Annotated in this window: 50 protein-coding genes, 1 other RNA gene and 1 other annotated feature (1 of these 52 running past the window's edge); of the genes, 30 read left to right on the plus strand and 21 right to left on the minus strand. The window is 49.5% G+C overall.

Features of this window, described 5'->3' with window-relative positions; genetic code table 11:
* Positions 1–11: 11 nt before the first annotated feature.
* Both ACT3RR_RS03995 and ACT3RR_RS04000 read right to left on the minus strand, forming a co-directional pair.
* Positions 12–917, minus strand: coding sequence for a helix-turn-helix transcriptional regulator (locus ACT3RR_RS03995; protein WP_496199794.1), 906 nt, complete (start codon positions 915–917; stop codon positions 12–14).
* Positions 918–1,011: 94 nt separating this feature from the next.
* Positions 1,012–1,803, minus strand: coding sequence for an SDR family NAD(P)-dependent oxidoreductase (locus ACT3RR_RS04000; RefSeq protein WP_485903153.1), 792 nt, complete (start codon positions 1,801–1,803; stop codon positions 1,012–1,014).
* Positions 1,804–1,968: 165 nt separating this feature from the next.
* Between ACT3RR_RS04000 and ACT3RR_RS04005 the strand changes: the two genes are divergently transcribed.
* Positions 1,969–2,418 (plus strand): winged helix-turn-helix transcriptional regulator, encoded by a 450-nt coding sequence (locus ACT3RR_RS04005; RefSeq protein WP_185687911.1) that lies wholly within the window; start codon positions 1,969–1,971, stop codon positions 2,416–2,418.
* Between the two features lie 6 nt (positions 2,419–2,424).
* Here ACT3RR_RS04005 and ACT3RR_RS04010 read toward each other — a convergent pair whose 3' ends face one another.
* From ACT3RR_RS04010 to ACT3RR_RS04030, 5 genes are read right to left on the minus strand one after another with little or no spacing between them, the layout of a single operon-like run.
* Complete coding sequence (locus ACT3RR_RS04010; protein ID WP_496199795.1) at positions 2,425–4,452, minus strand: CocE/NonD family hydrolase; 2,028 nt, start codon at positions 4,450–4,452, stop codon at positions 2,425–2,427.
* Entirely contained in the window at positions 4,449–6,101 is a 1,653-nt protein-coding gene (locus ACT3RR_RS04015) for an ABC transporter ATP-binding protein (protein WP_353501803.1), read from the minus strand. Before ACT3RR_RS04015 ends, ACT3RR_RS04010 begins: the two co-directional genes overlap by 4 nt.
* A complete protein-coding gene (locus ACT3RR_RS04020) occupies positions 6,098–6,940 on the minus strand; it encodes an ABC transporter permease (RefSeq protein ID WP_353501804.1) in 843 nt (280 codons plus the stop codon). Before ACT3RR_RS04020 ends, ACT3RR_RS04015 begins: the two co-directional genes overlap by 4 nt.
* Positions 6,941–6,952: 12 nt before the next feature.
* Positions 6,953–7,900 carry an ABC transporter permease gene (locus ACT3RR_RS04025; protein ID WP_034789813.1) on the minus strand — a complete coding sequence of 316 codons (948 nt, stop codon included), beginning with the start codon at positions 7,898–7,900 and terminating at the stop codon, positions 6,953–6,955.
* Complete coding sequence (locus ACT3RR_RS04030; protein ID WP_496199796.1) at positions 7,900–9,483, minus strand: ABC transporter substrate-binding protein; 1,584 nt, start codon at positions 9,481–9,483, stop codon at positions 7,900–7,902. Before ACT3RR_RS04030 ends, ACT3RR_RS04025 begins: the two co-directional genes overlap by 1 nt.
* 328 nt (positions 9,484–9,811) lie before the next feature.
* Here ACT3RR_RS04030 and ACT3RR_RS04035 point away from each other — a divergent pair, with 328 nt between their 5' ends.
* Positions 9,812–10,087 carry a CBU_0592 family membrane protein gene (locus ACT3RR_RS04035; RefSeq protein ID WP_353501806.1) on the plus strand — a complete coding sequence of 92 codons (276 nt, stop codon included), beginning with the start codon at positions 9,812–9,814 and terminating at the stop codon, positions 10,085–10,087.
* Positions 10,088–10,342: 255 nt separating this feature from the next.
* Here ACT3RR_RS04035 and ACT3RR_RS04040 read toward each other — a convergent pair.
* From ACT3RR_RS04040 to ACT3RR_RS04050, 3 genes are all read right to left on the minus strand, one after another.
* A non-coding RNA gene (locus tag ACT3RR_RS04040) (RtT sRNA) lies at positions 10,343–10,440 on the minus strand.
* 390 nt (positions 10,441–10,830) lie between these two features.
* Complete coding sequence (locus ACT3RR_RS04045) at positions 10,831–11,724, minus strand: LysR substrate-binding domain-containing protein (protein WP_496199797.1); 894 nt, start codon at positions 11,722–11,724, stop codon at positions 10,831–10,833.
* 30 nt (positions 11,725–11,754) lie between these two features.
* The gene (locus ACT3RR_RS04050) at positions 11,755–13,173 is read right to left on the minus strand and encodes an aminotransferase-like domain-containing protein (protein ID WP_496199798.1); all 1,419 of its coding nucleotides are present in this window, start codon (positions 13,171–13,173) and stop codon (positions 11,755–11,757) included.
* Positions 13,174–13,339: 166 nt separating this feature from the next.
* Between ACT3RR_RS04050 and ACT3RR_RS04055 the strand changes: the two genes are divergently transcribed.
* Positions 13,340–13,612 carry a DUF1127 domain-containing protein gene (locus tag ACT3RR_RS04055; protein WP_353501809.1) on the plus strand — a complete coding sequence of 91 codons (273 nt, stop codon included), beginning with the start codon at positions 13,340–13,342 and terminating at the stop codon, positions 13,610–13,612.
* 159 nt (positions 13,613–13,771) lie between these two features.
* On the opposite strand, the gene metG is transcribed toward ACT3RR_RS04055, so the two are convergent.
* Positions 13,772–15,805, minus strand: coding sequence for a methionine--tRNA ligase (gene metG / locus ACT3RR_RS04060; RefSeq protein ID WP_353501810.1), 2,034 nt, complete (start codon positions 15,803–15,805; stop codon positions 13,772–13,774).
* Positions 15,806–15,990: 185 nt separating this feature from the next.
* Between metG and apbC the strand changes: the two genes are divergently transcribed.
* From apbC to asmA, 4 genes are all read left to right on the plus strand, one after another.
* On the plus strand, positions 15,991–17,088 hold the full coding sequence (apbC, locus tag ACT3RR_RS04065) for an iron-sulfur cluster carrier protein ApbC (protein WP_353501811.1): 1,098 nt from the start codon (positions 15,991–15,993) through the stop codon (positions 17,086–17,088).
* Positions 17,089–17,234: 146 nt separating this feature from the next.
* Positions 17,235–17,876 (plus strand): uridine kinase, encoded by a 642-nt coding sequence (gene udk, locus ACT3RR_RS04070; protein ID WP_353501812.1) that lies wholly within the window; start codon positions 17,235–17,237, stop codon positions 17,874–17,876.
* 54 nt (positions 17,877–17,930) lie between these two features.
* The gene (dcd, locus tag ACT3RR_RS04075) at positions 17,931–18,512 is read left to right on the plus strand and encodes a dCTP deaminase (RefSeq protein WP_034789874.1); all 582 of its coding nucleotides are present in this window, start codon (positions 17,931–17,933) and stop codon (positions 18,510–18,512) included.
* Between the two features lie 48 nt (positions 18,513–18,560).
* Positions 18,561–20,402 carry an outer membrane assembly protein AsmA gene (asmA, locus tag ACT3RR_RS04080; protein ID WP_396132491.1) on the plus strand — a complete coding sequence of 614 codons (1,842 nt, stop codon included), beginning with the start codon at positions 18,561–18,563 and terminating at the stop codon, positions 20,400–20,402.
* A gap of 76 nt (positions 20,403–20,478) precedes the next feature.
* Here the strand turns inward: asmA and ACT3RR_RS04085 are convergent, their stop codons facing one another.
* Entirely contained in the window at positions 20,479–22,062 is a 1,584-nt protein-coding gene (locus ACT3RR_RS04085; RefSeq protein ID WP_496199799.1) for a TerC family protein, read from the minus strand.
* A 449-nt stretch (positions 22,063–22,511) separates the two neighbouring features.
* On the opposite strand from ACT3RR_RS04085, the gene galU reads away from it, so the two are divergent.
* The 15 genes from galU (at position 22,512) to wzzB (ending at position 40,111) form a co-directional block, all read left to right on the plus strand.
* A complete protein-coding gene (gene galU, locus ACT3RR_RS04090) occupies positions 22,512–23,399 on the plus strand; it encodes a UTP--glucose-1-phosphate uridylyltransferase GalU (RefSeq protein WP_353501815.1) in 888 nt (295 codons plus the stop codon).
* A gap of 532 nt (positions 23,400–23,931) precedes the next feature.
* The gene (locus ACT3RR_RS04095; RefSeq protein WP_441830316.1) at positions 23,932–24,879 is read left to right on the plus strand and encodes an NAD-dependent epimerase/dehydratase family protein; all 948 of its coding nucleotides are present in this window, start codon (positions 23,932–23,934) and stop codon (positions 24,877–24,879) included.
* Positions 24,879–25,913 carry an MraY family glycosyltransferase gene (locus ACT3RR_RS04100; protein WP_441830317.1) on the plus strand — a complete coding sequence of 345 codons (1,035 nt, stop codon included), beginning with the start codon at positions 24,879–24,881 and terminating at the stop codon, positions 25,911–25,913. The genes ACT3RR_RS04095 and ACT3RR_RS04100 overlap by 1 nt, the downstream gene beginning before the upstream one ends.
* A complete protein-coding gene (locus ACT3RR_RS04105; protein ID WP_441830326.1) occupies positions 25,913–26,497 on the plus strand; it encodes an acetyltransferase in 585 nt (194 codons plus the stop codon). Before ACT3RR_RS04100 ends, ACT3RR_RS04105 begins: the two co-directional genes overlap by 1 nt.
* Before the next feature lie 29 nt (positions 26,498–26,526).
* Positions 26,527–28,413, plus strand: a complete 1,887-nt coding sequence (locus tag ACT3RR_RS04110; protein WP_441830318.1) for a polysaccharide biosynthesis protein — start codon at positions 26,527–26,529, stop codon at positions 28,411–28,413.
* Positions 28,414–28,580: 167 nt separating this feature from the next.
* Positions 28,581–29,654: a dTDP-glucose 4,6-dehydratase gene (rfbB, locus tag ACT3RR_RS04115; RefSeq protein ID WP_441830319.1), complete on the plus strand. Its 1,074-nt coding sequence runs from the start codon at positions 28,581–28,583 to the stop codon at positions 29,652–29,654.
* A gap of 4 nt (positions 29,655–29,658) precedes the next feature.
* Positions 29,659–30,522, plus strand: coding sequence for a glucose-1-phosphate thymidylyltransferase RfbA (gene rfbA, locus ACT3RR_RS04120; protein ID WP_441830320.1), 864 nt, complete (start codon positions 29,659–29,661; stop codon positions 30,520–30,522).
* Positions 30,523–30,612: 90 nt separating this feature from the next.
* Entirely contained in the window at positions 30,613–31,152 is a 540-nt protein-coding gene (rfbC, locus tag ACT3RR_RS04125) for a dTDP-4-dehydrorhamnose 3,5-epimerase (protein WP_441830321.1), read from the plus strand.
* Positions 31,149–31,955: an NAD-dependent epimerase/dehydratase family protein gene (locus ACT3RR_RS04130; protein WP_441830322.1), complete on the plus strand. Its 807-nt coding sequence runs from the start codon at positions 31,149–31,151 to the stop codon at positions 31,953–31,955. Before rfbC ends, ACT3RR_RS04130 begins: the two co-directional genes overlap by 4 nt.
* An 8-nt stretch (positions 31,956–31,963) precedes the next feature.
* Positions 31,964–33,199 (plus strand): oligosaccharide flippase family protein, encoded by a 1,236-nt coding sequence (locus tag ACT3RR_RS04135; protein WP_441830323.1) that lies wholly within the window; start codon positions 31,964–31,966, stop codon positions 33,197–33,199.
* Complete coding sequence (locus tag ACT3RR_RS04140) at positions 33,189–34,391, plus strand: glycosyltransferase family 9 protein (RefSeq protein ID WP_441830324.1); 1,203 nt, start codon at positions 33,189–33,191, stop codon at positions 34,389–34,391. The genes ACT3RR_RS04135 and ACT3RR_RS04140 overlap by 11 nt, the downstream gene beginning before the upstream one ends.
* Positions 34,392–35,679: 1,288 nt before the next feature.
* A complete protein-coding gene (locus ACT3RR_RS04145; RefSeq protein ID WP_496199800.1) occupies positions 35,680–36,213 on the plus strand; it encodes a serine O-acetyltransferase in 534 nt (177 codons plus the stop codon).
* 1 nt (position 36,214) lies between these two features.
* Positions 36,215–37,216: a hypothetical protein gene (locus ACT3RR_RS04150; RefSeq protein WP_496199801.1), complete on the plus strand. Its 1,002-nt coding sequence runs from the start codon at positions 36,215–36,217 to the stop codon at positions 37,214–37,216.
* A 250-nt stretch (positions 37,217–37,466) separates the two neighbouring features.
* Positions 37,467–38,876, plus strand: a complete 1,410-nt coding sequence (gndA, locus tag ACT3RR_RS04155) for an NADP-dependent phosphogluconate dehydrogenase (RefSeq protein ID WP_100938292.1) — start codon at positions 37,467–37,469, stop codon at positions 38,874–38,876.
* 239 nt (positions 38,877–39,115) lie between these two features.
* Complete coding sequence (gene wzzB, locus ACT3RR_RS04160; RefSeq protein ID WP_496199802.1) at positions 39,116–40,111, plus strand: LPS O-antigen chain length determinant protein WzzB; 996 nt, start codon at positions 39,116–39,118, stop codon at positions 40,109–40,111.
* Between the two features lie 70 nt (positions 40,112–40,181).
* Here the strand turns inward: wzzB and hisIE are convergent, their stop codons facing one another.
* From hisIE to hisL, 9 genes are all read right to left on the minus strand, one after another.
* Positions 40,182–40,808, minus strand: coding sequence for a bifunctional phosphoribosyl-AMP cyclohydrolase/phosphoribosyl-ATP diphosphatase HisIE (gene hisIE / locus ACT3RR_RS04165; protein ID WP_437342027.1), 627 nt, complete (start codon positions 40,806–40,808; stop codon positions 40,182–40,184).
* 11 nt (positions 40,809–40,819) lie between these two features.
* Positions 40,820–41,593 (minus strand): imidazole glycerol phosphate synthase subunit HisF, encoded by a 774-nt coding sequence (gene hisF, locus ACT3RR_RS04170; RefSeq protein ID WP_496199803.1) that lies wholly within the window; start codon positions 41,591–41,593, stop codon positions 40,820–40,822.
* Positions 41,575–42,312, minus strand: coding sequence for a 1-(5-phosphoribosyl)-5-[(5-phosphoribosylamino)methylideneamino]imidazole-4-carboxamide isomerase (gene hisA, locus ACT3RR_RS04175; RefSeq protein WP_496199804.1), 738 nt, complete (start codon positions 42,310–42,312; stop codon positions 41,575–41,577). Before hisA ends, hisF begins: the two co-directional genes overlap by 19 nt.
* Positions 42,313–42,317: 5 nt before the next feature.
* Positions 42,318–42,908 carry an imidazole glycerol phosphate synthase subunit HisH gene (hisH, locus tag ACT3RR_RS04180; protein ID WP_353501833.1) on the minus strand — a complete coding sequence of 197 codons (591 nt, stop codon included), beginning with the start codon at positions 42,906–42,908 and terminating at the stop codon, positions 42,318–42,320.
* Positions 42,908–43,990 (minus strand): bifunctional histidinol-phosphatase/imidazoleglycerol-phosphate dehydratase HisB, encoded by a 1,083-nt coding sequence (hisB, locus tag ACT3RR_RS04185; protein WP_353501834.1) that lies wholly within the window; start codon positions 43,988–43,990, stop codon positions 42,908–42,910. The genes hisH and hisB overlap by 1 nt, the downstream gene beginning before the upstream one ends.
* Positions 43,987–45,123, minus strand: coding sequence for a histidinol-phosphate transaminase (hisC, locus tag ACT3RR_RS04190; protein WP_496199805.1), 1,137 nt, complete (start codon positions 45,121–45,123; stop codon positions 43,987–43,989). The genes hisB and hisC overlap by 4 nt, the downstream gene beginning before the upstream one ends.
* On the minus strand, positions 45,120–46,436 hold the full coding sequence (hisD, locus tag ACT3RR_RS04195) for a histidinol dehydrogenase (protein WP_396132473.1): 1,317 nt from the start codon (positions 46,434–46,436) through the stop codon (positions 45,120–45,122). The genes hisC and hisD overlap by 4 nt, the downstream gene beginning before the upstream one ends.
* Before the next feature lie 4 nt (positions 46,437–46,440).
* A complete protein-coding gene (gene hisG, locus ACT3RR_RS04200; RefSeq protein WP_353501837.1) occupies positions 46,441–47,340 on the minus strand; it encodes an ATP phosphoribosyltransferase in 900 nt (299 codons plus the stop codon).
* 182 nt (positions 47,341–47,522) lie between these two features.
* Positions 47,523–47,645 (minus strand) — a sequence feature (His leader region).
* Complete coding sequence (gene hisL, locus ACT3RR_RS04205; RefSeq protein ID WP_128124630.1) at positions 47,621–47,668, minus strand: his operon leader peptide; 48 nt, start codon at positions 47,666–47,668, stop codon at positions 47,621–47,623. It overlaps the preceding feature by 25 nt.
* A 350-nt stretch (positions 47,669–48,018) precedes the next feature.
* Here hisL and ACT3RR_RS04210 point away from each other — a divergent pair, with 350 nt between their 5' ends.
* From ACT3RR_RS04210 to ACT3RR_RS04245, 8 genes are all read left to right on the plus strand, one after another.
* Positions 48,019–48,849: an SDR family oxidoreductase gene (locus ACT3RR_RS04210; protein WP_353501838.1), complete on the plus strand. Its 831-nt coding sequence runs from the start codon at positions 48,019–48,021 to the stop codon at positions 48,847–48,849.
* A gap of 1,313 nt (positions 48,850–50,162) precedes the next feature.
* Positions 50,163–50,507 (plus strand): flagellar transcriptional regulator FlhD, encoded by a 345-nt coding sequence (flhD, locus tag ACT3RR_RS04215; RefSeq protein WP_353501839.1) that lies wholly within the window; start codon positions 50,163–50,165, stop codon positions 50,505–50,507.
* Positions 50,508–50,509: 2 nt separating this feature from the next.
* Positions 50,510–51,139 (plus strand): flagellar transcriptional regulator FlhC, encoded by a 630-nt coding sequence (gene flhC / locus ACT3RR_RS04220; RefSeq protein ID WP_353501840.1) that lies wholly within the window; start codon positions 50,510–50,512, stop codon positions 51,137–51,139.
* Between the two features lie 196 nt (positions 51,140–51,335).
* Positions 51,336–52,223, plus strand: a complete 888-nt coding sequence (motA, locus tag ACT3RR_RS04225) for a flagellar motor stator protein MotA (RefSeq protein ID WP_353501841.1) — start codon at positions 51,336–51,338, stop codon at positions 52,221–52,223.
* Positions 52,220–53,395: a flagellar motor protein MotB gene (motB, locus tag ACT3RR_RS04230; protein WP_496199806.1), complete on the plus strand. Its 1,176-nt coding sequence runs from the start codon at positions 52,220–52,222 to the stop codon at positions 53,393–53,395. Before motA ends, motB begins: the two co-directional genes overlap by 4 nt.
* Positions 53,396–53,405: 10 nt before the next feature.
* A complete protein-coding gene (gene cheA, locus ACT3RR_RS04235; RefSeq protein ID WP_496199829.1) occupies positions 53,406–55,433 on the plus strand; it encodes a chemotaxis protein CheA in 2,028 nt (675 codons plus the stop codon).
* Between the two features lie 76 nt (positions 55,434–55,509).
* The gene (cheW, locus tag ACT3RR_RS04240) at positions 55,510–56,007 is read left to right on the plus strand and encodes a chemotaxis protein CheW (RefSeq protein ID WP_034789926.1); all 498 of its coding nucleotides are present in this window, start codon (positions 55,510–55,512) and stop codon (positions 56,005–56,007) included.
* Positions 56,008–56,354: 347 nt separating this feature from the next.
* Positions 56,355–57,671 carry the 5' portion of a methyl-accepting chemotaxis protein gene (locus tag ACT3RR_RS04245; protein WP_496199830.1) on the plus strand. The gene runs 372 nt beyond the window's last position, so only the first 1,317 of its 1,689 coding nucleotides appear in the window; its start codon is at positions 56,355–56,357; the stop codon falls past the right edge of the window.

Genomic DNA, 57,671 nt, shown 5'->3' on the forward strand with positions numbered 1-57,671 from the left:
GGATATCGGCGTTAGAAGTCAGTCGGCGACTGGCGGAACTTGCCCGGCGGCACGCCGTGGGCCTGGCGGAAGCGCCGCGAGAAGTAGGCGTCGTCGGTGTAGCCGCACTGGCGGGCTATCTCGGCAATGCTCTCACTGCTAGTGGTGAGCTTCATACGCGCCAGCCGCATCCGCCGCTCCAGCACCAGCTCGGAGAAGGTTTTGCCGATAGTTTTGCGCAGCAGGTGGGTCAAATAGTTAGGAGAAATAAAGGCCGCGGCGGCGGCATCGGTCAGGTTCAGCTGTGGGTCTGCCAGCTGGCGGCGGATATAGCGTAGCGTGCGGTTGAGCGCCGCCTGCTGGCCGCGCTTCTCGGCGTTACGCGCTGCCATCTCTTGCAGCGGCTGCTGATAGCGATAACACACCAGCCCGAGCAATTGCAGCAGGTAGCCGCGCAGGCGCAGATCATCGCCAAACTCCCGCTGGCGGTCGCACTGGCGCATCTTCTCCAGCAGCAAGGTTATCTCGGCAAAGTCCTCTTCGGACATGACAAAGTCGAGATACTCCTGAAAGCGAAACGGCGCTAATTCCGGCACGTCAGCCAGCGGAATGTCGTCTAAATCCAGCGTGTCCATGGCGGTATTGCGCAGCAAAAAGGGCGCAGAAATGTTGATCACCATCGAGCGGCCATCCTCGGGATGAGGAATGAAATGCAGGCGGTGCGGCTGAATAAAAGCAATCGTGCGATAGGTAAAGGGGCGAATGGCGCCGCCGATGTGCTGGACGCTATCCGTGCCGCAGTTGAGCTGGATCTGGAAGTAGTCATGTCGGTGTGGCTGCATCAACGCCGGGCGTTCGGACTGATCGCGGATATAAAAGTCAGGGCGGTCGCTGCGCTGCGACATTCCATAAGTCACGCTGGTGGCGGGGGCTGGCATACTTCACATATCCGAATGACGTTAACGGAATGTTATATTTGCAAAGAGTAAAGCGGATGACCAGCGAATTTGTTCGCCAGCCATCCTGCGGCTGTTAGCGAGTGTAACGGGCGCCCGGCGTGGAGTGGGCGAAGTTGGTCAGCAGGCCAATGCGCGTCGCTTCATGGTCAGTCCACAGCTTTTCATCCTGCAGCGGCGGGATGGTGACTTTCTCTTTAAGGTCAAAGCCGACCAGCGCGGCGTCAACCAAATCAGCCACTTCCATCACCCCTTGCAGGTCGTCCACGTTCTGACCCGCGTGGTCCCAAATCTCAGTTCGCGTCGCGGCTGGCAGCACGGCCTGCACGTACAGACCTTGCTGTTCCAGCTCGCTTTGCAGCGTCTGTGAGAAGGTCAGCACAAAGGATTTCGAGGCGGTATACACCGCTTTATTCAGCTCAGGGGCGAAGGCCATCACCGATGAAATGTTAATGATCGCGCCATCTTTGTGCTTCAGCAGGCCGTCCAGCGCCACGCGGGAAAGACGAGCCACCGAGGTGACATTCAGGCGAATCAGATGATCAATCGACTCAACGTCGGTTGAGCCAAATCCGCCCGGCGTGGTGGAACCCGCGTTATTCACCAGCAGAGAAATCTCCGGGTGTTGGCGGATGAAATCTTCCACGCGCAGCAGGTCGTTATGCTCAGTCAAATCGGCGGCGATGATCTCCACATGAGTGCCCGCCGCGCGCAGCGGCTGCGCTACATTTTCCATGCGTTTGGCATTTCGGGCGACCAGCACCAGGTCATAGCCACGTTTCGCCAGGCGATCGGCGTAAACCGCACCAATGCCGGTGGAAGCGCCGGTGATTAAAGCAACAGGTTTATGTTGAGTAGATTGCGACATTTGGGTGTTCCTTTTCAGTGTTTGGGTTGGTTTAATTATTAAACTAGGTGCATTTGTACGGCAGGTGGTTTTATAATGCAACCAGATTTTTAAGCAGGGCACATTTTGCTACTCGGCCCTGTTTATAGAGAACAGTTTGCAGAGAACAGCTAAGAGAGAACGGCAATGAAAAGAACCCGAATGGATGACAGCGTCTGCCCGGCCACGCGTTCGCTGGATTTGATTGGCGACTGGTGGACCTTGCTTATCGTGCGCGATGCGATGATTGGCTTAACGCGCTTTAGCGAGTTTCAGCGCAGCCTTGGCGCAGCGAAGAACATCCTCAGCACGCGTCTGAAGTCGATGGTGGCTGAAGGGATTTTGCGTATTGAACCCGCCGCCGACGGATCGGCGTATCAGGACTATGTGCTGACGGAGAAGGGTAAAGCGCTCCGCCCGATCATGGTGGCGTTAAGCCAGTGGGGAAGCAAATACCTGTTTGACGAGAACGAACCTTTCACCGAAATGGTAGATAAAGAAACCCGCCAACCTTTGCAAACCATAGAACTGCGTTCACAAGATGGGCGGGTTTTAAGCTATGACGAGATCACGGCCATTCAGCCGCAGAAAAAGTAATCCGCGTTAGCGAGGAATACGCTCGTGCCAGTACTTGGTGAACTCTTCTTCACCATTCAGGCTGACCACCATATCGCCACTGACGATGAAATGGGTCAGGTCGCTGCGCATTTCTAAGGTGATCACGGCTTCAATCTGCCAACCCTCGCGGCCAATTTTCATGGTCTGCGTCAGCAGATAGCGCGCCGACAGCGGGTCAGCATTGCCGACCACCAGCTCACGGCGCAGGTTGTGGTCTACAGTGGTATCAATGTCGTCGAAACGATAAACCCCTTCGCCAAACACGCCGCCTTCGCCATTGGTCACGCTGGTCCACTCATCCGTCAGGAAGTCGTAACTGATCGAACGGTCAACGCGGCCTTGAGTCAGCACGGTTTGCGGCGTCGGCGCGGCGCTTTGCGGCTCTTTGATGGGGCCGTCAATCACCAGCGGCTGGTGGCACACCGGCAGCGAAAGCTGGGCGCTGTGCAGGTCGAGGGTTAGGGTGGCGGCTTCCGGCATTGGCCAAATCATCGGCCAATAGGTGGTGGCCAGCGACACCCGCAGACGATGGCCGACTTCGAAACGATGGGCAATGCCGTCCAACTGTACCGGTACCCGCACTTTCTGCCCCGGCACCAGCGGTACAGATTTATCATGCCCCTGTAAGTGACTCAGATTCAGCCAGCCGTGGGTTACGCGATTGACCGCGCCCTCTGGCGAGACGTCCGACAGCCGCACGTAGAGCATGGCGGCCGGTTTATCACTGCTCAGCTCGACGGTGAACTGCGGGAAGCCGAAGATAGACAGCGGCTCGGCCAGCGGCTGGCCGTCAAAGATTTCGGCATTGCCGTCATCCACCCGCTGGTCCGGCGGCGTTTCACCCAGCACGCCCGCGCCCATCCATTCACCGGCCATCAGGCCGTGGTTCTGCGGCGAGCAGATGGAAATCACGCCGGCTTCTGCGTCCGGGTGAGCATTCAACTGCCCGCGCGTTAGCCAGCGAGGCTCATGAGTCACATTACTGGCAGTGCCCTTATCAAAGCCGACCCACTGGCCTTTGCTTACCGGGCGCTGGGCCGACGGCGGCTGGCTGTCTTGCAGCCAGGCTTGCACCATCGGGCCGTCCATCGCGGCGTTTTGTTCGCCTTTCAGCCAGTGATCCCACCACTGTACCGCCTCTTGCAAGAAGCCAATCGCCGGTTCCGGTGTGCCGTCCTGCGGGTAAATATGCGCCCACGGGCCAATAATGGCGCGGCGCGGCACCTGCAAGTTGTCCATCAGGCGGAACACCGCGTTGCTATAGGCATCTGCCCAACCACCAATGGCTAACACCGGGCATTGAATCGCCGACCAGTCCTCGCAGACGGAACCGTGCTGCCAGTAGCGATCGCGCAGCGGGTGTTCCATCCACAATGCCGGGAAGAACGGCATGTTTTCGAGGCGATTGAGCCACTCGTTGTACCAGCCTTCGCCGACCAGCGCCGGGTCAGAAGGGCGGCTCTGATAAGCCAGCATGATGCCGCCCCACCAGAGGTTGTCATTGAGCAGGCAGCCGCCTTTGTAGTGAATATCATCGGCGTAGCGGTCGTCGGTGGAGCAGACGGTGATCACCGCTTTTAGCGCCGCCGGGCGACGTGCCGCCACCTGCAAGCCGTTAAAGCCGCCCCATGATTTCCCCATCATGCCGACATTGCCGCTACACCACGCCTGCTGGGTGATCCACTCAATCACTTCCAGCGCGTCGTCCTGTTCTTGCATCAGATATTCATCCGCCAGCAGCCCGTCGGACTCGCCGCTGCCGCGCATATCCACGCGCACCACGGCGTAGCCATTACCGGCGAAATAGCCGTGCATCGGCTCGTCGCGGGTGCGGGTTCCGTCTCGTTTACGGTAGGGAATGTATTCCAAAATGGCCGGAACCGGCTGGTCCGCCGCACTGTCCGGCAGCCATAAACGGGCGGCGAGGCGGGTGCCGTCACTCAGTTTGATCCACAGATGCTCGATGGTGGTCACCGAATGCGGGAACTCAGTAATAATGCGTTTTGTGGTCATAGTGCGCCTGTCAAAGATGTCTTGTCGGAAGAAGAGGAGGAACGCAGCGCCAGCACGTCGTCCAACCAGTCGGTGCGCATTTCCGGCACCGAGGTCAGCAGTTTTTCAGTGTACGGGTGCATCGGCGGGCTGAACACCACACGGGTGTCACCGCTGGCAACAATGTTGCCCTGATACATCACCGCCACCTGATGGGCAATGCGCTTCACCGTGCCGAGGTCATGGGTGATAAACAGGTAGGAAAGCCCCAACTGCTCTTGCAGGCGGCGCAGCAGGTTGAGTACCTCTTCGGCCACCAGCGGGTCGAGCGCCGAGGTGGCTTCATCGCAAATAATTAGCTCCGGCTGGGCCGCCAGCGCGCGGGCGATACAGACGCGCTGCTTCTGGCCGCCGGACAGCTCGCCCGGATATCGGTCAATCAGCTTCAGCGGCAGTTCGGTCAGGGTCAGCAGCTCTTCCACCTTGGCTCGCACTTCGCGTTTACTCAGCCCGAAGTAGAACGCCACCGGGCGACCAATCAGCTCAAGAATGGTCTGGCGCGGGTTGAGCGCCACGTCCGGTAGCTGATAGATCATCTGAATGCGGCGCAGCGTCTCTTTCTGCCGCTGTTGGTAGAGCGGCGAGAGGGTGACGCCGTCGAACTCGACGCTGCCTTGGGTATCCGGCAGCAGGCCAACCAGCGCGCGGGCGAGGGTACTTTTGCCGCTACCCGACTCGCCAATCACCGCCAGCGTTTTGCCGCGCGCCAGTTGCAGGTTGACGTCATTGACCACTTTCTTGCCGTTGTAGCCGGTACTCAGCTGTTTGATGGTCAGCAAAGCCGCCAGGGCTTCTGGCTGGGCGGCGGTCACGGTTTCTGCCGCGTGTTCGCGCTCGGCCACTAAGCGGCGGGTGTATTCCTCTTTTGGCGAGCTAAGGATCTGCGCGGTATTGCCAGTTTCCACTTCTTTGCCGTGGCGCAGCACCATGATGCGGTCCGCCAGCTGGGCCACCACGGCGAGGTCATGGGTGATGTACAGCGCAGCGGTATTGAACTCGCGCACCAGCTTGCGCAGCATCACCAGCACTTCAATCTGAGTGGTAACGTCCAGCGCGGTGGTAGGTTCATCCATCACCAGCAAGTCGGGTTTGCAGGACATGGCCATTGCCGCCATGGCGCGCTGCAACTGGCCGCCGGAAAGCTGGTGGGGATAGCGTTTGCCAATATTTTCCGGGTCCGGCAGGTCCAGCGAGCGGAACAGGGTGATGGCCCACTGGCGGCTCTCTTCTTTGCTCATCAATCCGTGGCGAATGGGGCCTTCACACACCTGTTTTTCAATGGTCAGCGCCGGGTTAAAGGCCGCCGCCGCGCTCTGTGCCACATAGGCCACGCGGCGGCCGCGCCACTGGCGTTTGACTCGCGCGGGTTGGGAGACAATGTCGGTGCCATCGACAATCACTTCGCCGCCGCTAATTCGGCAGCCCTGTCGCGCATAGCCCAGCGCGGCTAAGCCAATGGTGGATTTCCCCGCGCCAGATTCGCCAATCAGCCCGAGAATTTCGCCTTTCGCCAGCGTCAGGGAGATGTCCTGCACCAGCGGCGAGCCGTCGAGGGTTTCGATGCGCAGCCCGCGCATTTCGAGGATCAGGTCTTGCTTGTTGTCCGTCATGCTTCTTCTCCGTGCGGCAGGCTGTTGCGGGCCAGTAGCCAGTCAACTACCAAATTGACGCCAATGGTCAGCAGCGCGATGGCCGCAGCCGGGTAGAGCGGCGCGAACTGACCGAAGTTAATCGCCTGCGCGTTGTCGCGCACCATGCTGCCCCAGTCGGCGTAAGGCGGCTGAATGCCCAAGCCGAGGAAGCTCAGTCCGGCGATAAACAGGAAGGTGAAGCAGAAACGCATGCCGAACTCGGCCAGCAGCGGCGGCATGGCGTTGGGCAGGATCTCTTTGGTTAGCACCCAGCGCAGGCCTTCACCGCGCAGACGAGCAGCTTCAACATACTCTTGGCAAACAATGGCTTGCGCCACTAAGCGAGCCAAACGGAAAACCCGGGTGGCGTCGAGCAGAGCGATAGTCAGCACCAGAACCGGAATGGAGGTACCCATCACGGAGAGCACCATCAAGGCGAAAATCAGCACGGGAATCGACATCACGGTATCGACAATGCGCGACAGCACCACGTCCACCCATTTGCCATAAATCGCCGCCGCGAAGCCGCTAATAATGCCAATAATGAATGACGCAATGGTGATGGTCAGCGCGATGGCGATAGTGGTGCGAGCGCCAAACAGAATGCGTGAAAGCATGTCGCGCCCCAGACTGTCGGTGCCGAACGGCGTGGCCGCCGAGGGTAATAGCCAGATGTCACCCACCTGTTCGGTTTCGCTGTGCGGCGCGATCCACGGGGCAAAAATCGCCGCCAGCAGATTGACCGCGATAATCACGATGCCAATCCACGCTGACAGCGGGATGTTGCTGATAAATGAAGCTTTATGCGAATGATTCATGTTGCTCCTGCCTTAGCGCGCGTGGCGTAAACGTGGGTTACACCAAATCGCCAGCAAATCAGCGGTGGTATTGAGGAAGATGTAGGTGCCGCCAAACAGCAGGCCGCAGGCCTGAACCACCGGCAGGTCGCGCTTGGTCACGGCGTCAACCATGTACTGGCCGATACCCGGATAGACAAACACCACTTCCACCAGAATCACCCCCACCACCAGATAGGCAAGGTTAAACGCGACGACGTTAATGATTGGCGCGAGGGCGTTGGGCAGGGCGTGGGACACCACAATCCGCCAGCGCGACACGCCTTTCAGCACCGCGCTCTCAATGTACGGGCTGGACATCACCGCCGTCACCGAGGCGCGGGTCATGCGCAACATGTGGGCCAGCACCACCAGCGTCAGCGTCAGCATCGGCAGAGTGCAGACGTAGAGCCGGTCGACGAACGAGGAGCTGGGGTCGACCATCGCCAGGCTGGGGAACCACGTCAGGCGAATGGCGAAGGCGATCACCAGCACGTAGCCCACGAAGAACTCCGGCACCGAAATGCTGATGAGGGTCAGGGTATTGGCCAGTCGGTCGAAGATTGAGCCGCGCCAAATGGCGGACGCAATCCCCAAACCGACGGCCAGCGGGATGGCGATAATGGCCGCGTAACCGGCCAAAAATAGCGTATTCCCCAGGCGCGGCAGCAGCTCGTTGCCGATAGGTCTGCCATTCGCCAAAGAGTTACCTAAATCACCGTGCAGAATGCCCACCAGCCAGTGCAGATAGCGCAGCACGGCCGGCTCGTCCAACCCCAGTTGCAGGCGCAGCGCCGCCACGGTTTCCGGCGTGGCGCTCTGGCCGAGAATGGCGGTTGCTACATCCCCTGGCAGCATTTCAGTTCCCACAAAAATCAGCAGTGAAACCAGCCAAAGCGTGCCTACCCCAAGCAGCACGCGTTGTAAAATCTTCTTCTTCATCATGCCTCCAGCCAGACGCGCTCGGCCAGACGACCACCCATGAAGTTGAACATCGGATGCGGTTTAATTCCGCCGACTTTTTTGTTGGCGGCGTCAAGATAGTCGCCAAACAGGGGGATCATCGCGCCGCCGCTATCGCGGACAATGCTTTGCAATTCGCCATAGATTTCAGCGCGCTTGCCGTCGTCCAGCAGGGAGCGGGCTTGCAGCAGCAGGGCGTCGAACTTCTCATCTTTCCAGTGGGTGTCGTTCCATTTCGCCGTCGACTGATAGGCGGTGGAGAACATCTGGTCCGCCGTCGGGCGGCCGCCCCAGTACCCCATGCTGAATGGCGCTTTCATCCACACGTCGTCCCAGTAGCTGTCAGCGGGCTGGCGCTTGATGCTGACCTGAATGCCGCTTTTTTGCGCTTCCCCTTGGAACAGGGCGGCGGCATCGAGAGCACCGGCAAAGGCAGCGTCGGAGGAGGATAGCTCTAGCTTGAGGTCAGTTAGCCCGGCCTTTTTCAGATAGAAGGCGGATTTGTCAGGGTCGTAGACACGCTGCTCAAGGCTGTGGTTGAAGAAGCGATCGGTTTTCGGGATGGGGTGGTCGTTGCCGAGTGAACCGTAGCCGCGCAGCACCGTGTCGAGGATCTTCTGCCGGTCAATGCCGTGTTTAATCGCCATGCGCACGTCGTTGTTATTGAACGGCGCGACGCTACAGTCCATCAGGAAGGTGAAGTGCTGGCCGCCGGAGGAGCGCACGATGTTCAGCGCCGGGCTGCGTTTGAGAAAATCGACGGTTTTGAAATCGACGCGGTTAATGGCGTGAACCTGCCCAGAAATCAAGGCGTTGGTGCGCGCGGTTGGGTCATTGATGACGATGACTTCCACGGCATCCACGAAGGCGCGGTCTTTCTTCCAATAGTTAGGGTTGCGTTTAAACAGCGAGCGCACGCCCGGCTCGTATTGGTCAAACACAAAGCCGCCGGTGCCAATCGGGTGTGACCAGTCGGTAAAGCCGTTCGGCACCACCAGCAAGTGATAGTCAGCCAGCAGGTATGGCAGGTCGGCGTTGCCGCTTTCCAGCGTGATCGCAATTTGGTTGTCGCCCTGCTTGGTCAAACCGGTGATTGGCGACAGCTGAGTTTTGATGGCGCTTTTGGTCTTATCACCGCGATGCAGGTTGATGGAGTAAATAATGTCGTCGGCATCGAGTTTCTTGCCGTTATGGAATGTTACCCCGTCTTGCAGAGTGAATATCCATTCGGTTGCGCCCGGTTTGGCTTCCCAACTGGCAAAAAGTTCAGGAATCGCTTTGTTATTTTCATCTATTTCGACTAAACCGTTCATCAGCATATATGCCTGATTTAACGGAACCCAGTCGCTGAATAATGTGGGATCTAAAGAATCGCTGGTGTTACCGCCTGACATTCCCAATTTTAATACGCCACCTTTTTTTGGCTCGGCTGCAAAAGCAGACAGGGGGGAAAGACCATAGGCGGTGGTAATACCCACAGCAGCAGCGCTGGTAATAAAGCCGCGGCGGCTGAGTTTTGCATCCTGCATTAATTGCGTCAAAGCGGAATTTTTATCTTTCATCTAATTATCTCCGGGGTGGCGAAAACCTGTTATCTCCAGACTCTTGCGTCTTGTCTCAAGGTTGGCCGCGTTCATTCGCCTGAAACACTTACGCAGGTAAGCTAACCGGGGTTTGTTCGCATGCTGCCTTGATTCAACGCGAAGGGCATAGGGGATAGGCGCAGGTGAAAAAAGGAATAATTTATATTTATTGCTTAGTGATTTATATCAAAACACTCTGATGAATTTGCATGAGAATTTATCATGAGAGTATGCGAAAAATGCGCGGCAGAACACCCTGAAACGTTTTATTTTGCCTGTATCTGAATTCGGCGAAGGGAAATAACCGTTGGACTTCCATACCCTGATTGGCTTAATTGGCGTCTTTTGCTACCTGCTGGCTTATGCGCTAGTTCAAATGCGCAAACTAGCAGTAGATGCTGATATTTATGCCTGGCTTAATATTATTGGCGGTACCTTTGGTCTCTACTCCCTGAGCCATGATTTTAATTTGGCGTCTTGTATTTCCCAGTCTTGCTGGTTGTTGTTTACCTTAATTGGGATGAGAGCGGCGCGGAAACGCCGTTATTTAGAGAAGAATAAAATTCCAGAAATTGAGATTTAAAACGCAGTTAAGAATTTTGGTAAAATTAATGAAAAGTTGGGGTTTGAATTCAAAACATTGCGTTGCCACGCAAACTGGCCTTTAAGGTCAAGGTCGTGCGCTGCCGCCACACCGGCCTTAAGGGGCGCCTATCGCCGCGCCCCTTAAGAATCCCCGGCTCTTTACTGCGCGCTATCGCTCGTTGGGAGGACGTGTTTCAGAGGCTTCCGTTATCCACCGCAAAATGTCGCCGCTTAGGCGGTGCCTTCGCTTCAGGATTACTCGGCCTCTGGCCTCGCCCTTCGGGTCGTTGCTTTGCAACGCTGTCTCGCTTCGCTCGGCTCGAGCCATAGGTCTCGAACCGTTCGCTCAGCGCCATTTTTGACTGCGGTTTTGAGGCATTTCAACCGTACCTTTTCAATGAGGTTTGGATTTGTTTTACGAATTGAATGGAAAGGTTCGGTGTAAATGCCAGTAGGTCGCGTTCAGAAGTGACGCCGAGGGAGTGGTTCGAGACCTATGGCTCGAAGCCCGAACTGAGGGAACCGCCTAAGCGGCGGCACTTCGCGACGATCACCGTGGCTGCTGAAACACGTCCATTCCGACCCTGCGAAGCCTCTGTCTCACAACAGGAAAAAACGCAGGGTTCCAAGGGAGGCGCGTTTACGCCTCCCTTGGTCGGTGTGGGCCGACGCCCACGACCTTGACCTTGACCTTGACCTTAAGGCCAGTTTGCAACATATCGCAAAGTCGCGATTTTAGGTTTACTGGCTTTGCAAAAGCCATTCGATCACCCGTCGAATGACGGGCCTCAAATACCTGTCTTGCGGCGTCAAAATATAACATTTGCCGTCAGCGGCCAGCTTGCCCGGATGGGCATGGACCAGCTGTCCGTTATCGACATAATCCTGCACTAAGCCTTCCCAACCGAGCAAAATTCCGTCGCCGAGAACGGCGGCTTGCACCAGAAACGGGTAGTTGTTGGCTCGCCACGTCTGCCTTGGGGCGAAATGGTGTACGTCCTGTGAGGTAAACCAGTCGCGCCAGCCGGTCCATTCGCGCTGGGGATCGTCTTGAATTAACAGCGTGTGATTGAGTAATTCCGCGGCGTCGGGGTCGGCGGGAAGCTGGCGTAAAAACGCAGGTGAGCACATCGGATAACAGACTTCGTCGAACAGCGGCACGGCGTGATAGCCCGCGGGTGGGGTGCGCAGGTAGAAAATCGCCAGATCAAACTCTGAGGATTTAAGGTCAGAGAAGCTGTCCGAAATCTTCATGCGGATCTGCAAATCCGGCATCAATCGGCGCAGAGCCGAAAGGCGCGATGAGAGCCAAAGGCTGCCCATCGCGCTGGTGCAGGCCAGCGTCACCTGCGGCAGGCCGCTCCAGCCCATCACTTCGGCAGTGGATTGTGAAATATCACCCAACAGCTTTCGCACCTGTTCGGCGTAAATCTCCCCGCGAGGCGTCAACGTCACCTTGCGCTGGCTACGCTGAAACAGCTTGCAGCCCAGCATCTCTTCTAACTGCAAGATTTGCCGACTGATGGCGCTTTGCGTCAGATTTAACTCATCCGCCGCGCGTGAAAAACTGCAATAACGTGCAACACATTCAAAGGCCACCAAGGTGTTTAGGGGTGGTAAAGGTTCAATCTGCACGTCTTTATTCGCTCCAGTAGAGAGGCAGAATCAAAGTTCTGCCATCATTTTAGCAATGGTCTGCCCAATGTGATGCATGGCCTGCTCATAAGCCTCGGTTAGTGGCTGAGCATAGTTGATTCGCAGGCAATTGCGATACTTGCCTGATGCAGAAAATATCGACCCGATCGCAATTTGCACTTTGTGGACTTCCAGCAGCCGGTTGAGCCGCTGAGCGTCGAGGCGCTCATCGAGTTCAATCCACAGCATAAAGCCCCCCTGCGGACGACTGACTCCCACGCCGCACGGGAAGTATTTACTCACCCAGCAGGTCATGGTGCAGAGGTTACGCTGGTACTGATTGCGCATTCTGCGCAGGTGTTGCAGGTAATGCCCCTGTTTGATGAAGTCGGTCAGGGCGATTTGCGGCAGGGTGGAGGTCGCGCCGGTGCTGATAAACTTCATATGTAAGGCACGATTGTGGTAACGCCCCGGAGCCAGCCAGCCGACGCGCAGGCCGGGTGCCAGGGTTTTCGAGAAGGAACTGCACAGCAACACGCGTCCATCTTCATCAAAAGAGGTGATGGTCGCCGGGCGGGGATATTGATAGGCCAAATCGCCATACACGTCATCTTCAATAATGGCGATGTCATAGCACTGTGCCAGCCGTAGCAGCGCCTTTTTCCGCTCGTCGGGCATGTTGTAACCCAGCGGGTTATTACAGTTTGGCGTGAGCTGAATGGCTTTAATCGGCCACTGCTCAAGGGCCATTTCCAATGCTTCAATACTGATGCCGGTCACCGGGTCAGTGGGGATCTCCAGCGCCTTCATGCCGTAGCCTTTGAGAGTCTGCATCGCGCCGTGGAAGCTCGGAGAGTCAACCGCCACGATATCGCCGACGTCGCAAACTGAGCGAATCGCAATGGAGAGGGCTTCGTGGCAGCCGGTGGTGATCAGAATATTGCTGGCGTCCATGTGGCTGCCGCTATCAATCATCAAACGGGCGATTTGCTCACGTAACTCCAGCGCGCCATAAATAGTGTCGTATTTCAGCGCCAGCAGGTTTTCATGCTGTCCGGCACGTGACATAGCACGGTTCAGGGGGCGCAGAGTCGGGGCGGTGACATCCGGCGAACCGCGCCCGAGCTGAATAAAGCCCGGTGTATCTTGCTGGGTTATCTGTTCGAGCACCTGATCCCACTGGCTGATATCCACCGGACGCTGAGTCGGGCGACAGACGGCGGGCAGTGCCGCCTGCGGCCGGGCGGAGGTGACGAAATAGCCTGATTTCGGCCGCGCCTCGACCAGCAGTTTCTCTTCCAGCACCCGATACGCCTGCTGAACTGTACTGATGCTCACGCCATGTTCACTGCTTAGGATACGCACCGACGGCAGGCGCTCCCCGGCAGGATACAGGCCTTGCTCGATGCGTTCGCTCAGCACATTGGCGAGATTTTCATAGCGATTCACTTTTTATTCCCCACTTGTTGAAAATAAAACCAGTACAGATGCGCTTAATCTAGCCCATAAACTGTCATTCATTCCACTGCTGTATGGTTTAAATATCGATTATCTGAATCTGTAATGTATTTCGCGCTCATTGCATTCTATGGCGACAGGGTAAATAGGGGATGTGATGATGAAAAACGTGAATAAAGAACGCCAATACTGTGAGTCTGATTGCGCCGTGGGCGCGGGTCCGGTAGTCAGCAAAGCCATTGACGAGGCACCCGCCAGAGCCGATAGCTGGATGGCCAGATCAGTACAGTTTGTGATGATGTGGAATGAGAAACGCATTCAGCGCAACATTCTGAACGGGCTGACAGATTGCCAGTTGAAAGACATTGGTTTAAGTAAGGCGGATATTGAGAAAGAGCACGGGAGGGTATGGCCGACATGGCCGAAGTGAGAGTAGGGGTGAGATTTGCCGCATTGAGCTTTGAATTAAACCACTCCTCATCCAGCCTTCTCCTCTGAAATGAGAAGGAACAGAACAGAACGCCACCCATAAAAAACCGGTGAGGATCGCTCCTCACCGGCTAGGTATTTGCCCAAAACCCAGACGGGTTTATTTCACCTGCATGCCCGGCTGTGCGCCAGAGTCAGGGCTGAGCAGGAAGATCTCTTTGCCGCCAGGGCCTGCCGCCATCACCATGCCTTCGGACACGCCGAAACGCATTTTGCGCGGGGCAAGGTTGGCGACCATGATGGTCAAACGGCCTTCCAACAGCTTTGGATCTGGGTAAGCGGAGCGAATGCCAGAGAAAATCTGGCGCGATTCGCCGCCCAAATCTAACTGCAGGCGCAGCAGCTTGTCAGAGCCTTCTACGAAATCAGCACTTTTAATCAGCGCAATACGCATATCCACTTTCGCGAAATCATCAAAAGTGATGGTTTCTTGAATCGGCGCGTCAGCCAGCGGGCCGGTGACGGTTTTGGATTTCTCTGCGGCGATATCTTCTTTCGATGCATCCACCATGGCGCTCACTTTATCCAGCTCAATACGATTGAACAGGGCTTTGAACGGGCTGACTTTGTGTGACAGCAGCGGCTGAGCGATGCCGTCCCAGGTCAGTTCAGCATTGAGGAAGGCCTCTGCGCGTTCAGTTAGCGATGGCAGTACTGGTTTTAGATAAGTCATCAGCACGCGGAACAGGTTGATACCCATGGAGCAGATCGATTGCAGGTCGGCATCGCGGCCTTCTTGCTTCGCTACAACCCAAGGCGCCTGCTCGTCAACATAGCGGTTTGCCAAGTCGGCGAGGGCCATAATTTCGCGAATGGCGCGGCTTGACTCACGGCTGGCGTAAGCTTCGGCAATGCTTTCGGCGGCATCAACGAAGGTTTTGTACAGCGCTTCATCAGCCAGTTTGTCAGAGAGAACGCCGTCGAAACGCTTATTAATGAAGCCCGCGTTGCGAGAAGCCAGATTGACCACTTTGTTGACGATGTCAGCATTTACGCGCTGCACGAAATCTTCCAGATTCAGGTCGATATCGTCGATACGCGAAGAGAGTTTGGCGGCGTAGTAATAACGCAGGCAGTCGGCGTCCAGATGGTTCAGATAAGTGCCGGCCTTAATAAAGGTGCCGCGAGACTTAGACATCTTCGCGCCATTAACCGTGACGTAGCCGTGAACGAACAGGTTGGTTGGCTTGCGGAAATCACTGCCTTCCAGCATGGCTGGCCAGAACAGGCTGTGGAAATAAACGATATCTTTACCGATGAAGTGGTACAGCTCGGTGGTGGAATCTTTTTTCCAAAACTCGTCGAAGCTCAGGTCTGGGCGACGATCGCACAGGTTTTTGAAGGAACCCATGTAGCCAATTGGCGCGTCCAGCCAGACGTAGAAGTATTTGCCCGGCGCATTAGGGATTTCAAAGCCGAAGTAAGGGGCGTCGCGGCTGATGTCCCACTGTTGCAGGCCAGACTCGAACCACTCTTGCATCTTGTTCGCCACTTGCTCTTGCAGTGCGCCGGAGCGGGTCCAGGCTTGCAGCATGGCGCTGAATTCAGGCAGGTCGAAGAAGAAGTGCTCGGAATCACGCAGTTCTGGCGTCGCGCCGGAGACCACGGATTTTGGCTCGATAAGCTCTGTCGGACTGTAGGTAGCGCCACAGACTTCGCAGTTATCACCATACTGGTCCGGAGATTTACACTTCGGACAGGTGCCTTTAACGAAACGGTCCGGCAGGAACATGCCTTTTTCCGGGTCGTACAGCTGGGAAATGGTGCGATTCTTGATGAAGCCGTTTTCTTTTAGGCGACCATAGATAAGCTCGGACAACACGCGGTTCTCGTCGCTGTGTGTCGAGTGGTAGTTGTCATAGCTGATACCGAAGCCTGCGAAATCTTTTTGATGCTCCTGGCTCATTTCGGCGATCATCTGCTCCGGTTCAATTCCGAGCTGCTGAGCTTTCAGCATGATCGGCGTACCGTGCGCATCGTCAGCACAAATGAAGTGAACTTCGTGGCCGCGCATTCGCTGGTAACGGACCCAGACGTCAGCCTGGATGTGCTCGAGCATGTGTCCGAGGTGAATAGATCCGTTGGCGTACGGAAGTGCACAGGTTACCAAAATTTTTTTCGCGACTTGAGCCATAGTAAGAGCTTGCTTTCTTTAGTTGAAATCAGGGGTATTGATGTTAACCGAAACGGCCTCCCTGCGTAAACAAGCCGTACACCCTGATCGACAAGAGCCTTGCGCGGTTACTGAATTCAGCGGGTTTTGAGTATATGCTACGTAAAATATCAATGTCGTTTAATAACATGCTTCAAGGAGCCGGGATGACATCTCAATCCCCCGAGGGGCTACGCGCCCTGGTGGCCAGCGTACTGTCCACTTTTACTCATTCCACCCTGCAAAAAGATTTAGTGTCGATCAAAGCCGTGCACCACTGCGCGTTGATGGACGGCGTGCTGCATCTCGATTTAACCCTGCCTTTCGTCTGGCAGAGCGGCTTTGATGCGCTGAAAGAGCAAACCAGCGCTGAACTGCTGCGCGTGACAGGAGCGAAAGCGATTGAATGGCGGCTTCGTCATGACGTCGCCACGCTGCGCCGCGCCAACGATCAGCCGGGCATCAAAGGTGTGCGTAACATTATTGCTGTCAGCTCCGGCAAGGGCGGGGTGGGGAAATCCACCACGGCGGTAAACGTCGCGCTGGCGCTGGCGGCCGAAGGCGGCAAAGTGGGCATCCTCGATGCGGATATTTATGGCCCGTCGGTGCCCAACATGCTGGGTACCGAGTCCGAACGCCCAACCTCGCCTGACGGCGTGCATATGGCACCGATCATGGCTCACGGGCTGGCGACTAATTCCATTGGTTATCTGGTGACGGATGACAATGCCATGGTATGGCGCGGCCCGATGGCCAGCAAAGCACTGATGCAGATGTTGCAAGATACCCTGTGGCCGGATTTGGATTATCTGGTGATTGATCTGCCGCCGGGCACTGGCGACATCCAGCTGACCCTGTCGCAGAATATCCCTGTAACGGGCGCCGTGGTGGTGACCACGCCGCAGGACATTGCGCTGCTCGACGCCATGAAAGGCATTGTGATGTTCGAGAAAGTGAAAGTGCCGGTGCTGGGCATTATCGAAAACATGAGCATGCACATTTGTAGCCAGTGCGGGCATCATGAGCCCATTTTCGGCACCGGTGGTGCAGAAAAGCTGGCAGAGAAATATCGCTGCGAACTCTTGGCCCAAATGCCGCTGCACATTTCACTGCGCGAAGACTTGGATCGCGGCGAGCCGACGGTGGTCTCCAACCCGCAGAGCGAATTTACCTTAATGTATCGCCAATTAGCTGCGCGCATCGCTGCTCAGCTCTATTGGCGAGGGGATGCTATCCCGACAGAAATCGCCTTCCGGGCGGTTTAACGTCCAAAGTCTGCTAATAATTGCCCGATGCCAGAGTTTACCGTCCTAAATGCTGGCATCGGCAAGGTGTTGTACCTATAATTGGCGGGATCAAAGCACCGTCCCCGTGCTTGCCCTTCAAACTTCCAAATCAGGTCTTTAATTTTATGTCTGACAAGCACCATCAGTGTGTCATCGTAGGTATCGCTGGCGCATCTGCCTCTGGAAAAAGCCTCATTGCCAGTACCTTATATCGTGAACTTCGTGATCAGGTGGGTGATGAACACATCGGGGTTATTCCAGAAGATTGCTACTATAAAGACCAAAGCCACATGACCATGGAGGAGCGGGTTAAAACCAACTATGACCATCCCAGCGCCATGGACCACAATTTATTGTTCCAACACCTGCAGAGTCTAAAGGCAGGGCATGCTATTGAGTTGCCGAGCTACAGCTTTATCGAACACACCCGACTGGGTGAGACGGTGACCCTGAAGCCCAAGAAAGTGATCATCTTAGAAGGCATACTGCTGCTGACCGACGTCCGTTTACGTCAAGAGATGAACTTCTCGATTTTCGTCGACACGCCGCTGGACATCTGCCTGATGCGCCGTATGAAGCGCGACGTCAACGAGCGTGGTCGTTCGATGGATTCCGTCATGGCGCAGTATCAGAAAACGGTTCGCCCAATGTTCCTGCAATTCATTGAACCTTCTAAACAATATGCAGATATCATCGTCCCTCGTGGCGGTAAAAACCGAATTGCGATTGATATTCTTAAAGCGAAAATTAGTCAGTTCTTCAATTAATGGCCAAGGTTTCACCAGACCATTTTCAGCAGTAACAACACGGAGAGAGAAACGATGAGACTGTGCGATCGAGACATCGAAGCCTGGCTGGACAGCGGAAAGTTAGCGATTTCCCCGCGCCCTCCCATCGAACGCATCAACGGGGCAACGGTTGATGTCCGGCTGGGGAATGGATTCCGCGTCTTTTTAGGGCATAACGCCGGTTTTATCGATCTTAGTGGCCCGAAAGATGAAGTCAGCGCCGCGCTGGATAAAGTCATGAGTGACGAAATCGTTTTGCCAGAAGGCGAGGCGTTTTTCCTGCATCCCGGCGAGCTGGCGCTGGCCGTGACTTTCGAAACCGTTTCTATTCCCGATGACTTAGTTGGCTGGTTGGATGGACGTTCTTCACTTGCTCGACTAGGGTTGATGGTTCACGTAACGGCTCATCGTATCGATCCGGGCTGGAAAGGCCGAATCGTGCTGGAGTTCTATAATTCAGGTAAGTTGCCTCTGGCACTGCGTCCGGGCATGCTCATCGGCGCGCTGAGCTTCGAGCCGCTTTCTGGCCCCGCTGCTCGTCCTTATAACAGCCGCCAGGATGCCAAATATCGCGACCAGCAGAGTGCAGTTGCAAGCCGTATCGACAAAGACTGATTCAGGTCTTTACCCGAGTTGCTGTGGGTAAAAGGGCAAGAGGAAGGCATGAGAAGACTACTGACAACGCTGGTTATATTGCTGGTGGTGATTATTGCAGGAATGACCTCGCTGGTATTTTTAATTAATCCCAACGATTTCCGCCAGTACATGGTAGACCGTGTCGAGCAGAAAAGTGGTTATCAACTGGCGATTCGCGGTGATTTACGCTGGCACGTTTGGCCTCAGTTAAGCATTATCGCCGGCCAAACGTCGCTGACTGCGCCGGGTGCGAAAGCGCCGGTCGTCACGGCCGAAAACATGCGTCTTGATGTCAAACTCTGGCCTTTGCTTTCCCATCAGTTAGCCGTGCGCGAAGTGATGTTGAAAAACGCGGTGGTGCGATTAACACCGGACAGCGAAGCCGACGTACCGGATGCTCCTGTAGCCCCGACATCAACGGTTCAGCCTCCTTCTGAATTAGAAGCTGGCTGGAAATTTGATATTGATAAAATCAGCGTGGCGGACAGCCTGCTGATTTGGCAGCGCGGTGAAAACGACCAAATTAATGTGCGCGACATTAATATGCAGCTTGAGCAAAATGCGCACCGTCAGGCTACTCTTGAGCTTTCCAGCCGCATTAATCGTAATCAGCGCGATCTCGCCTTCTCCATGTCTGCCGACCTGGATATGCAAAAGTATCCGCAAGAGTTCTCCGCCGATATTAATAAGTTTAGCTATCAGCTGAGTGGCGCGGATATTCCGGCGAAAGGTTTGCAGGGTTCGGGAACCATGCAGGCAAACTATCATCGCGACACGCAGCGCCTGACCCTCAGCCAGCTAGCATTGACGGCCAATGATAATCAGTTGAGCGGCAACGCGGCGGCGACCCTGTCCGATACCGGCGATTATCAGGTTAACCTGGATGCCGCCAAGCTGGACCTTGACGCTTTATCAGGCTGGCAGCCGAAAACGCCGGATCAAACGTCTCAGGCGGCTCGCGCCGTGACTTCTGCGCCGGTTATCGCGCGCAATGTTAGCGACCAGCCGAATAACTTCAGTATTCTCAACAGCTTTAACGCAAATGTCGCGCTGAAGGTGGCCGATCTCACTTATCGCGGCCTGAAAATTCAAGACTTCCAGCTGTTGGCTACCAATCAGCAGGGTAAAGTTAATCTGCAAACCCTGAGTGGCAAAATGGCATCGGGCGATTTCTCTCTGCCAGGCAGTATGGATGTCACCGGCAAGCTGGCGAAAATCAACCTGCAGCCGATTGTGAATAACATCGAACTGGGTCAGTTGCTGGTCGCTTACGACCTACCTGAAGCGCTCACGGGGAAATTCACCCTGCGCGGCGCGGTCAATGGCAGCGGTTTATCGTCGTATGATTTCAGCCATAACTGGGCGGGTAAAATGCATATGTCGATGGACGATGCGCGCCTTAACGGCATGAATATTCAGCAATTAGTGCAACAAGCCATTGCCCGTAACAACAACAGCGTGCAGGGCCTGGAACGCTATGACCATTACACGCAGATACAGTCGCTGCAGGCAGAGGGTGTGCTGAGCAAGGGGACGCTGACGCTATCCAATCTGATGGCTGAGTCTGAAATGTTAAATGCCAAAGGCGATGGCAAGATTAACTTTGCTGATAAGCAGTGTGATTTGACGCTCGGTGTGCGGGTCACTGGCGGCTGGAAAGGTAACAATAATCTTATTCAGCGTTTGCAAAATACCGACGTGCCTTTGCGAGTCTATGGCCCCTGGTCGCAGTTGAACTATCAGCTGCAGGTAGACCAGATCCTGCGCAACCAGTTACAAGATGAAGCCAAAAGCGCTATCCAAAATTGGATTGATAAAAACAAGAACGCCAAAGAAAACAAAGAGCTGAAATCCATTATCAATAAGTAATTGAAGGGATATTAAGCCAGCAAAACGTGAAAGGGCCTCATGATGAGGCCCTTTTTGTATTTAAAATTCGCAGGAATTAGACCTCGTAATCATCACTATTGGGTGGAGCAAGGGGTGTAACCCTAACTTTTAAAATGCGATGACTATTCACTTCCAGAATTTTAAACTGATAATCACCAATAGTCAGTTTGGCACCCTCCTGTGGAACCACTTGAGCGTGTTCCATCAGCAATCCGGCCAGTGTGTGGTAATCGCGCTTTTCTTCCATAGAGAGGGGAATGTGCATCACTACGTCTTCTAATGGCATGGAACCACTCACCACCCAACTGCCGTCTTCGCGTTGCTCAATATCATCATCTGCGTCTGCGGTTTCATGGTTCTCCGGCAGATTACCGGCAATGGTTTCCATCACGTCAGTCAGCGTCACCACACCCTCAACGGAACCAAATTCATCGACAACAAAGGCAAAGTGGGTTTTCGCCAGGCGGAACTGTTCTAACGCTTTTAGCAGGGAGAGTTGCTCGGGGAAGATGAGCGGCTGGCGAATCAGCGCCTTCAGGTCTAACTCGTTGTGCAGCAACTGCTGCTTAAGCAGGTCAATAACATGCACCACGCCAAGAGGTTCGTCGGTGGAACTGTCTTCAGTGACCAGAATGCGGGTGTGCTGATTGTCGGCTATTTGCTGGGTTAATACGTCGACGGGGTCATTCAACTCGAGGTTATCAACGTCGTGGCGGGAGGTCATGATACTGCTGACGCTGCGCTGGGCGAGCCCAAGAACGCGCTCAATCATATGGCGTTCTTGCTGATTAAATATTTCGTTGCCCTCGGTATCTGAAATCATGTTGGAAGAGTGCGTGTCGAGTTCTGCTTCTTCATGCTTACCGCGCAACACCCGCAGTACGGTATCAGCCGTCCTTTCTCGCAAAGAGCGGCTGGATGAGAGAAATCGTCGCCGGTTGAACTGCGCCAGTTGATTCAGGGCCTCAATCATCACCGAGAAGCCAATCGCCGCGTAGAGATAGCCTTTCGGGATATAGAATCCGAAGCCCTCGGCAACCAGACTAAAACCAATCATCAGCAGGAAGCTCAGGCACAGGATGACGATAGTAGGGTGAGCATTGACAAAACGGGTTAGAGGCCGGCTGGCGAGCAGCATCAGCAGGATGGCGATACACACCGCCGCCATCATCACGGCCAGGTTATCAACCATGCCGACGGCGGTGATCACCGAGTCGAGGGAGAATATCGCGTCGAGTACCACAATTTGTGCGACGACTGCCCAGAACTTCGCCCCGGAACGCTGCGCGCTATGCTCTTCATCCTTGCCTTCTAGCCGTTCGTTAAGCTCCATCGTGGCTTTGAACAGCAAAAAAATCCCTCCCAGCAGCATGATGATGTCGCGAGCGCTAAACGAATGAGAGAACAGGGTGACCAAGGGGCGGGTGAGGGTAGCCAGCCAAGAGATGGACGCCAGCAGCAGTAAACGCATTACCAGCGCCAGCAGCAGGCCCGTCACGCGCGCCCTGTCACGCTGCCGCTTAGGCAGTTTATCCGCCAGAATGGCAATAAATATCAGGTTATCAATGCCTAAAACAATTTCCAGAATGACCAGTGTAGCGAGCCCGGCCCAAATTGACGGATCGACGATCCATTCCATAGCTATTTTTTACCTTTAGGTTTAATGACGTGAGTTACATGTGAATGATGGGTGGCATGGCGTGAAAACTCAACTTTTCCCAACCTGCGGAGTAGGGCGAGTATCATCCATCAGGTTACTGCAGAGGCAGAGTACGTTGATATAAGGTTTATGAATGACTCATAAATCATCAAGAATCGGTTAGAAAAAACGCGAACGAGGGAAACATTCTTAAAATTCAGCGTTTCGCTTACCGTTTGGGAAAGCTTACTGGTATCGTATCACCAAGTTAAAAATCGGTGTTTATTAGCTTTATGTGCTCCCCCGTTAAGGTTTGAAGGTCTATACTAGTGGGATCATGTGGAACGACACAGAATTGCTAAACGGTTTCAGTGCAGTGAGCTAGGTGAGTGTTAATATTCTGACTGGCTGAACTTCCAAACTATTGGTTTCAAGGAGTATCCTTTACAATGTTAAAAGCTGTTATCCCTGTTGCCGGTCTTGGCACACGCATGCTGCCAGCAACCAAAGCGATTCCAAAAGAGATGTTGCCGATCGTAGACAAGCCTCTTATCCAGTACATTGTGAACGAATGTGCCGCTGCGGGTATTAAAGAAATCATCTTGGTTACACATTCTTCCAAGAATGCGATCGAAAACCACTTCGATACCTCTTTTGAATTGGAGAGCATGCTCGAGTCGCGCGTTAAGCGCCAGCTGCTAGAAGAAGTTCAGTCAATCTGCCCGAAAGGCGTGACTATCATGAACGTGCGTCAGGGGCAGTCAAAAGGCCTGGGCCACGCTGTGTTGTGCGCAAAACCACTGATCGGCAATTCTCCTTTCGCCGTCATTCTGCCAGACGTTCTGATGGATGACTCAACCAGCGATCTGCGTAAAGACAACCTTGCAGCCATGCTGCGTCGCTTCGAAGAAACCGGTAACAGCCAGGTTATGGTTGAAGAAGTGCCGGAAGAAGATGTGTCTAAATACGGTATCGTTGACTGTAACGGCGTTGAAGTTGAGCCAGGCGAAAGCGCACCAATGACCGCAATCGTCGAAAAACCCGATCAGAAAGATGCCCCATCTAATCTGGCAGTAGTAGGGCGTTACGTCTTCTCCGAAGATCTGTGGCCACTGCTGGCAGTCACCCCTTATGGCGCGGGCAACGAAATTCAGCTGACCGACGCTATCGCATTGCTGATGAAGAAGAAAACGGTAGAAGCTTTCACCATGACTGGCCGTTCACACGACTGTGGCGACAAGCTGGGTTATATGAAAGCCTTCGTAGAGTATGGCATCCGCCATCCTTCACAGGGCGCAGCATTTGAGACTTGGTTGAAAGAGTTTACCGCTAAGTAATCACAGGTCTCACATAATATTCAAAGCACCATATACATGGTGCTTTTTCATTCAGTATCTATGATTATTTTCACTAAAAGATACGTCTACTCATAGCCTAATTGTGTGATATTTAGGATAATTGCGACTTGCTATAAGTGATGTTAAGGGTAAAATTCTCAACGATTTACTTACCCAGCAGCACGTGAAAGTTCAGGATTTTATTAACAACAATAAGTGCATTGGTAGCTTAAGAGCCAAGGGCGGTAGCGTGCCTAAGACTTTACATTCCTTAACTAGCAATCAAACTGTCTGAAAATTCCTCAAAGTTTCTAGAACCTACCCATGAGTAAGAATGATTCAATAAATAGGCCACGTTTTGGTCGTCAACGATCATATTAGCGATGTCTAGATGGCCTATTTATTAAATTTTATTCTGATAGAAAAAATTGAGTATTTAATAAAAGTGAGACAGCACCGCTGCTCTATTTTCACTACACAATATTGTGCATCAATACTGAACTTGCACTAATAGCATTCAAAAGGGCTCAGGGTGAAAATTCTTATAACAGGCGCGACAGGATTCGTCGGAAGCAATCTTTTCAAAACTTTAGAAGCCAGAAACCATCATGTTGTCGGTACTACCCGCTGGGGGCCGGAGGGTGAATCTTCAAACCTGATCAATGTTGGTGAGATTTCGGAAAAAACGGATTGGTCTGCAGTACTACAAGGTTGTGATACGGTTGTTCATACCGCCGGACGTGCACATATTCTTGATGATCGTGCCGAAGATAAGCTCGCTGAATTCCGTAGAGTAAACTGTGCTGCAACCTTGAAGCTTGCGCATGATGCACAGAAAGCCGGGGTTAAACATTTCATCTTTATTAGTTCGATTGGTGTAAATGGCAATAAAACTGAAGGTAAACCCTTTAATGAACTATCAACACCTCAGCCGACTTCAGACTATGCTATCTCAAAATTAGAAGCAGAGCAGGCTCTTCAGTCACAGTTTGCTAATAGTACAATGTCTATTACGATCATTCGACCAGCATTAATTTGTGGCGAAAATGCTCCCGGAAATATCCGTCGACTTCTAAAAATTGTTGAAAGCGGCTTACCTCTACCTTTCAAAGGGCTTAAAAATAAGCGCGGCATGGTATCACTGGACAACGTGGTTAGCTTTATTATCGCTTGTATTGAAAATGAATTAGCTAAGAATGAACTCTTTGTTCTTGCTGATAAAGATGCCCCAAGTACTGAGGAAATAGTTAAAAGCTTTTCTCTAGGTATGAATAAGCCTTCTCGTGTTATCTGGTTTCCTTCAAGTATATTAGGTGTATTACTCGCCTTAGTTGGCAAGAAAAGTCTTTATGAACAACTTTATGGTTCTCTTGAAATTGATGCCAGTAAAAGCACTCGTTTACTAAATTGGCAAGCTCCAGTAACGATTTTTGAAACAATGGAAAGAACAGCTAAATATTATAGCAAGGGAAACAAATAATGTTTGAAATAATCATTGCCATTGCGACCTTTATTTTGTCGTTTGCACTTACTTGGGGATTGCGAGTTTATGCATTAAAGAATAACGTGATTGATGTTCCTAATCAGCGCAGTTCGCATTCCACTCCAACACCACGCGGTGGTGGTGTAGCAATTGTTATTAGTTTCCTTATAGGTTTATTAGTATTAAAAGTTATTGATGCTATTTCCTTAACTCAGCTAGCATCACTTTTCATCGCTGGGCTGATTATTGCGATCGTCGGTTTTCTCGACGACCATGGTCATATAGCTGCCCGCTGGCGTTTGTTAATGCATTTCCTTGCAGGTGCGTTTGGGCTGTTTTTCCTGGGACAATTCCCCTCTATCGATCTGTTTGGTTATACGCTTAATGCTGGTTGGGCTGGAATGGTCTTTGGATTAGTCTATCTGGCTTGGATGCTAAACCTCTATAATTTCATGGATGGCATTAATGGATTAGCAAGCATGGAGGCGATAACATTTTCCTTATCATCATGTGCTCTGCTTATTTTAGCTGTGCCTGAAGCATTAAAAACAAGCCAATTTACCATGCTATTGCTGTTAGGCTTTGCAGCATTAGGGTTCATTTTCTGGAACTTCCCTAAAGCAAAAATTTTTATGGGGGATGCAGGTAGTGGCTTTTTGGGAATAACTATCGGTCTCATTGTTCTCCATGTTGCCACGTTAAACAGTAATTTGTTTCTAGCAGAGATTACATTATTAGGAATATTTATTGTTGATGCTACTGTGACTCTTTTACGCCGTTTATTCGCTGGGAAAAAAGTTTATGAAGCCCATGCTAGTCATACTTACCAAATTCTAGCCAGAAAATATGGAAGCCATAAAACAGTTACTTTAGCTGCATTGATTATCAACCTCCTATGGCTCGCACCTATTGCAATGTTTATTGCCACTGGCTCAATGACTGGTGTGATTGGCATTTTGATCGCATGGTTGCCGTTGGTAGTTGTTGCATACTTATGTGGGGCAGGAGTTAAGGACCGGGTAAATGCGTGATGATAGTTAATTCACTCCTTATCCTTGGTGCTGGTGGGCACGGTCGTTCAATTTATGAAATGGCTATTTCTTTAGATTTGTTTACTCATGTGGCTTTTCTAGATGATGGCGCTCATTCTGCGGAGCAAGCGCTAGAAAAACATATTATTGGCCGAATAGATAAACTTTGTGAATTTGCGCCGAAGTATACTCATGCTGTCGTGGGGATCGGCAACAATAGTGTTCGTGAAACATTGCAAAGTAAGGCAATGGATGCTGGATTGATTATTTCAACCCTTATACACCCCAGAGCTATGGTGAGCCCGTCAGCGCAAATAGAAATGGGTACAGTTATTCTGGCCGGCGCTATTATTGGAGCGAATGTAAAAATCGGAAAGGGCGTCATTGTTAATTGTCAGACAGTTGTTGATCACGATGGCGTACTCGAAGATTTTTCCCATCTAGGCGTGGGGGTCAGTTTGGCAGGAAATAGTCTTATTGGTAGAAGTGCTTTTGTACAGGCTGGTTCAAGTGGTGGATATAATTGCCATATTGAACCCTATGCCAAATGTGCTCCTGGAACAGTTTTAGAAACTAGAGCTTGATGCTCTGATAATCTACTCGGTTTAAAACTATGCTTACGTTCTTACTTTCGTTACCAAGGCCGGTGAAAAGGATTATTACACTGGCTATTGATGTAGTGCTGTTGTTGTGCGCCTTCTGGTTTGCATTTTGGGTGCGTATTGATTCAATGACGCCAGTATCAAGTTTGCCGCATTGGATTTTAATCCTTTCTATTGTTTTTGTTACGCTAATATTCTTTATCAAACTTGGGCTATATCGTGCGGTCATTCGATATATTACAGCTAAGATATTGGTTGCCGTAGCGATTGGCATGATAGCCTCATCTATGCTGCTAATTATATCTGCGTTCTACACCAATTTATTCTTACCGCGTACTGTTCCAATCATTTATTTTGCCTTTGGGCTATTGATGATCACCGGTTCCCGTCTGACTCTAAGGATGTTAATTAACCGTGGACTGACATTGGGCACAAAAATCATCATCTATGGTGCGGGTGCTTCAGGAAGACAGCTGTTACCAGCTTTGAGTCAGGCATCCGAATATTACCCCGTTGCCTTTGTCGATGATAATCCGCGCCTTCAGGGGACCGTAATGCATGGCGTAACGGTTTACTCACCTAAGAAAATGGCATGGTTAGTCGAGAAATATGAAGTCAAAAAAATCCTTCTCGCTATGCCGAGTGCAAGCCGGGCGCGTAAAAATGAAGTTATCAAGCAATTAGAAGGTCTACCTTGTGAGGTATTGTCCATCCCTGGGATGGTTGATCTGGTTGAAGGTAAAGCAAGTATCGATACTCTACGTAAAGTATCCATTACCGACTTACTTGGGCGTGATCCTGTTGACCCAGTTCCAGAACTTATTGCGCGTAATATCCTTGATAAATCGGTAATGGTAACCGGTGCTGGTGGTTCGATTGGCTCCGAGTTGTGTCGTCAGATTCTACGCAATTCACCTCAAGCTTTAGTGCTTTATGAAGTATCTGAATATTCTCTTTATGCAATTGAACGCGAGCTTGCTGAGATTATTAAATCTCAGAATCTAAGAACTACGCTCTATCCTATCCTTGGTAATGTTCAAGACCAAGAGCATTTAGAACGAGTATTGCGTAGCTTCAAAACTGAAACTATTTACCATGCTGCAGCATATAAGCACGTGCCATTGGTGGAATATAACGTTACTGATGGTGTGCGCAATAACGTATTTGGTACGCTCGCTTGTGCTCAGGCTGCTATAGCCTGTAACGTCCCAAAATTCGTGCTGATATCAACGGACAAAGCCGTACGACCAACGAATACAATGGGGGCAACAAAACGCTTAGCTGAATTGGTTCTTCAAGGCTTATCCTCATCGCAGAACACGACCTGCTTTAGCATGGTACGTTTTGGCAATGTTCTAGGATCATCTGGTTCAGTAGTGCCGCTTTTTGAAAAGCAAATAAGTGCTGGCGGTCCTATCACTCTAACTCATCCAGATATAATTCGTTATTTCATGACTATTCCTGAGGCAGCACAGTTAGTTATTCAGGCTGGGGCTATGGGTAATGGCGGCGACGTTTTTGTTCTAGATATGGGGGAACCGGTAAAAATTATCGATCTCGCACATAGAATGGTTACGCTGAGCGGCCTCAAACTCCGTGATGCTGAACACCCTACAGGCGACATTGAAATTAAGACGACGGGTTTACGACCTGGTGAGAAGCTTTTTGAAGAGTTGCTCATTGGGGAAAATGTAATGAATACCCTCCACCCGCGCATCTTGACTGCGAACGAAGTGATGATGCCTTGGGCTGAATTGACTGATTTCCTACAGCAATTAAATGATGCATGTAGCCGTTTTGATCAGCAACGCATTCGCGAGCTATTACTTGCGGCTCCAACAGGGTTTACACCCACCGATGAAATTTGTGATGTCATGTGGATTAATTCAAATTCTTGATTATTAATTAAAATTAAGAGATGATCGTTTGAAGGTAATTTTATGAAACTAATATTCGCATTGAATTAACAGTTTACACTATTACTTACCAAACCATCTGGCATTGATATTATTTAGTGAGTTCACTTAATAGTAAATGATAACTATATTTAAGAGAGATTATTAATGTGAAAATTCTCGTTACTGGTGGTGCGGGGTTTATTGGCTCTGCAGTTATCCGCCACATTATCGAAAATACGAATGACAGCGTTGTTAATGTAGATAAGCTGACCTATGCTGGTAATCTTGAATCCCTGGCTGAAGTATCATTGAATGAACGTTACTCGTTCCTCCAGGCAGATATTTGTGATAAAGAAGCTATTGATAATATCTTCAATCAGCATCGACCAGATGCTGTAATGCACTTGGCTGCAGAAAGTCATGTCGACCGTTCAATTACAGGCCCCGCAGAATTCATAGGTACTAATATTTTTGGTACTTATACTTTATTGGAATCTGCTCGAGCATATTGGTCCAAGCTTGATGAGTCACGTAAAAAACTATTCCGTTTCCACCATATTTCTACGGATGAAGTCTATGGTGATTTGCCACATCCGGATGAATGGAAAGAGCAGGGTGAGTTGCCACTCTTTACGGAAAGTACAGCGTATGCACCTAGTAGCCCGTATTCTGCGTCCAAAGCATCAAGTGATCATCTTGTTCGGGCGTGGCAACGTACCTATGGACTCCCGTGCATAGTGACGAACTGTTCCAATAACTATGGACCCTATCATTTCCCAGAAAAGTTGATTCCTTTGGTAATTCTGAATGCGCTTGAAGGAAAACAACTGCCAATCTACGGAAAGGGGGATCAAATTAGGGATTGGCTCTATGTTGAAGATCACGCTCGAGCACTCTATACCGTCGTAACGCAGGGAAAAATTGGAGAGACTTATAATATTGGTGGCCATAATGAGAAGAAGAACCTTGATGTTGTACTAACAATATGTGCCTTACTTGATGAGATTATTCCCAAAACGGAATCCTACCGAGAACAAATTACTTTTGTTGCCGACCGCCCGGGTCATGACCGGCGTTATGCTATTGATTCGAGTAAGATTAATAGAGAATTAAATTGGAAACCGGTAGAAACATTTGAATCCGGTATAAGAAAAACCATCCTCTGGTATCTCACAAATCAACGATGGTGCAAAAGAGTGCAGGATGGCAGTTATCAACGTGAACGTTTAGGACTGGAATAAAAATATGAAAGGTATCATTCTTGCTGGTGGGTCTGGAACCCGCTTATATCCAGTTACTATGGGGGTATCGAAACAGTTACTTCCTATCTACGATAAACCTATGATCTATTATCCTCTATCAGTATTAATGTTGGCGGGGATAAGAGAAATTCTCATTATAACGACTCCTGAAGACCAAGCATCATTTCAACGTTTGTTAGGTGGTGGGGAACGTTTTGGTATTAACTTAGAGTATGCAGTCCAGCCTACTCCAGATGGTTTAGCACAAGCGTTCATTATTGGTGAGAAATTTATCGGCTCTGATTCGGTTTGTTTGGTTTTAGGGGATAATATCTTTTTTGGTCAAGGATTCAGCGGAAAACTGCGCTCTGTTGCAGAAAGGACTGATGGTGCTACCATTTTCGGCTACCATGTAGTTGATCCTGAACGTTTTGGCGTTGTTGATTTTGATTCAGATTTTAACGCGCTATCTATTGAGGAAAAACCGAAATGTCCAAAATCGAATTGGGCAGTTACAGGACTTTATTTCTACGATAATAATGTAATAGAAATAGCTAAAAATATTAAACCTTCTGAACGAGGCGAACTTGAGATAACAGCAGTGAATGAAGAATATCTTAAAAGGTCAAAGCTTCAAGTTGAATTACTTGGCCGTGGATTTGCTTGGCTAGATACTGGCACTCACGATAGTCTGATTGAGGCTGGAAGTTTCGTTGAAACCGTGCAAAAACGTCAGGGCATGATGGTAGCTTGCCCGGAAGAAATAGCTTGGCGCAATGGTTGGCTAAGTGATGAAGAATTGATAGCCCACGGGGAAATGTTCAAAAAAAATAGTTATGGGCAATATCTTCTAAAGTTAATTCACTAAAAATATTTATATTTAGCCATTGACATATTTTATGGCAGTGGTTTGTAGATACAAGTTGCAACTTATCTTATTAAAAATTCAGGAAATATTATGAATATTATCGAGACACCATTATCTGATTGCTTAATCCTTGAGCCAAAAGTTTTTGGTGATTCTCGAGGTTTCTTCCTCGAGGCCTGGCACGAAAAAAAATATAAAGAAGCTGGAATTAAGGAAGATTTTGTTCAGGATAATCGGTCTCGATCAGCTAAGAGTGTTCTCCGTGGTTTGCATTTTCAGAAAACAAAACCACAAGGAAAACTAGTAAGCGTCATTAGCGGTGCGGTATATGATGTTGCTGTTGATTTGCGTTTCGACTCGGCGACTTTCGGTCAATACGTTGGAGTTGTATTAACCGGAGAAAAGAATAACCAATTATATGTTCCTCCTGGTTTTGCTCATGGTTTTTGTGTTTTAAGTGAATATGCAGATTTTCACTATAAATGCACTGATTTCTATGACCCATCTGATGAGGGCGGAATTATGTGGAACGATACCGAACTGAGTATTGATTGGCCTGTAGAGTATCCTCTCTTGTCTGACAAAGATCAAAAACAGATGACGCTAAAACAATACCGGGATATGAAATGAGCGCTAAATATACAGTAATCGGGGGTAATGGATTCATCGGTGGCGAGATTGTTAATTTGCTTAAAGAAAACGGTGAAAATGTTAATGTCCCAGTTCGTGATTGCGAAAAAATTTTTAATAGTGATTTGGGCATTGTTATTTTTGCTGCGGGGAATGGTGACTGCGTTCAGCGACCATTTGATGTTTTTAATTCAAACACTCGAATTCTAGCGGATATATTAGAGAGGGCTGAATTTACGCAGTTAGTTTATATTTCTTCAACACGTGTTTATATGGCGCAAGAGTCTTCTAGCGAAAATTCAAATGTTACTATTTGTAATAATGATAAAAGACGACTTTTCAATCTCACCAAGCTTGTTTCTGAAGAGCTTTGTCTTCGCAGTGAAAAAAATACAGTAATTGTAAGACCTAGTAATGTCTATGGCACAGCAATAAACAGCAAGTTGTTTCTGCCTTCAATAACACGTGATGCAGTAAATAAAAAAACAGTGAATATGTATGTTACGCCGTCGTATTCCAAAGATTACGTTTCAGTTAAAGATGTTGCTGAGGTAATATACAAAATCAGCTTCGGTTGCCGACAGAAAATATATAATATAGCATCAGGAATTAACACTACGGCTCAGGAAATTGCAGACCTTTTGCAATTATATTCACATTGTAATGTTGTCTGGCACCCTGGTTGTATGGACGATCACTTCCCAATTACAGATATCTCTTCGATAAAGGATGAGTTTGGATTTGAACCGAGAAATTTATCTGATGATATTTACTCAATGATTATGTCACTAAAAAATTGTTGAAATATATCATGTCCAAATTTAGCATAATTATTAACTCATTTTCAACTCTGATTGTGCGTGGTACAACATTAGGAATTCGTGTTTTAGCATTTATCCTCCTAGCTAAAATAGCAGATCAAAATATATTTGGTATGCTTGCATTTCTAATGGCTTGCACTGAAATATTTCGTATTATTGCCGATATGGGGCTGGATAATTACACAATTAAAAATATTAGTCAGTCTAAAAACGATAGAGATATTGATAGAATTCTTTCTACAGCAGCCATACAAAAAATGGTATCAGCATTACTTATCTTTATACTCTATTTTTCTATTTTTAAGTTTAGTAATCCCGAATGGTCATCTTTATATATATCGTTATTTGGATTGATGGCTGTTAGTCCAATGTTTCTTAATTTTTCGGTGAATTATTATTTAGCAACACAGAAACTAGAAAAAATTCTACCGACTATTATTATAATGACTCTTATAATTATAACTGTATTTATGTTTTTCTGGTTTCAAAAAGAAGTCTTACTGGCTTTAACAAGTGTTGTAGTCGGAGAATTCACCACGGCTTCTATCCTCTCCTGGAAAATAGTCAGGAGACACGAGATTTTTTGGGTTTCATTTAAGAAGATTTTTAAAAATTTAAAATCCCATTATGCCATTGGCATAGCTATGTTGGTTGCCATTTTATATTCACGTCTAGATATAATTTTCATTAAATACTTCTTTGCAAATTTAAATATGGCAATGTATGGGTTTGCACAACGTATAACAGAGCCAGCTCTTTTTATTGTTGGTGCATTCTCAGCAAATTCTTATAGTTTGTTATCGCGATATTATTTAGACGGGATGGCTTTATTTTCTTCGAGAATAAAAAAAGTAGTAGTGATGTTCTTTTGTATCGGTGCATTCATTGTTATTTGCACTGCTATAACTGCCTGGTATATTGTGTCTAATTATTACCTTAATTATATAGCGATACTCCCTGTTATATATATGCTATGTGCCGCTATTATATTTAAATCAATAAACTTGTCATTGACCTCAACTATTCTGGCGATGGGAGACTTTAAAATCATGACCTACGTCAGTTTTATTAACTTACTATTGTCTGTGATTTTCATATACTCTTTTTTATATTACTTTGGTCTTTATGGCGCAGCGTTAGGTGTTATTGTTGTTGAGTCTATTAACAGCATGATCCAAGGTGTATATGTCTACATGCGTTTAAGGTATAAAAAGAATGTTCATTAAAACTTTAGCTATCAAAAGCTTTATGATAGCTTCAACAACCCTTGCATTGTTCTTGAAAGCAACTTATAAATTTTTCAGTAAACGTAAACTTTCCGAAAAAAAAACAATTTGTGTCATACGTCTCGATAAAACGGTCGGTGACACAGTAATGAACAGTTCTTTTCTAAAAGCACTAAGAGACCTAAATCCTGAAGCAAGAATTATTCTTATTGTCCATAAAAATAGTTTGGCATTAGTTCAGTCTTCATGTGTTGTGGATGAAATAAAAACTTATAATCCTGGTAATTCTTTAAAATATAGTTTGCTTAATCGTCTTTATAAAACATGTCTATTTGTTTGGCGAGAGTTTGATTGTATTCCTGATATATCAATAGTCCCGCGTTTTGATGAAGATCATAATGCAGCTTTTATATCTTTATTCTCCCTTGCACCAGTTCGTGTTACTTGGTCTGAAAAAGTAACACTTCGTAAATCAGTTCTGAATTACAGTTTTGATAAATTGTCGACCAAAATCATCTACAGTGATAAAGTTGAACATGAAGTAATGCGTGGAATCGAAGTACTGAATGCTATTCATGGAGATACTATAACACCAGTTCCTGAGTTAGATATTTGGCTTTCTACACATGAAATAGAAGATGCAAGAAAGAAATTTAATTTGAACGAATTAAATAAAAAATACATATGCTTGGGAATTTCATCAGGTCATTCAATACTCAAACAATGGCCTCTTGAGTATTTCAAAGATTTGGCAGTAAGACTCTATGCTGATGATAATAATTCGGTATTTGTTCTTTTAGGAGCTAAGGGCGATATTGTTCAAGGGCGAGAATTTGTTGAGCTTTGTAATTACAAAGTGCCTATCCTAAATTTGATATCTCAAACAACATTACGTGAAACTGGAGCAGTACTTAATTCTTGCAAGTTATATGTTGGGAATGATTCTGGTAATTTGCATCTTGCTGCAGCTGCGAATATTCCGACTATTGGGTTATACGGTTCTAGTTGCGCGCATCGTTTTTCGCCTTGGGGAATTTTGTCCGAATTTGTTGCTGTCGAAAAAGAATGCGGGCCATGCCGTCAGGGGCATATCATCGATCGATGTAGTGCTTGTATTTATGATAAGCCAATATGTATGTATGAATTGAGTGTGGATATAGCATATTCTAAAATAATGAGCTTAAGTAAATGATTTAGTTATCGTGTATTACTTTTTTGATGTCCCTACTGGTTATTTTGTTCAACTTGGTGAATATCCGACATTATAAATCTTTCCAAATTGATGCATTTTTATGTCTCTCTATTGTTTTTATATATTATTGGATCGTGCCTGCACTAGCTGTGCTAGGTGTTTTAGACTTGAGCGATCCAGCACTCAATGTTGTTAATGAATATATTTCTGACGTCGATTTGACAAGGATGTTTTATTATTGCTTCATTAGTATGTCTTATTATACTATTTTTTTTTCGGAATTTTAACGATAAAAAACGATGGGATTAATCTTGATTTTCGTTATTCGTTATTCGTCATTTTCTCAGAGTGAATATAGTATAAAGTTGCGTAATTTTTTTTATTTCACTAAGTTTAACGCTGGTTATTGTTAGCGCGATACCTATAAGAGAACAGTTCTTTAAAGTATATTCCGCTGATCTATTTGAGGGATATAATGATGGGGTGATGTTAAGCGCAATACCCCGTGGACGTTTTACAGCAGCGACAGTAATGCTGTTGGTGACAACATTCTGCTATCTCGCGCGTTATACAAATACTCTCAAGGCATTTATTTTGCATCCAATATTTTTAGTGTATTTAATTTCTGCAACTTTCGCACTAAGCCTTGGAGGCCGTTTGTATTTCATTTCAGTTTTTTTCTGTAATGGTTTACCTTTCGCTATTCCGTAACGCGAATGTTACTTTTAAGCAGGCAATACTTTTGGGCGTTGTTGCTATTGCTTCTTTTACATCTTATGGGGTCATACGAGCTGGAGGATCTTTTGCTACTAATGCGGCTATAACGAATTTATTGCAAGAGCCATGGTTGACATCTTTATTATTATCTTTCCTATCATATGACAGCAGTATAATGATAGGTCAGTTTAATCTGTTTTTTCATAGTTTTTTTGAATTTAATTCCATCTTCATTACTGCCGGACAAACTGGCGTTGCTTGCAGATCCGCGCGATTATGGATATCAGTACAGTATGCCTCTTAGTGGATTGCATTTATATGTTTCTGCTGTATTGAAATTAGGTATGTTTCTAATGATCGCTGCTTCAAACTTTCTTGGGATTTATATGGCATGGATGCAAAATAAAAGTTATGGAAGTATTACCTCAAGTGTTATTTTTTCTTTAATATGCGGATGATTGGCTTTTAGTTCCTATCGTGACCCATGGGTTGTTTATTTAGATATAATTTTTTTTGATTTTTCAATTGTTGTGCCATTGCTTTTAAGCTTTTTGGCTAGAGGGAATAGAATATGCAGAAGATAAGGTTGGATTTAAAAAGGTTTTTTAAAATATACGGAGTAAATAAAAATCCTAGTTTTTTTCAATTAATCAAATATAGTGTCCACCCTCGCTTTAATTGCGTTTTTAATTATAGGTTGGCTATCTTCCTTAAAAGGAAGAAAATTCCAATTATTCCTAAGATTATTCTGCTTCTAAATCAATTCTTATATGGAATAGAATTTTCTATGAATACGAAAATTGGAGGAGGATTATTTATCCCTCATTCTTTTGGAATCGTTATTGGTGCTGATGAGATTGGGGATAATGCTACTATTTATCAGAACGTTACTCTGGGTGCAAAAAATATTGATGTTCCTTTTCATAAGGAAAACCGTCCAGTTATCGGAAATGACGTTACTATCGCAACAGGTAGTGTTGTACTAGGGAGAATATTTGTTGGTAACAAGGTCATTGTTGCCGCTAACTCTGTTGTGCTTCATTCTGTTCCTGATAGAGTTGTTGTTGCTGGCGCACCAGCTAAGGTTTTAAAAGAGAACAACTAATATGAACACCTTATTAATTTGCCCGAAATTTTTTGGCTATGAAAAAGATATCTACGGGGCTTTGGTTTCTCAAAACCATAATGTTACATACATCGATGAAAAACCTTATAATAACAACTTTTTTAAAGTATTGGTTCGCTTATTTGGAAAAAGTACATTTGTAAAGTGGTTAATAAAAAGACACATAGCTACCTCCTTAAAAAAAATGCCTAAGGAAATTGATTGTATTATTGTTGTTAAGGGCGAGTCGCTCTCACTTGAAAATGTTAAATTTTTAAAAACTGTCTTCCCTAGAGCAAGATTAATCTTTTACGCATGGGATTCTATTAATAACTATCCACATGTTATTGATTACTTGCCGTTGTTTGATAACTGCTTCACATTCGATGATAGAGACATTATTGAATACCCTTTCTTTACACATCTTCCTCTTTTTTATTCTAAGGATTTTGAGAATAAGACTGCTATAACAGCGTTGACGGATAAACCAAAAGTGGTTTTTGCTGGAACAGTCCACAGCGATCGTTATAAATTGTTAGGTGAAATTTACAAAAACTATAAGCATGCTTTCGATTTTGAATTTTTTTTATACTTTCCATCTAGACTTTTATTATTTAAATTTATTAAAGATAATTTTTGGGAGATTATTACGTATAGGGTGTTTGGGTTTTCCCTAAGATCTAAAGAAAAAAAAGAGATTGCTGAATTTTTTCTCAATTCTACGGCCATCTTGGATATACAGCATCCTAAACAACATGGCTTGACTATGCGGACTATCGAAATATTGCCACTTCAGCGGAAAATCATTACCACTAACCCTGAGATACAGCGTTATGATTTCTTTTTACCTGAAAATATTATGGTTATTGACAGACAACGACCAGTGTTAACTGAAGAATTTCTTATGGCTCCATACCAAGCGATCAATCCTGACGTCTTACATCAGTACAGCGTTGAGGGCTGGGTTAAGAAGTTATTAGCTAATAAACAATCGACTCATTGAATATTATCAATAAATCTTAGGCCTCAATCTTTTATATGATTAGTCTTTTCTCTTGAAATAGAGGGAGTTAGCATTTTTCGAGCTATTAACAACTTGGAACAAGATTGTTATGGCTGCAATAGGTTTCCCCTCTCGAAAACTCATGTACAATGCTGGTGTTCATTTGTATAGCCCAGCTTGTATAAACTCACTAATTACATGGGTTTAGACCACAAACTGAGCAATCAACTATTTCAGACAGGAGTTGCTAATGTCCAAACAACAGATCGGCGTTGTCGGTATGGCGGTAATGGGCCGTAACCTCGCGCTTAACATTGAAAGCCGTGGTTATTCCGTTTCAATTTTTAACCGTTCAGGCGACAAAACTGATGAAGTGATCGCTGAAAACCCGGGTAAAAATTTAGTTCCGCATTACAGCGTCGAAGAGTTTGTTGACTCGTTGGAAAAACCGCGTCGTATCCTGCTGATGGTGAAAGCGGGCGAAGCAACAGACAAAACCATTGCTTCATTGACTCCGCACCTTGATAAGGGCGACATCCTGATCGATGGCGGCAACACCTATTACAAAGACACGATTCGCCGTAACCGTGAACTGTCTGAGCAAGGTTTCAACTTCATCGGTACCGGCGTTTCCGGCGGTGAAGAGGGCGCATTGAAAGGTCCTTCCATCATGCCTGGTGGTCAAAAAGAAGCTTACGCGCTTGTTGCCCCAATCCTCGAGCAAATCGCTGCTCGTGCTGAAGATGGCGACGCTTGTGTTGCTTACATCGGTGCTGATGGTGCGGGTCACTATGTGAAGATGGTTCACAATGGCATCGAATATGGCGACATGCAGCTGATCGCTGAAGCTTATTCTCTGTTGAAACAGTCACTAGGCCTAACTAACGAAGAGCTGGCTAGCACCTTCGTTGAGTGGAACAAAGGCGAGCTCAGCAGCTACCTGATCGATATCACCAAAGACATCTTCACCAAGAAAGACGAAGAAGGTAAATATCTGGTGGATGTGATTCTGGACGAAGCCGCTAACAAAGGTACCGGTAAGTGGACCAGCCAGAGCTCTCTGGATCTGGGTGAACCACTGACTCTTATCACTGAATCTGTATTCGCTCGTTATTTGTCTTCCCTGAAAGATCAGCGCGTTGCGGCATCCAAAGTACTGACTGGCCCAACCGTTAAACCTTTCGCTGGCGAGAAAGCAGAGTTTATCGAGAAAATCCGTCGTGCTCTGTACCTGGGTAAAATCGTCTCTTACGCTCAAGGCTTCTCACAGCTGAAAGCGGCTTCTGACGAAAATAACTGGGATCTGAACTACGGCGAAATCGCTAAGATCTTCCGCGCTGGTTGTATCATCCGCGCTCAGTTCTTGCAGAAAATCACTGATGCTTACGCAGAAAACGCGTCAATTGCTAACTTGCTGTTGGCTCCGTACTTCAAAAACATTGCTGACGAATACCAGCAAGCGCTGCGTGACGTAGTCTCATATGCTGTTCAGAACGGCATCCCGACTCCGACATTCTCTGCTGCGATCAACTACTATGACAGCTACCGTTCTGCGGTTCTGCCAGCTAACCTGATCCAGGCACAGCGTGACTACTTCGGTGCACATACTTATAAACGCACTGATAAAGACGGCGTGTTCCACACCGAGTGGTTGGATTAATCTCTTTCAATTTAAATGCTAAAAAATAAGACGACACCTAAGGTGTCGTCTTTTATTACATATAGGACCACATAGTTAAAAATAAATTTTAATTATGCTTGAAATATGGACATTCTCTGGTTTTTCAATTTTTTTTCAATCGCATATGTGAATCAATATTGGGTACGGACTTGCTTTTGCTATGCAATTAAAATCCCCAATTAAATTTTTCACAATATATATATTTATCTAGGATGCCCATGAATCAAGATAAAAATAATGTAACTCATAGTCACATTAGCGTTCCACATGAATCGATCGATTTAATTGAGATTGTTAGACAACTAAAACGTGGTAAATGGGTTATCATTGCCTTTGTTATTGCGACTACTTTATTAGCTGCCATTTATTTGTTTACAGCTAAAGAAAAATGGACTTCTAATGCAATTGTGACATATCCTGACTCAGGGCAGATTGCAAGTTATACCAACGCGATGGGTTTGTTATATAGTCAGAACCCTGGTAATGCCCCTTCGGTTGCTGAAGTACAACAGCGTTTCTTTGGCCGTTTTAATTCTGCTACAGCTGCTTTATCTGAACAGTTGAATAATCAGGCATCTCCTGAAAAATTGGACATAGCACCTGCATCTAAAGATCAACCTGTACCGATTAAAATAAGTTATACGGCGAGTACTGCCGGAGAAGCTCAAAAGACGCTTACAACTTATATTCAACAAATTAATAAGCGTGTGGTTAATGAACTTAACGATGACTTGCAGACAAGTATTGATTCGAAAATAGATGGTTTGCATGAAGACTTAGCAGCGCAGGAAAAGGTTGCACAAGAGAAAAAAGATAAACGTCTTGATGTGCTTAATCAGGCATTAATTATTGCTGAACAGTCAAATATTAAAACTCCTGTCGTTCAACAGGCTGAAAGTTTATCTGAAGACACGCTATTCGTATTAGGTAGTAATGCGTTGTCAGCAACAATTAAAAATGAGTCAACTCGCCCTCTACCTCTTGATGGCTCATACTTTGCTACACGTCAATCACTTTTGGCGTTAACTGAGTTGAAATCAAAGTCAAGCGTAACTTATTCAATTCGATACATCATGAAACCTGATTTGCCTTATTATCGCGACAGTCCTAAGAAGGTATTGGTTATTGTGCTTGGTGTATTAATGGGGCTTATCTTGGGCTCTGTAATTGTGCTCTTGCGCAATACTATTAATAACTTATCTCGTCCAACTTGAAGTTTTTAATAAAATAAAAAGGCCGGTTTATTTAATAAACCGGCCTTTTTTTTATTTAAAAATCACTTAATTACTTCTTATGCCTTTGACGCAAATTCTCAATCACCGTGCTCAGGTTCAAATCTTGATCCTGTAATAGCACTAACAAGTGGTACACCAAATCAGACGCTTCGTTAGTGAGTTCGAAACGGTCATTGACCGTGGCGGCGAGGGCGGTTTCGACGCCTTCTTCACCGACTTTTTGCGCGATGCGCTTAGTGCCGCTGGCGTAGAGTTTGGCGGTATACGAACTCTCTGGGTCGGCGTTTTTGCGCGAAGCCAATAGTTCTTCCAGTTGGAAGAGGAATCCCCAGTCGGTTGCGGCAGGATGGAAGCAGCTATTGTAACCTTTGTGACAAGTCGGGCCGATAGGGTTGACCAGCGCCAGTAGGGTGTCGTTGTCACAGTCGGGATAGATGCTGACCAGATTGAGGAAGTTGCCCGAACTTTCGCCTTTGGTCCACAAACGCTGTTTGGTTCGAGAATAGAAAGTGACTTTGCCAGAAGCCTGAGTTTCGGTCAGGGCTTCCTGGTTCATATATCCCATCATCAATACTTCACCGGATACCGCGTGTTGGACAACAACAGGCATCAGATTATCGACTTTTTCCCAGTCTAGCTGGGCAATCTGCTCTTCACTTAAACGCGCATTATTCAAATTTTCATTACTCACAAGCGGATCTCCACGCCATTTTCGGCCAGATAGCTCTTCAGCTCGCCGATATTAATTATTTGTTTGTGGAACACGGATGCCGCCAGTGAGCCATCAACGTTGGCTTGTAAAAATGCATCGAGGAAGTGCTTCGGCGTGCCCGCGCCGCCTGACGCGATCAGAGGAACGCGGCAAACGTCGCGAATCAACTGCAACTGCTGCAAATCATAGCCATTGCGTACGCCATCCTGATTCATCATATTCAGCACAATTTCGCCCGCGCCGCGTTGCTGAACTTCTTTCACCCAATCTTGGGTCTGCCAGGTGGTGACTTTGGTGCGCGCCTCGTCGCCGGTAAACTGGTGAACCTGATAGCTGCCGGTTTCAGCGTCATGCCAAGTGTCGATGCCAACTACGATGCACTGCACGCCAAAGCGATCCGCCAGTCGGGTGATCAGCGTCGGGTCGGCCAGTGCAGGGGAGTTGATGGAAATCTTATCCGCGCCAAACTGTAAAATCTGCGCCGCGTCTTCCGCACTTTTAATCCCGCCCGCCACGCAGAAAGGAATGTCGATCACTTCCGCCACGCGAGATACCCAGCTTTTATCCACCACGCGCCCGTCGGAAGAGGCGGTAATATCATAAAACACTAATTCGTCGGCACCTTCTTCCGCATAGCGTTTTGCCAGCGGCACGATGTCGCCGATGATTTCGTGATTGCGGAACTGCACGCCTTTGACTACCTGACCGTTTTTAACATCCAGGCAGGAGATTATCCGTTTTGCCAGCATGAAATTGCCTCCGTCACGCTAAATTTGCCTTCGAGAAGTGCGCGCCCGACAATCACGCCTGTTACGCCACTATCGCGCAGTTCGGCGATATCATCCAAATTACCAATGCCGCCTGATGCCTGAAATGCCACTTGCGGATAACGCGCCGTGACTTCGCGATACAGCTCTACGTTTGAGCCGGCGAGGGTGCCGTCGCGGGAGATATCCGTGCACAGCACGTGCTTGAGGCCGAAAGGTAGATACTGCTCGATCACTTGTTCTAAGGTGGCGTTCGAGTTCTCCTGCCAGCCGCTAATGGCCACGCTTTTCGTGCCGTGCTCATCAATACGCACGTCCAGCGCCAAAACCAGCGCGTCAGCGCCAAAACGGCTAAACCAGCCTTGAACTGTCTCAGGGTCTTTTACCGCCGTTGAGCCGACAACCACGCGGGTTGCGCCCGCAGATAACAGCGCTTCGACATCCTGCTCGGTGCGAATGCCGCCGCCGACTTGCACGGGCACGCTAACGCCAGCCAGCAGTTTTTTTAGCAGCGGGATTTGGCGGGCCGCCGGGTCTTTCGCGCCGGTCAAATCCACTAAGTGCAGCACTTCGGCACCCTGTTGCTGATAATCATGCAGTCGTGGCAGCGGGTCGCTGCCGTAATCACGTTGCTGACCATAATCGCCCTGATGCAAACGCACCACGCTGCCGTCAATTAAATCTAAAGCGGGAATAATCATGGTGCTTACATCTCCAGAAAATTTTTCAACAGCTGTGCGCCTGCTGCACCGGAACGCTCGGGGTGGAACTGCACGCCGAAGAAATTATCTTTTTGCACGGCAGCGGTGAAGGCTTCGCCGTAAAGCGTCTGCGCGATGGTGTTTTCGCAGATTGGCATCGCATAGCCGTGGACGAAATAGAAGTACGCGTTCTCGTCGATCCCGCGGAACAAGTGGCTGTCAGCGTTAGCAATCACCTGGTTCCAGCCCATGTGCGGCAAAGGCAAGCCTAAGTCCTGCATGCGTTGCACCGGCGTATCGATAATCCCCAGAGTTGCCACGCCGCCGCTCTCATCACTGCCCGAACCAAGCAGCTGCATACCTAGGCAAATGCCCAGCACGGGCTGAGTACAAGCCTTGATTAAGTCGATTAACTCGCGCTGCTCAAGCTGATCCATGGCAGCCTGAACCGTGCCGACGCCGGGTAAAAAAAGCTTATCGGCATGTAGAACAATTTCCGGATCGCGGCTGACCTGCGGCTCATAACCCAGACGCTGGACCGCATATTTCACTGAAGAGAGGTTGGCACAGCCGGTATCAAGGATAACGACATTCATCAAAGCACTCCTTTCGAGCTCGGCAGGGTGTTGCCGTCAACGCGGATCGCCTGGCGCAGTGTGCGGCCAAAGGCTTTGAACAGGCTTTCCACGCGGTGGTGATCGTTTTTGCCCTTAGTGCGCAGGTGCAGGGTACAGGCCATGGCGTAAGAAAGTGAGCGGAAGAAGTGCTCCACCATCTCGGTACTAAGATCGCCTACGCGCTGATAGTTGAACTCCGCTTTGTATTCGAGGTGCGGGCGGCCAGAGATGTCCAGCGCGCAGCGAGCCAAACACTCGTCCATCGGCAACACGAAGCCGAAACGGCCAATGCCGCGTTTATCGCCCAGTGCCTTGTTCAAGGCTTCGCCTAGCGCCAGCGCTGTATCTTCAACCGTGTGGTGGTCGTCTATGTACAAATCACCTTTCACTTCAATATTCATGCGGAAGCCGCCGTGGGTGGCAATTTGGTCCAACATGTGATCGAAGAAGCCGACGCCGGTGCGAATTTTGCTGTCGCCTTCGCGATCCAGCCAGACATCTACGTCAATGGCGGTTTCGCGCGTCACGCGGTTAACCTGTGCGTGGCGGTCGCGCTTGGTCAGCTGTTCAGCAATCGCTGGCCAGTTGAGCGTATCGCGCTGGTAACGTAAGCCAGCAATGCCCATATTGGCCGCCAGCTGCAGGTCCGTATCACGGTCGCCAATCACATAGCTGTTAACGACGTCCATCACGCCGCTGTCCAGATAACCCTTCACCAACTCGGTTTTCGGCTTACGGCACGCGCAGTGGTCAGCAGGCAAGTGCGGGCAAATCAGCACTTCGTCAAACACAATGCCTTGTGAAGTGAGGATCTGCATCATCAGGTTGTGAGGCGGGTCGAAGGTTTCTTGTGGGAAGCTCGCCGTACCTAAACCATCCTGATTGGTGATCATCACCAGTTTGAAGCCTGCGCCTTGCAGGGCCAGCAGAGCGGGGATCACTCCCGGTTCCAGCGCCAACTTATCCAGACGGTCTACCTGAAAATCTTCAGGCGGCTCGGAAATCAGCGTACCATCGCGGTCAATGAATAAGATCTTTTGTACTAACGGGCTCTGGCTCACATAGGCTCCTTGCTTGGGGCAAATTTATTATTAGTGGTTACTGCCGTCTGGCCTGCACCGGGCAGTGAGCGCAGTGCGTCGATGACTCGCTGGCACTCGGCACGGGTGCCTACGGTAATGCGTAAGCAGCCGGAAAGACCCGGTTGTTTATTCTGATCACGTAAGATAATGCCCTGATCCCACAGTGTTTTAAAGACCTGGCTGGAAGCAGTGAAGCGAGCCAACACGTAGTTGGTTTCGCTGGTAAATACCTGTTCTACGCAGTCGCACTGATTTAATTGGTCGATCAGCCAGCCACGGGTTTTACTGATCTCTGATACCCGCGCACGCATAACCGCCAAGCCTTCATCACTCAGCGCCTGCGCGGCAATGTCGGCAACCGGCGTTGCCAGTGGATAAGGGGCGATCACTTTCATTAATAGAGCAATCAGTTCACTGCTGGCTAAGGTGAAGCCACAGCGCAGTCCGGCCAGAGCAAAGGCTTTGGAGAGGGTGCGCAGCACGGCGAGGTGCGGATACTCTTGCAGCCAGCCGGCGACCGAGGCCTGCGGGCAGAACTCAATATACGCTTCATCTATAGCAACAATCGCCTTGCCGCGCGTGAATTCCAGCACGGCTCGCAAATCATAGGGATTGATCAGGTTGCCGGTCGGGTTGTTTGGGCTACAGATATAGACCAGCTTTACGCCGTCGAGCGCCGCCTCTATGACAGGCAGGTTCAGCGACCAGTCTTCATTGGCGTCAACCGTGCGACCTTCCACGCCGATAGTCTCGGCGCTGACGCTGTACATGCCGTAAGTAGGCGGGCAATAAAGGATGGCGTCTTTGCCCGGCTCGCAGAACGCGCGGATCAGCAACTCAATGCCTTCGTCGGCGCCACGGCTGACGATTACCTGACTGGCATCCAGACCGGCGTAGGCCGCGTAGCGCTCAACCACCAGCTTCGGCTGGCATTCTGGGTAGCGGTTGAAAGTCTGCGCGGTGAGTTCGAACTGCGGAGCAAGCGGGTATTCATTGGCATTTAACCAGACATCGCCATTGCCACCCAGACGACGAGCTGACTGATAAGGCGTCAGCTCGCGAACGTTTTTACGGGCCAGCGCCTGAACGCTGAGATTGCTTTTATCACTCATTGTCCTTGCTCCTTCAGCGCATTGACGCGCAGAGTTACGGCATTTTTGTGAGCAGTCAGTTGTTCAGCCTGCGCCAGCGTCTCGATGGTGGTCGCCAGACCCAGCAAGCCCTGCGGCGTAAGCTGTTGTACCGTCATGCGTTTCTGGAAATCCGCCAGCCCGAGGCTTGAGTAAGTGGCGGTATACCCATAGGTCGGCAGCACGTGGTTGGTGCCCGAGGCGTAGTCTCCGGCAGATTCCGGTGACCAGTCACCGAGAAACACCGAGCCCGCGCTGGTGATGCTGTCTACCAAGGCTTCCGGCTCACGGGTTTGTAAAATCAGATGCTCCGGGCCGTAGGCGTTACTGATTTCAATACACTGTGCTAAGTCTTTCGCCACGATTAGGCGGCTGCTTTCCAGCGCCTGGCGGGCAATTTCTTTGCGCGAAAGCAGGGCAAGCTGACGCTCTACGGCTTCGGCCACGGCTTTTGCCATCTCCAGACTAGGCGTCAGCAGCACCACCTGTGAATCCGGGCCGTGTTCTGCTTGCGACAACAGGTCAGAAGCCACGAAGTCAGGCGTTGCGCCACTGTCGGCAATCACCAGCACTTCGGACGGTCCGGCTGGCATATCAATCGCCGCGCCATTGAGGCTTTGGCTAACCTGACGCTTGGCTTCGGTGACGTAGGCATTGCCCGGCCCGAAGATTTTAGCCACTTTCGGCACGCTTTCTGTCCCGAAGGCCAGAGCGGCGATGGCCTGCGCGCCGCCGAGTTGGTAAACCTCACTGACGCCACACAGCTTGGCGGCATATAAGATTTCATCGGCAATCGGTGGCGGTGAGCACAGCGTCACACGCTGACAGCCCGCAATCGCGGCAGGCGTCGCTAACATTAATACCGTCGATACCAACGGCGCAGAGCCGCCAGGAATATACAGACCCACCGACTGAATCGGGCGGGTCAGCTGCTGGCAGCGCACCCCGGGCTGGGTTTCAATATCGACCACCGCCAGCTTTTGCGCTTCATGGAAGGTGGTGATATTGCGTACCGCGTGCGCCATCGCCTGTTTCACGTCGTCGCCAAGGCGAGCCGAGGCGTCTTCGATTTGCCGGGCGGTGACGCGAATGTCGGCGACATCGGTTTTATCGAATTTGGCGCAATACTCGCGTAAGGCGCTGTCGCCTTCGTTGCGAACGCGGCTAAGGATCTCGCTGACTGACTCGGTGATTCGGTCAGAGGCGGAGATTGCCGGACGAGTCAGCAAATCGCGACGCTGCTCTTCGCTACATTGCTGCCAGTCAATAGGGGTACTGAACGCGGTTGGCTGCATGGTCTTACTCCATCATTTTTTCGATTGGTAAGACCAGAATGGAGCTGGCGCCGAGGGCTTTCAGCTTTTCCATGGTTTCCCAGAACAGGGTTTCACTGCTGACCATGTGCATCGCCACGCGCTGCTGGTCGCCCGCCAGAGGCAGAATAGTAGGGCGCTCGGCACCTGGCAGCAGGCTGATGATTTCGTCCAGACGCTCGCTTGGCGCGTGCAACATAATGTATTTGGATTCGCGAGCCTGAATCACGCCCTGAATACGGGTCATCAGGCGGTCGATCAGCAGCTGTTTCTCTTGCGGCATTTCGCCGTCGCGCTGAATCAGACAGGCTTTCGAACGGTAAATGACTTCCACTTCGCGCAGGCCGTTGGCTTCTAAGGTTGCGCCGGTAGAGACCAAGTCACAAATGGCGTCGGCCAGACCGGCGCGCGGTGCCACTTCGACAGAGCCGTTCAGCAGGCAGGATTTGAACTCTACGCCTTGCTTGTCGAGGTACTGTTTAAGGATGTGTGGGTAAGAGGTGGCGATACGGGCATTTTGCAGGCTTTGCGGGCCGGTGTAGTCGCAGTCCAGTGGGGTGGCCAATGAGAGGCGGCAGCCGCCGAAGTCCAGACGACGTAGGGTGAAGTAACGCGGGTCTTCGCCCTGTGCGCGGCGGTTCAGCAGCTCTTCTTCCAGCACGTTTTCGCCGATAATGCCTAAGTCCACCACGCCGTCCATCACCAGCCCTGGGATATCGTCATCGCGCACGCGCAGGATATCGATCGGCATATTCTCTGCGAAAGCGATCAGGCGTTGCTCTTGCAGGTTAATTTTGATCCCACAGCGTGCCAGCAGTTCGCGTGAATCGTCGCTCAGGCGACCTGACTTCTGCATTGCTATCCGTAAACGTGATTTATCCAACATAAAAACCTCGACCTTATAAGTATTTAATTTTGTTGTGTTTGCTTAATTCTTTTTACCCCAAAATAATTCGAGTAACAGGAAGGCGGCAATTGAGCGAATCCCGATGAGCTTACTGAAGTAAGTGATTCGGGTGAGTAAAAGCAGCCAACGCACCTGTAACTTGAATTATGAAGGGGAGGGGCAAAAAAAAACCCTCGGAAGTTGATCTTCCGAGGGCTCTCTTTAGGTTCTGCGCCACTGGAAGATCTAAACAGTCTCCCAGCACCAAACGCCTGAAAGACTAGTCAGGGTGATGGTGATGATGGTGGTTGAACAGAACGTTAGTCATGAGTCTTTCTCTTATTGGTGGTGCTTAGTGTTTTAACTGCGTCGTCAATGCCATTAAAGGTATCATTCACAGCGCGTATCAATTCTTGTGTCAATAAAACTAAACTATGAGGTAGCCGCGACGCAACCTTTTTTTAGGAAGATAAATTTTTCTTATCACCGGCGCTACTTTCATCTAAAACGTGAATGATCGCGTAGGAGAACCAGTCTGTAACATTTATAAGAAAAAGCTGACAGCTTCCGACATTGCCTGAACGAATGAACAGGCATAAATTGTTAAACTAAGTGGGATGAGAACTTTTCGGCCTTGATCATGCAGGAACGCATGGCGCGAACAGAATGGAGTAATAAATGAAAAAAGTCGCAATAGTGGGGTTGGGGTGGTTAGGTATGCCACTCGCAATGTCTCTGGCCATGAAGGGGTATGAGGTTGTCGGCAGTAAGACCACGCCGGACGGCGTCGACGCCGCGCGCATGTGTGGTATCAACTGTTTCCCTCTGGTCTTTAAGCCGGAGATGGAGTGTGAAGCGGCCGATCTGGATGTACTATTAAATGTCGACGCGCTGATCATCACCTTGCCGGCGCGCCGGACGGTGGAGGGCAGTGAGCTCTATTTTCAGGCGGTTCAGCAGCTGGTGGACAGCGCGCTGGCGTACAATGTTGGCCGCATCATCTTTACTAGCTCGACATCTGTCTATGGTGATGGCACGGGAACCATGCGTGAGAACTCACCGCTGCGTCCGGTAACGCCAAGCGGCAGAGTGCTTGAGGAGCTGGAAAACTGGTTCCATCGCTTGCCTAATACCTCGGTTGATGTACTTAGACTGGCGGGGCTGGTGGGCGCGGATCGTCATCCGGGACGCTTCCTTGCCGGCAAGACCGACGTACAGGGCGGGGACGATGGCGTCAACTTGGTCCATCAGGATGATGTTATTCAGGCCATCACTCTTCTGCTCGGCTTGCCGAAGGGCGGACATACTTATAATTTGTGCGCGCCGGTGCATACCCAAAAACGTCATTTCTATCCTGCCTTTGCTCGCCAGCTTGGGCTTACGGAACCGCAGTTTGCTGAAGTTGCTGAAGGGCAGCCGAGCGGCAAGCTGATCGACGGCAGCCTCATCTGCAAAGAGTTGGGTTTCGAGTATCAATACCCAGATCCTGAAATGATGCCGGTTAGCTAATCTGCCGCAAGCTAATCAATCGGAAAACCCTCTTAAAAGCAGAGGGTTTTTTTTGGGTTTATAAATAAAGAAAACCGATTAATAAGAGTAAATAGGGTGATAAAACTTAGCTGTTAACGTTTTCAGTTGAGCTTTTAATTATTTTTTGATCGATATTGGAGGGTTTTAATAACTCTTTAGATGACAAATTGGTGATGGATATTTTAATTCTTCTTTACTATTACTCTGCGAAATAAATTTTCACCGCCCTTGGCTACGCTTCTGCTAGCACTTTTTGGACCTAAAACCCCATGCCTTATGATGCCTTAATAATAAAAATCCTAAGACTGGTCTGAGCTTTTACTCTTTGCTGGCATAAACCACCTTATGTATTCGGCGCTAAAGTTTTTGTTTTCGGTGCCGATACCTCTCTTGCCCCTACATTGGGCCACTCACTTTACCGCCACTTCTGTATCCTCCCTGAGGGCAGAAGGTTTTCTGCTGCAAAAATTATTTGTTACACACCTTGACTTTATACGCTTATAAAGCCGTACTTACTGACGCAATCCCCTCGTTTATCCCAGATTTACCCTGAAAAACCTTCCTAAACAGCACTCAATCTAGCCATTTTTGAATAAAAAGTTATTTTTCAGTCAATCTGGATTTATTGCTAATTCAGGTCTTAAATGTAGATTATAAATCTAAATAAAATGTGTTAATCATGTTTTTGTATGGTTAATTTCGCTTTAATTAGAAGTTGTACAAAATGATCTAAAAATGAATGAAAAAACGGGGCTGAGAAGGGATTTTAAGATGCATTTTTACTTTTGGTTAAATTTTGAGCTGATTTTTTACCCAAATCACTCTTTTTGGATAAAAATAAGTTTTATTTTTGTGATCTGCATCACACTTTATCCAAAATTCGCTGAGGCCTAGATTGTATGTGCTAATGATTCGGGGTTACATTTGCGTCGTATTAAGATTAATCCTAATAATGTATGTAAAAGCGTTTCACTGAATGACACGCAATCACAGCAACGGACCCTGCCGAAAAGCTACAACTGATAAATTATTAAATTTAATTAGCCGTGAAATTGTCACATTTATAGTTTACATCAGGAACTACTTTGTATTGGCGGTGAATATAAAACCGCGAGATAAACCTGTTTTGTCCTCGCAAACATTTCTTTGAAAAAATGAAATGTGATGTTCATCGTCCAATGAGCCAATTGTTTTGATAGTAAAAAAATACTCTGTCGGACTAAAAAACCAAGCAGTGATTATATCTATCAACCAGTTATGAATTCATAGCTGACGGTATGGGGTAAACAAGCATGTCAGAATTGCTTAAACATATTTATGACATCAATCTGTCATATTTGCTGTTAGCACAGCGGTTAATAAACGACGAAAAGGCTTCCGCGATGTTCCGGTTGGGGATCGACGATGTCATGGCTGACGCGTTAGCTGGCCTGACTTTGCCGCAAATGGTGAAGTTAGCTGAAACGAATCAGTTGCTGTGCCAGTTTCGTTTCGACGACAGCAAGACGATTGAGCGTTTGACGCAAGAGTCGCGAGTGGATGATTTACAGCAAATCCACACAGGTATTCTGTTGTCTAGCCATTTGCTGAAAGGGCTTTCAGCTAAAGACAGCAGCGCCTCTAAGAAAAGGGCATAACTATGTCCCTGATAAAAGCACCATCGACACCGAGAGAGGCTTCGGCCAAACCCGTCGAAAAAAGTATTGTTCAGGAAGCGCGGGATATTCAGTTAGCGATGGAATTGATTTCGCTGGGTGCCCGTTTACAGATGCTGGAAAGCGAAACGCAGCTTAGCCGTGGTCGGTTAATTAAACTCTACAAAGAGCTGCGTGGTAGCCCTCCACCGAAAGGGATGTTGCCGTTCTCCACCGATTGGTTCATGACGTGGGAACAAAACATTCACTCCTCGATGTTCTACAACGCCTACACCTTCCTGATGAAGAGCGGGCATTGCAATGGCGTTGAGGCGGTTATCAAGGCATATCGTCTGTATCTGGAGCAGTGTCCAGAGCAGCCGGGTGAAGCGCCGATTTTGGCCCTGACCCGTGCGTGGACATTGGTTCGATTTGTTGACAGCGGCATGCTGCAACTCTCTTCTTGCAACTGCTGCGATGGTTCTTTTATTACCCATGCACATCAGCCACGTCACGGTTTTGTGTGCAGTCTTTGCCAACCACCTTCACGAGCAGTAAAAAAACGTAAACTTTCCCCGGAAGCTGCCGATAGTACATCTCAAGAGCTGGACGAAAAGGTCAAGCGCGCAGTTTGAGATGATGTGGGCAGCAGAGTGCGACAGGTAACGTGATGATAAAGAGTGGTGAAATGCCACTCTTTACAATACCTCCCCAACATCCCCGATCGTTTTTTATTGTCTCCTGACGATACAAAAACCTCAATTCTCTCCTCAAGCGCGCTTTCCCTGGTCTGGCCTATACCCAAAAGCCACATCGAATTAAGGAATTATCGTGCTAGTACTCATCGGTTACATCGTGGTCCTGGGCTCAGTCTTTGGCGGCTTCATGCTGGTTGGCGGCGAGCTGGGCGCGCTTTATCAGCCCGCAGAACTGCTGATCATCGGCGGCGCCGGTATTGGTGCGTTTCTGGTTGGTAACAACGGCAAAGCCATCAAATCAACGCTTCGCGCACTGCCGAAACTGTTCCGCGCATCGCGTTACAGCAAGGCGCTGTATATGGATCTGATGGCGCTGCTCTATCGTTTACTCGCCAAATCGCGCCAACAGGGGATGCTATCGCTGGAAAACGACATCGATAATCCGCAGGAAAGCGACATTTTCACTAATTATCCGCGCATTCTTGCCGATAAACATTTGGTGGAATTTCTCACGGACTATTTACGCCTGATGGTCAGCGGCAACATGAATGCTTTTGAAATCGAAGCGTTGATGGATGAAGAGATTGAAACCTACGAGCAAGAGAGCGAAGTGCCCGCCAACAGTCTAGCGCTGGTGGGAGATTCACTCCCAGCGTTCGGCATCGTGGCCGCGGTCATGGGGATTGTTCATACCCTGGCCGCCGCAGACCGTCCGGCGGCTGAGTTGGGTGCTTTGATTGCCCACGCGATGGTCGGCACCTTCCTTGGTATTTTGCTGGCCTACGGCTTTGTCTCCCCGCTGGCAGCAGTGTTGCGTCAGAAATGTGCTGAGAACACCAAGATGATGCAGTGCATCAAAGTGACTTTGCTTTCAAGCCTGAATGGCTATGCGCCGCAGATTGCCGTCGAGTTTGGTCGTAAAACGCTTTACACCTCCGAGCGTCCTTCATTCGTCGAACTCGAAGATCACGTTCGTCAGGTCAAATCGCCTAACAAGCAAGCGGAAGAAGAAAACGTATGAAGCATCAGAGTCATCCCATCGTTGTGGTGCGCAGGAAAAAGGCCAAGCACGGCGGCGGGCATCACGGCGGGTCGTGGAAGATTGCTTATGCCGACTTTATGACGGCGATGATGGCATTCTTCCTGGTGATGTGGCTTATCTCCATTTCCAGCCCGAAAGAGCTGGTGCAGATTGCTGAATACTTCCGTACGCCATTGGCCGTGGCCATTACCAATGGTCCGCGCAGCAGTGACGCCACCAGCCCGATTCCGGGCGGCGGGGATGACCCAACCCAGCAGGATGGCGAAGTGCATAAGATGATCCAGTCGCAGGGCGACCAGCGTGAAATCGGTGATTTGCAGCGCCTGCAAGAGAAGCTAGAGCAGATGCTGATTTCCGATCCGCGTCTGAAAGATTTGCGCCCGCACCTGATGATTAACCTCACGGAGCAGGGGCTGCGTATCCAGATTATCGATAGCCAGAACCGCCCGATGTTCCAACTGGGCAGCGCCACGGTAGAGCCTTATATGCGCTATATCTTGCGGGCGATTGCTCCGGTGCTGGATGATTTTCCCAACAAGATAAGCCTCGCCGGTCATACCGATGATATGCCGTACGCCATGGGCGAACGCGGCTACAGCAACTGGGAACTGTCGACCGATCGCGCCAACGCCTCGCGCCGTGAATTAACCGCCGGTGGCCTGAGCGAAGGCAAAGTGCTGCGCGTGATGGGCATGGGTTCCACCATGCAGCTGAAAGACCATCCGTCCGGCGACGCGATTAACCGTCGCATCAGTATTTTAGTGCTGAATAAACATGCCGAAGAGGCCATCGAGCGCGAAAACAGCGAGGGTGAAGCCGTCACCATTAGCGACGCGGGCGAATTGAAAAAGATGGTTCCGGGCAGTGACACTCAGGCTCCGGCCCCGTTTGAGCCACCAAGCGCCAAGGCGTCATCGGCTTTCGCGCCGCACCTGACATCCAAGGAACCGCCAACAGAATCAACAACACCACCAACATCAGGGCAATCTTTACCGACGCAGCCCTCACAAGAACAACAACAACCCAAGAGTGAGACGGTGACTCCGGAAAGTTCTTCTTCGTCTAACAGACCAACCACGGCGATCCCTGCCGCGGCGGACGTTACGGCGCAACCGGCATCATCGGCAAGCCGCGATTCACAGCAGAGGTGATCACGTGAGCATGGATATTAGTGATTTTTACCAAACGTTTTTCGATGAAGCAGACGAACTGCTGGCGGATATGGAGCAACACCTGTTGCTGCTTGACCCCCAGACGCCTGATATCGAGCAGCTCAACGCGATTTTCCGCGCGGCGCACTCGATTAAAGGCGGGGCCGCCACCTTTGGATTCTCAGTTCTGCAGGAAACCACCCATTTATTGGAAAACCTGCTCGACGGTGCACGACGCGCAGAAATGAGCCTGAGCACTGACATCATCAACCTGTTTTTGGAAACGAAAGACATTATGCAGGAGCAACTGGACGCCTATAAATCCTCTCAGGACCCTGATGCTGAAAGCTTCGAATACATCTGCGCCGCGCTGCGCCAACTGGCGCTTGAAGCTCAAGCACAGCTGCAGGGCGCACCGACGGTCGATCTTCACGTTGTGACGGAGTCAGCGGCGGTGAACTCTGCGCCGACGGCGGCCTCGAGCGGCGGTTTACGCATTCTGCTTTCTGGCTTGAAAGAGGCCGAAGTGCCGCTGATGCTGGAAGAGCTGGGCAATCTTGGCGAGGTGCAGGACGCCGTACAGACAGCGAATAGCGTCGAAGCGACCCTCAACACCACGCTGAGCGAAGACGACATCAGCGCCGTGCTTTGCTTTGTTATCGAACCTGAACAAATCAGCTTTAGCCAGCCCGCCGCCAATGACGTCGAGCCGGCCGTTGCTGAACCACAGGCCGTGGCCGCGCAACCTGTCGCGCCAATTGAGGAAGCCGCGCCGCGCGCTGCGCCCGCTCTGGCTGTCGTGCCTGACTCGGCGCCACCGGCGAAAGCGCGCGCGCCAAAAGCCGCTGAATCAACCAGCATCCGCGTGGCGGTTGAGAAGGTGGATCAGCTGATTAACTTAGTCGGCGAATTGGTCATAACACAGTCTATGCTGGCCCAGCGTTCTGACCTGCTGGACCCGGTGGCCCACAGCGATTTGCTCAACAGTATGGGGCAGTTGGAGCGCAACGCGCGTGACCTGCAAGAGTCGGTGATGTCCATTCGTATGATGCCGATGGAGTACGTTTTCAGTCGCTTCCCGCGTCTTGTCCGTGACCTTGCCAGCAAGCTGAACAAGCAGATTGAATTGACGCTGCTCGGCAGTTCGACCGAGCTGGACAAGAGCCTGATCGAAAGAATCATCGACCCATTAACCCACCTGGTGCGTAACAGTCTGGACCACGGCGTGGAGTCTCCCGACGTGCGTATCGCCAACGGCAAGCATCCGACGGGCAATCTGACCCTTTCCGCAGAACATCAGGGCGGGAATATCTGCATTGAAGTGGTAGATGACGGTGCGGGTCTGAACCGCGAGAAGATTTTGGCCAAAGCCGCGTCGCAGGGGATGAACGTCAACGACAATATGAGTGATGAAGAAGTCGGGATGCTTATCTTCGCGCCAGGTTTCTCGACTGCGGAAAAAGTGACTGACGTTTCAGGCCGTGGCGTGGGCATGGACGTGGTGAAACGAAATATCCAGGAGATGGGCGGTCACGTTGAAATCCATTCTCAACAGGGTAAAGGCACCACCATCCGCATTCTTCTGCCGCTGACGCTGGCGATTCTGGACGGTATGTCCGTCAAAGTCGGCGAAGAGGTGTTTATCCTGCCATTAAACGCGGTGATGGAATCTCTGCAACCTTTGGCTGAAGACTTACATCCGCTGGCCGGTGGCGAGCGCGTTCTGCAAGTGCGTGGCGAATATCTGCCGCTGGTCGAGTTGTACAACGTGTTTGACGTGACCGGGGCGAAAACCGAGGCGACGCAGGCCATCGTGGTGATCCTGCAAAGTGCCGGACGCCGCTACGCGCTGCTGGTGGATCAGTTGATCGGTCAGCATCAAGTGGTGGTGAAAAACCTCGAGAGTAACTATCGCAAAGTACCGGGGATTTCCGCCGCGACCATTTTGGGCGACGGCAGCGTGGCGCTGATTGTTGATGTATCAGCCCTGCAGGCGCTTAACCGTGACAAACGTGCCGTCGACTCGGCCGTTGCATAAAAATTTAAAACGAAAAAGCCCTCACTGGTGACGCCGGTGAGGCTCAATTTTAGCCGAACGATGAAGGGTGAATAACATGGCCGGACTTGCAACCGTGACAAAAATGGCAGGTGAAACGGTAGGACAGGAATTCCTGATTTTTACGCTGGGTGATGAAGAATACGGTATCGATATTCTCAAAGTGCAGGAGATCCGTGGTTACGATCAGGTAACCCGTATCGCCAACACGCCAGCATTCATCAAGGGCGTCACCAACCTGCGCGGCGTCATCGTTCCAATTATCGACCTGCGGGTTAAGTTCGCCCAGCAGAACGTTGAATATAATGAAAACACCGTGGTTATCGTGCTGAACTTCGAAAACCGGGTAGTGGGTATTGTGGTTGACGGCGTGTCTGACGTGCTGTCGCTGACTCAGGAGCAAATTCGCCCTGCGCCAGAGTTCGCGGTGACGCTTTCTACCGAATACTTAACGGGCCTTGGTTCACTGGGCGATCGGATGTTGATTTTGGTCGACATCGAGAAGTTGCTGAGCAGCGAAGAAATGGCACTGGTAGAAAGTGTGGCAAAAGCTTGATTTAGCTTGGTTTTATCTCTCCTCTTTCATGAGGGGAGGTCAGGTGGGGTGTGGGGTTTGCCGCATTGAGTGTTGAGTTAAACCACTCCTCATCCCAGCCTTCTCCTCTGAGAAGAGAAGGAGTAAACCTAACTCGAATTTACTTTAACCCGCTGACTTTTATGCAATACCCCCTCCCAGCCTCCCCCTTGCCAGGGGGAGGAGCACAATAGCACTCCACTGAAACAGCAAGGTTTTGACCTTGACCGTGAACTCGTTTTAAGCGGTTTTACAAAACCGCTCTCAAGTTATACATCGCCCTGCCGATAACCCTCTGTAGATGAATTAATGGAAAAAGGCACAACATGATGTTTAAGCGTATGAAAGTGGTCACGGCCATCGTTGTCTTACTGGTGGTCTTTGGGGCGTTACAGTTGGTTTCTGGTGGGCTGTTCTTCAAATCGCTTAAAACCGATAAAGATAACTTCGCCACTTCGCAGCAAATTCGTGTGCAACAGGCTGAGTTAAATGCCAGTTGGATTTATCTTCTGCAAACCCGTAACACACTCAACCGCGCGGGCATTCGCTTTATGCTCGATGCCAACCAAATGGGGAGTGGGGCGACAGTTAAAGAGCTTATCGACGTCGCGCAAAAGGATTTGAAAGTTGCCGGCGAGCACTACGCCAAATATCAAAAAATTCCTAGCGATGCGAGCCAAAATCCGGCATTAGCGGCTGATATTAAAAAGAATTATGACGTTCTTAACGGCGCGCTGAGCGAGCTGATTGACCTTATCGGCTTGGGACGCATCAATGACTTCTTCGAACAGCCGACCCAGCAATATCAGGACGGATTTGAGAAAGCATTCGTCAACTATATCGACCAAAACGACAAACTGTATAACCACGCGGTTAACGTCAGCGAAAACTCCTTTAGCAGCTCACTTTGGGTGCTGGGTGTGATCCTGACGGTGCTGGTGCTGTTTATCGGCCTGGCGTGGTTCGGCGTGCAGCGCGTGTTGGTTCACCCACTGCGTTCACTGGTGGAAAGCATTCAGCACATTGCTCGCGGCGACTTGACGCAGGAAGTGACGGTGGAAAGCCGTAACGAAATTGGTCTGCTGGCTGAAAGCATCAAAGACATGCAAAGCGAGTTGATCCGCACGGTGTCTGGCGTGCGTCAGGGCGCGGACGCTATCTATAGCGGCGCCAGTGAAATCTCTGCGGGTAACAACGATCTCTCTTCACGCACCGAACAGCAGGCGTCTTCTTTGGAAGAAACGGCCGCCAGCATGGAGCAACTGACCGCGACGGTGAAACAAAACGCCGAAAACGCGCGCCAGGCGAGCCAGCTTGCACTAAGTGCCTCCAAAACGGCGCAGAAGGGCGGCAAAGTGGTGTCTAACGTGGTGCAAACCATGAGCGATATCGCCGCTAGTTCGAAGAAAATTACCGACATTACCGGCGTTATCGACGGTATTGCTTTCCAGACAAACATTCTTGCACTGAACGCGGCGGTTGAAGCTGCCCGCGCCGGTGAGCAAGGCCGCGGATTTGCCGTGGTTGCTGGGGAAGTGCGCAGTCTGGCGCAGCGCAGCGCTCAGGCGGCGAAAGAGATTAAAGGCCTGATTGATGACTCGGTAAGCCGCATTAATACCGGTTCCGTTCTGGCCGAAAGCGCCGGT

The sequence above is a fragment of the Ewingella sp. AOP8-B2-18 genome (assembly GCF_052376015.1).
Taxonomy (GTDB): Bacteria; Pseudomonadota; Gammaproteobacteria; order Enterobacterales; family Enterobacteriaceae; genus Ewingella; species Ewingella allii.

What these genes read in the sequence shown, in the direction of transcription:
- ACT3RR_RS03995 (WP_496199794.1), bottom strand. Translation starts at nt 917, where the DNA reads ATGCCAGCCCCCGCCACCAGCGTGACTTATGGAATGTCGCAGCGCAGC.
- ACT3RR_RS04000 (WP_485903153.1), bottom strand. Translation starts at nt 1,803, where the DNA reads ATGTCGCAATCTACTCAACATAAACCTGTTGCTTTAATCACCGGCGCT.
- ACT3RR_RS04005 (WP_185687911.1), top strand. Translation starts at nt 1,969, where the DNA reads ATGAAAAGAACCCGAATGGATGACAGCGTCTGCCCGGCCACGCGTTCG.
- ACT3RR_RS04010 (WP_496199795.1), bottom strand. Translation starts at nt 4,452, where the DNA reads ATGACCACAAAACGCATTATTACTGAGTTCCCGCATTCGGTGACCACC.
- ACT3RR_RS04015 (WP_353501803.1), bottom strand. Translation starts at nt 6,101, where the DNA reads ATGACGGACAACAAGCAAGACCTGATCCTCGAAATGCGCGGGCTGCGC.
- ACT3RR_RS04020 (WP_353501804.1), bottom strand. Translation starts at nt 6,940, where the DNA reads ATGAATCATTCGCATAAAGCTTCATTTATCAGCAACATCCCGCTGTCA.
- ACT3RR_RS04025 (WP_034789813.1), bottom strand. Translation starts at nt 7,900, where the DNA reads ATGAAGAAGAAGATTTTACAACGCGTGCTGCTTGGGGTAGGCACGCTT.
- ACT3RR_RS04030 (WP_496199796.1), bottom strand. Translation starts at nt 9,483, where the DNA reads ATGAAAGATAAAAATTCCGCTTTGACGCAATTAATGCAGGATGCAAAA.
- ACT3RR_RS04055 (WP_353501809.1), top strand. Translation starts at nt 13,340, where the DNA reads ATGATGAAAAACGTGAATAAAGAACGCCAATACTGTGAGTCTGATTGC.
- metG (WP_353501810.1), bottom strand. Translation starts at nt 15,805, where the DNA reads ATGGCTCAAGTCGCGAAAAAAATTTTGGTAACCTGTGCACTTCCGTAC.
- apbC (WP_353501811.1), top strand. Translation starts at nt 15,991, where the DNA reads ATGACATCTCAATCCCCCGAGGGGCTACGCGCCCTGGTGGCCAGCGTA.
- udk (WP_353501812.1), top strand. Translation starts at nt 17,235, where the DNA reads ATGTCTGACAAGCACCATCAGTGTGTCATCGTAGGTATCGCTGGCGCA.
- dcd (WP_034789874.1), top strand. Translation starts at nt 17,931, where the DNA reads ATGAGACTGTGCGATCGAGACATCGAAGCCTGGCTGGACAGCGGAAAG.
- asmA (WP_396132491.1), top strand. Translation starts at nt 18,561, where the DNA reads ATGAGAAGACTACTGACAACGCTGGTTATATTGCTGGTGGTGATTATT.
- ACT3RR_RS04085 (WP_496199799.1), bottom strand. Translation starts at nt 22,062, where the DNA reads ATGGAATGGATCGTCGATCCGTCAATTTGGGCCGGGCTCGCTACACTG.
- galU (WP_353501815.1), top strand. Translation starts at nt 22,512, where the DNA reads ATGTTAAAAGCTGTTATCCCTGTTGCCGGTCTTGGCACACGCATGCTG.
- ACT3RR_RS04100 (WP_441830317.1), top strand. Translation starts at nt 24,879, where the DNA reads ATGTTTGAAATAATCATTGCCATTGCGACCTTTATTTTGTCGTTTGCA.
- ACT3RR_RS04105 (WP_441830326.1), top strand. Translation starts at nt 25,913, where the DNA reads ATGATAGTTAATTCACTCCTTATCCTTGGTGCTGGTGGGCACGGTCGT.
- ACT3RR_RS04110 (WP_441830318.1), top strand. Translation starts at nt 26,527, where the DNA reads ATGCTTACGTTCTTACTTTCGTTACCAAGGCCGGTGAAAAGGATTATT.
- rfbA (WP_441830320.1), top strand. Translation starts at nt 29,659, where the DNA reads ATGAAAGGTATCATTCTTGCTGGTGGGTCTGGAACCCGCTTATATCCA.
- rfbC (WP_441830321.1), top strand. Translation starts at nt 30,613, where the DNA reads ATGAATATTATCGAGACACCATTATCTGATTGCTTAATCCTTGAGCCA.
- ACT3RR_RS04130 (WP_441830322.1), top strand. Translation starts at nt 31,149, where the DNA reads ATGAGCGCTAAATATACAGTAATCGGGGGTAATGGATTCATCGGTGGC.
- ACT3RR_RS04135 (WP_441830323.1), top strand. Translation starts at nt 31,964, where the DNA reads ATGTCCAAATTTAGCATAATTATTAACTCATTTTCAACTCTGATTGTG.
- ACT3RR_RS04140 (WP_441830324.1), top strand. Translation starts at nt 33,189, where the DNA reads ATGTTCATTAAAACTTTAGCTATCAAAAGCTTTATGATAGCTTCAACA.
- ACT3RR_RS04145 (WP_496199800.1), top strand. Translation starts at nt 35,680, where the DNA reads ATGCAGAAGATAAGGTTGGATTTAAAAAGGTTTTTTAAAATATACGGA.
- ACT3RR_RS04150 (WP_496199801.1), top strand. Translation starts at nt 36,215, where the DNA reads ATGAACACCTTATTAATTTGCCCGAAATTTTTTGGCTATGAAAAAGAT.
- gndA (WP_100938292.1), top strand. Translation starts at nt 37,467, where the DNA reads ATGTCCAAACAACAGATCGGCGTTGTCGGTATGGCGGTAATGGGCCGT.
- wzzB (WP_496199802.1), top strand. Translation starts at nt 39,116, where the DNA reads ATGAATCAAGATAAAAATAATGTAACTCATAGTCACATTAGCGTTCCA.
- hisF (WP_496199803.1), bottom strand. Translation starts at nt 41,593, where the DNA reads ATGCTGGCAAAACGGATAATCTCCTGCCTGGATGTTAAAAACGGTCAG.
- hisA (WP_496199804.1), bottom strand. Translation starts at nt 42,312, where the DNA reads ATGATTATTCCCGCTTTAGATTTAATTGACGGCAGCGTGGTGCGTTTG.
- hisH (WP_353501833.1), bottom strand. Translation starts at nt 42,908, where the DNA reads ATGAATGTCGTTATCCTTGATACCGGCTGTGCCAACCTCTCTTCAGTG.
- hisC (WP_496199805.1), bottom strand. Translation starts at nt 45,123, where the DNA reads ATGAGTGATAAAAGCAATCTCAGCGTTCAGGCGCTGGCCCGTAAAAAC.
- hisD (WP_396132473.1), bottom strand. Translation starts at nt 46,436, where the DNA reads ATGCAGCCAACCGCGTTCAGTACCCCTATTGACTGGCAGCAATGTAGC.
- hisG (WP_353501837.1), bottom strand. Translation starts at nt 47,340, where the DNA reads ATGTTGGATAAATCACGTTTACGGATAGCAATGCAGAAGTCAGGTCGC.
- ACT3RR_RS04210 (WP_353501838.1), top strand. Translation starts at nt 48,019, where the DNA reads ATGAAAAAAGTCGCAATAGTGGGGTTGGGGTGGTTAGGTATGCCACTC.
- flhD (WP_353501839.1), top strand. Translation starts at nt 50,163, where the DNA reads ATGTCAGAATTGCTTAAACATATTTATGACATCAATCTGTCATATTTG.
- flhC (WP_353501840.1), top strand. Translation starts at nt 50,510, where the DNA reads ATGTCCCTGATAAAAGCACCATCGACACCGAGAGAGGCTTCGGCCAAA.
- motB (WP_496199806.1), top strand. Translation starts at nt 52,220, where the DNA reads ATGAAGCATCAGAGTCATCCCATCGTTGTGGTGCGCAGGAAAAAGGCC.
- cheA (WP_496199829.1), top strand. Translation starts at nt 53,406, where the DNA reads ATGGATATTAGTGATTTTTACCAAACGTTTTTCGATGAAGCAGACGAA.
- cheW (WP_034789926.1), top strand. Translation starts at nt 55,510, where the DNA reads ATGGCCGGACTTGCAACCGTGACAAAAATGGCAGGTGAAACGGTAGGA.